This is a genomic window from Bacillus spongiae, from assembly GCF_037120725.1.
Classification (GTDB): Bacteria; Bacillota; Bacilli; order Bacillales; family Bacillaceae_K; genus Bacillus_CI; species Bacillus_CI spongiae.
The window spans coordinates 173014-230684 of record NZ_JBBAXC010000003.1; the positions used below are offsets into that span (position 1 = coordinate 173014).

At 35.0% G+C, this 57671-nt stretch carries 56 protein-coding genes (1 of these 56 running past the window's edge); 42 read left to right on the top strand and 14 right to left on the bottom strand.

Annotation, left to right across the window (positions count from 1 at the left end; all coding sequences use genetic code 11):
- Positions 1-190: 190 nt before the first annotated feature.
- Positions 191-1063 carry a phosphotransferase family protein gene (locus WAK64_RS05080; RefSeq protein ID WP_336585860.1) on the top strand — a complete coding sequence of 291 codons (873 nt, stop codon included), beginning with the start codon at positions 191-193 and terminating at the stop codon, positions 1061-1063.
- Positions 1064-1236: 173 nt separating this feature from the next.
- Here WAK64_RS05080 and WAK64_RS05085 read toward each other — a convergent pair whose 3' ends face one another.
- On the bottom strand, positions 1237-1881 hold the full coding sequence (locus tag WAK64_RS05085; protein WP_336585861.1) for an isochorismatase family protein: 645 nt from the start codon (positions 1879-1881) through the stop codon (positions 1237-1239).
- 722 nt (positions 1882-2603) lie between these two features.
- Here WAK64_RS05085 and WAK64_RS05090 point away from each other — a divergent pair.
- A complete protein-coding gene (locus WAK64_RS05090; protein WP_336585862.1) occupies positions 2604-3065 on the top strand; it encodes an NUDIX hydrolase in 462 nt (153 codons plus the stop codon).
- Between the two features lie 772 nt (positions 3066-3837).
- On the opposite strand, the gene WAK64_RS05095 is transcribed toward WAK64_RS05090, so the two are convergent.
- Positions 3838-4974: an MFS transporter gene (locus tag WAK64_RS05095; RefSeq protein ID WP_336585863.1), complete on the bottom strand. Its 1137-nt coding sequence runs from the start codon at positions 4972-4974 to the stop codon at positions 3838-3840.
- A 152-nt stretch (positions 4975-5126) separates the two neighbouring features.
- Here WAK64_RS05095 and WAK64_RS05100 point away from each other — a divergent pair, with 152 nt between their 5' ends.
- The 4 genes from WAK64_RS05100 to WAK64_RS05115 all read left to right on the top strand — a co-directional run bounded on the left by WAK64_RS05100 (position 5127) and on the right by WAK64_RS05115 (position 10483).
- Positions 5127-5993 (top strand): Cof-type HAD-IIB family hydrolase, encoded by an 867-nt coding sequence (locus WAK64_RS05100; protein WP_336585864.1) that lies wholly within the window; start codon positions 5127-5129, stop codon positions 5991-5993.
- A gap of 183 nt (positions 5994-6176) precedes the next feature.
- Entirely contained in the window at positions 6177-7670 is a 1494-nt protein-coding gene (locus tag WAK64_RS05105) for a coproporphyrinogen III oxidase (RefSeq protein WP_336585865.1), read from the top strand.
- Positions 7671-7938: 268 nt separating this feature from the next.
- Positions 7939-9552 carry a long-chain fatty acid--CoA ligase gene (locus tag WAK64_RS05110; RefSeq protein ID WP_336585866.1) on the top strand — a complete coding sequence of 538 codons (1614 nt, stop codon included), beginning with the start codon at positions 7939-7941 and terminating at the stop codon, positions 9550-9552.
- A gap of 136 nt (positions 9553-9688) precedes the next feature.
- Entirely contained in the window at positions 9689-10483 is a 795-nt protein-coding gene (locus WAK64_RS05115) for an enoyl-CoA hydratase (protein ID WP_336585867.1), read from the top strand.
- Positions 10484-10685: 202 nt separating this feature from the next.
- Here the strand turns inward: WAK64_RS05115 and WAK64_RS05120 are convergent, their stop codons facing one another.
- Positions 10686-10871, bottom strand: coding sequence for a YhzD family protein (locus tag WAK64_RS05120; RefSeq protein ID WP_336585868.1), 186 nt, complete (start codon positions 10869-10871; stop codon positions 10686-10688).
- A gap of 179 nt (positions 10872-11050) precedes the next feature.
- Between WAK64_RS05120 and WAK64_RS05125 the strand changes: the two genes are divergently transcribed.
- The 8 genes from WAK64_RS05125 (at position 11051) to WAK64_RS05160 (ending at position 22019) form a co-directional block, all read left to right on the top strand.
- Positions 11051-11950, top strand: coding sequence for an ABC transporter ATP-binding protein (locus WAK64_RS05125; protein ID WP_336585869.1), 900 nt, complete (start codon positions 11051-11053; stop codon positions 11948-11950).
- Positions 11943-13193, top strand: coding sequence for an ABC transporter permease (locus tag WAK64_RS05130; protein ID WP_336585870.1), 1251 nt, complete (start codon positions 11943-11945; stop codon positions 13191-13193). Before WAK64_RS05125 ends, WAK64_RS05130 begins: the two co-directional genes overlap by 8 nt.
- A gap of 513 nt (positions 13194-13706) precedes the next feature.
- On the top strand, positions 13707-14162 hold the full coding sequence (locus tag WAK64_RS05135; protein ID WP_336585871.1) for a hypothetical protein: 456 nt from the start codon (positions 13707-13709) through the stop codon (positions 14160-14162).
- A 482-nt stretch (positions 14163-14644) separates the two neighbouring features.
- Complete coding sequence (locus tag WAK64_RS05140) at positions 14645-15865, top strand: metallophosphoesterase family protein (RefSeq protein ID WP_336585872.1); 1221 nt, start codon at positions 14645-14647, stop codon at positions 15863-15865.
- Position 15866: 1 nt separating this feature from the next.
- Positions 15867-18764 carry an ATP-binding protein gene (locus WAK64_RS05145; protein ID WP_336585873.1) on the top strand — a complete coding sequence of 966 codons (2898 nt, stop codon included), beginning with the start codon at positions 15867-15869 and terminating at the stop codon, positions 18762-18764.
- A gap of 632 nt (positions 18765-19396) precedes the next feature.
- Positions 19397-20599, top strand: coding sequence for an MFS transporter (locus WAK64_RS05150; RefSeq protein ID WP_336585874.1), 1203 nt, complete (start codon positions 19397-19399; stop codon positions 20597-20599).
- Positions 20600-20794: 195 nt separating this feature from the next.
- Positions 20795-21739 carry a 3'-5' exoribonuclease YhaM gene (yhaM, locus tag WAK64_RS05155; RefSeq protein WP_336585875.1) on the top strand — a complete coding sequence of 315 codons (945 nt, stop codon included), beginning with the start codon at positions 20795-20797 and terminating at the stop codon, positions 21737-21739.
- Between the two features lie 73 nt (positions 21740-21812).
- Positions 21813-22019, top strand: a complete 207-nt coding sequence (locus tag WAK64_RS05160) for a sporulation YhaL family protein (protein ID WP_336585876.1) — start codon at positions 21813-21815, stop codon at positions 22017-22019.
- 80 nt (positions 22020-22099) lie between these two features.
- On the opposite strand, the gene WAK64_RS05165 is transcribed toward WAK64_RS05160, so the two are convergent.
- Entirely contained in the window at positions 22100-23029 is a 930-nt protein-coding gene (locus tag WAK64_RS05165) for a peptidylprolyl isomerase (RefSeq protein ID WP_336585877.1), read from the bottom strand.
- Positions 23030-23203: 174 nt separating this feature from the next.
- On the opposite strand from WAK64_RS05165, the gene WAK64_RS05170 reads away from it, so the two are divergent.
- The 3 genes from WAK64_RS05170 (at position 23204) to WAK64_RS05180 (ending at position 23614) form a co-directional block, all read left to right on the top strand.
- The gene (locus WAK64_RS05170; protein WP_336586013.1) at positions 23204-23290 is read left to right on the top strand and encodes a YjcZ family sporulation protein; all 87 of its coding nucleotides are present in this window, start codon (positions 23204-23206) and stop codon (positions 23288-23290) included.
- An 83-nt stretch (positions 23291-23373) separates the two neighbouring features.
- Entirely contained in the window at positions 23374-23463 is a 90-nt protein-coding gene (locus WAK64_RS05175; protein WP_336585878.1) for a YjcZ family sporulation protein, read from the top strand.
- A gap of 61 nt (positions 23464-23524) precedes the next feature.
- A complete protein-coding gene (locus tag WAK64_RS05180) occupies positions 23525-23614 on the top strand; it encodes a YjcZ family sporulation protein (RefSeq protein ID WP_336585879.1) in 90 nt (29 codons plus the stop codon).
- A gap of 342 nt (positions 23615-23956) precedes the next feature.
- On the opposite strand, the gene WAK64_RS05185 is transcribed toward WAK64_RS05180, so the two are convergent.
- Positions 23957-24493: a DUF3267 domain-containing protein gene (locus WAK64_RS05185; protein ID WP_336585880.1), complete on the bottom strand. Its 537-nt coding sequence runs from the start codon at positions 24491-24493 to the stop codon at positions 23957-23959.
- Positions 24494-24705: 212 nt separating this feature from the next.
- Here WAK64_RS05185 and WAK64_RS05190 point away from each other — a divergent pair, with 212 nt between their 5' ends.
- Entirely contained in the window at positions 24706-25035 is a 330-nt protein-coding gene (locus WAK64_RS05190) for a DUF1878 family protein (protein WP_336585881.1), read from the top strand.
- On the opposite strand, the gene WAK64_RS05195 is transcribed toward WAK64_RS05190, so the two are convergent.
- Complete coding sequence (locus WAK64_RS05195) at positions 25032-25610, bottom strand: HTH-type transcriptional regulator Hpr (protein ID WP_336585882.1); 579 nt, start codon at positions 25608-25610, stop codon at positions 25032-25034. The genes WAK64_RS05190 and WAK64_RS05195 overlap by 4 nt on opposite strands.
- Positions 25611-25753: 143 nt before the next feature.
- Positions 25754-26110, bottom strand: coding sequence for a YtxH domain-containing protein (locus tag WAK64_RS05200; RefSeq protein ID WP_336585883.1), 357 nt, complete (start codon positions 26108-26110; stop codon positions 25754-25756).
- A gap of 158 nt (positions 26111-26268) precedes the next feature.
- Here WAK64_RS05200 and yhzF point away from each other — a divergent pair, with 158 nt between their 5' ends.
- The gene (gene yhzF, locus WAK64_RS05205; protein ID WP_336585884.1) at positions 26269-26463 is read left to right on the top strand and encodes a membrane protein YhzF; all 195 of its coding nucleotides are present in this window, start codon (positions 26269-26271) and stop codon (positions 26461-26463) included.
- A 161-nt stretch (positions 26464-26624) separates the two neighbouring features.
- On the opposite strand, the gene WAK64_RS05210 is transcribed toward yhzF, so the two are convergent.
- On the bottom strand, positions 26625-27044 hold the full coding sequence (locus tag WAK64_RS05210; protein WP_336585885.1) for an HIT family protein: 420 nt from the start codon (positions 27042-27044) through the stop codon (positions 26625-26627).
- A gap of 542 nt (positions 27045-27586) precedes the next feature.
- Between WAK64_RS05210 and WAK64_RS05215 the strand changes: the two genes are divergently transcribed.
- From WAK64_RS05215 to WAK64_RS05230, 4 genes are all read left to right on the top strand, one after another.
- Positions 27587-28324 (top strand): ABC transporter ATP-binding protein, encoded by a 738-nt coding sequence (locus WAK64_RS05215; RefSeq protein ID WP_336585886.1) that lies wholly within the window; start codon positions 27587-27589, stop codon positions 28322-28324.
- Positions 28321-29538, top strand: coding sequence for an ABC transporter permease (locus tag WAK64_RS05220; protein WP_336585887.1), 1218 nt, complete (start codon positions 28321-28323; stop codon positions 29536-29538). The genes WAK64_RS05215 and WAK64_RS05220 overlap by 4 nt, the downstream gene beginning before the upstream one ends.
- A 14-nt stretch (positions 29539-29552) precedes the next feature.
- Entirely contained in the window at positions 29553-30269 is a 717-nt protein-coding gene (locus WAK64_RS05225; RefSeq protein WP_336585888.1) for an EcsC family protein, read from the top strand.
- A gap of 69 nt (positions 30270-30338) precedes the next feature.
- The gene (locus tag WAK64_RS05230) at positions 30339-31007 is read left to right on the top strand and encodes an HAD family hydrolase (protein ID WP_336585889.1); all 669 of its coding nucleotides are present in this window, start codon (positions 30339-30341) and stop codon (positions 31005-31007) included.
- 340 nt (positions 31008-31347) lie between these two features.
- On the opposite strand, the gene WAK64_RS05235 is transcribed toward WAK64_RS05230, so the two are convergent.
- Together WAK64_RS05235 and WAK64_RS05240 are read right to left on the bottom strand one after the other, a co-directional pair.
- Positions 31348-32562 (bottom strand): M20 family metallopeptidase, encoded by a 1215-nt coding sequence (locus WAK64_RS05235; RefSeq protein ID WP_419465897.1) that lies wholly within the window; start codon positions 32560-32562, stop codon positions 31348-31350.
- A 352-nt stretch (positions 32563-32914) separates the two neighbouring features.
- Positions 32915-34183, bottom strand: coding sequence for an ATP-binding protein (locus WAK64_RS05240; protein WP_336585891.1), 1269 nt, complete (start codon positions 34181-34183; stop codon positions 32915-32917).
- A gap of 295 nt (positions 34184-34478) precedes the next feature.
- Here WAK64_RS05240 and liaF point away from each other — a divergent pair, with 295 nt between their 5' ends.
- Genes liaF through WAK64_RS05255 form a run of 3 tightly spaced genes read left to right on the top strand, consistent with a single transcriptional unit; the run spans position 34479 to position 36990 of the window.
- Positions 34479-35297, top strand: a complete 819-nt coding sequence (gene liaF, locus WAK64_RS05245; RefSeq protein ID WP_336585892.1) for a cell wall-active antibiotics response protein LiaF — start codon at positions 34479-34481, stop codon at positions 35295-35297.
- An 11-nt stretch (positions 35298-35308) separates the two neighbouring features.
- Positions 35309-36352 (top strand): sensor histidine kinase, encoded by a 1044-nt coding sequence (locus WAK64_RS05250; RefSeq protein ID WP_336585893.1) that lies wholly within the window; start codon positions 35309-35311, stop codon positions 36350-36352.
- The gene (locus WAK64_RS05255; RefSeq protein WP_336585894.1) at positions 36349-36990 is read left to right on the top strand and encodes a response regulator transcription factor; all 642 of its coding nucleotides are present in this window, start codon (positions 36349-36351) and stop codon (positions 36988-36990) included. The genes WAK64_RS05250 and WAK64_RS05255 overlap by 4 nt, the downstream gene beginning before the upstream one ends.
- A 190-nt stretch (positions 36991-37180) precedes the next feature.
- On the opposite strand, the gene WAK64_RS05260 is transcribed toward WAK64_RS05255, so the two are convergent.
- Complete coding sequence (locus tag WAK64_RS05260; protein ID WP_336585895.1) at positions 37181-37696, bottom strand: antibiotic biosynthesis monooxygenase family protein; 516 nt, start codon at positions 37694-37696, stop codon at positions 37181-37183.
- A 326-nt stretch (positions 37697-38022) separates the two neighbouring features.
- On the opposite strand from WAK64_RS05260, the gene hemE reads away from it, so the two are divergent.
- The 8 genes from hemE (at position 38023) to WAK64_RS05300 (ending at position 48239) form a co-directional block, all read left to right on the top strand.
- Positions 38023-39066: a uroporphyrinogen decarboxylase gene (hemE, locus tag WAK64_RS05265; protein ID WP_336585896.1), complete on the top strand. Its 1044-nt coding sequence runs from the start codon at positions 38023-38025 to the stop codon at positions 39064-39066.
- Between the two features lie 60 nt (positions 39067-39126).
- On the top strand, positions 39127-40062 hold the full coding sequence (hemH, locus tag WAK64_RS05270) for a ferrochelatase (protein WP_336585897.1): 936 nt from the start codon (positions 39127-39129) through the stop codon (positions 40060-40062).
- A gap of 20 nt (positions 40063-40082) precedes the next feature.
- Positions 40083-41486 (top strand): protoporphyrinogen oxidase, encoded by a 1404-nt coding sequence (hemY, locus tag WAK64_RS05275; RefSeq protein WP_336585898.1) that lies wholly within the window; start codon positions 40083-40085, stop codon positions 41484-41486.
- A 547-nt stretch (positions 41487-42033) separates the two neighbouring features.
- Positions 42034-44148, top strand: a complete 2115-nt coding sequence (locus tag WAK64_RS05280) for a YhgE/Pip domain-containing protein (protein WP_336585899.1) — start codon at positions 42034-42036, stop codon at positions 44146-44148.
- Positions 44149-44383: 235 nt separating this feature from the next.
- Positions 44384-45337 (top strand): YncE family protein, encoded by a 954-nt coding sequence (locus tag WAK64_RS05285; protein ID WP_336585900.1) that lies wholly within the window; start codon positions 44384-44386, stop codon positions 45335-45337.
- Entirely contained in the window at positions 45334-46011 is a 678-nt protein-coding gene (locus WAK64_RS05290; protein ID WP_336585901.1) for a response regulator transcription factor, read from the top strand. The genes WAK64_RS05285 and WAK64_RS05290 overlap by 4 nt, the downstream gene beginning before the upstream one ends.
- The gene (locus WAK64_RS05295; protein ID WP_336585902.1) at positions 46008-47402 is read left to right on the top strand and encodes a sensor histidine kinase; all 1395 of its coding nucleotides are present in this window, start codon (positions 46008-46010) and stop codon (positions 47400-47402) included. The genes WAK64_RS05290 and WAK64_RS05295 overlap by 4 nt, the downstream gene beginning before the upstream one ends.
- Before the next feature lie 78 nt (positions 47403-47480).
- The gene (locus tag WAK64_RS05300) at positions 47481-48239 is read left to right on the top strand and encodes a FixH family protein (RefSeq protein ID WP_336585903.1); all 759 of its coding nucleotides are present in this window, start codon (positions 47481-47483) and stop codon (positions 48237-48239) included.
- 119 nt (positions 48240-48358) lie between these two features.
- Here the strand turns inward: WAK64_RS05300 and yhfH are convergent, their stop codons facing one another.
- On the bottom strand, positions 48359-48493 hold the full coding sequence (gene yhfH, locus WAK64_RS05305; protein ID WP_336585904.1) for a protein YhfH: 135 nt from the start codon (positions 48491-48493) through the stop codon (positions 48359-48361).
- Between the two features lie 185 nt (positions 48494-48678).
- Here yhfH and WAK64_RS05310 point away from each other — a divergent pair, with 185 nt between their 5' ends.
- From WAK64_RS05310 to WAK64_RS05330, 5 genes are all read left to right on the top strand, one after another.
- A complete protein-coding gene (locus tag WAK64_RS05310; protein WP_336585905.1) occupies positions 48679-49413 on the top strand; it encodes an MBL fold metallo-hydrolase in 735 nt (244 codons plus the stop codon).
- 10 nt (positions 49414-49423) lie between these two features.
- Positions 49424-50413: a lipoate--protein ligase gene (locus WAK64_RS05315; RefSeq protein ID WP_336585906.1), complete on the top strand. Its 990-nt coding sequence runs from the start codon at positions 49424-49426 to the stop codon at positions 50411-50413.
- 599 nt (positions 50414-51012) lie between these two features.
- Positions 51013-52560 carry a fatty acid--CoA ligase family protein gene (locus WAK64_RS05320; protein WP_336585907.1) on the top strand — a complete coding sequence of 516 codons (1548 nt, stop codon included), beginning with the start codon at positions 51013-51015 and terminating at the stop codon, positions 52558-52560.
- Between the two features lie 245 nt (positions 52561-52805).
- Positions 52806-53585, top strand: a complete 780-nt coding sequence (locus WAK64_RS05325) for an enoyl-CoA hydratase-related protein (protein WP_336585908.1) — start codon at positions 52806-52808, stop codon at positions 53583-53585.
- A 298-nt stretch (positions 53586-53883) separates the two neighbouring features.
- Positions 53884-55146 (top strand): M48 family metallopeptidase, encoded by a 1263-nt coding sequence (locus WAK64_RS05330; RefSeq protein WP_336585909.1) that lies wholly within the window; start codon positions 53884-53886, stop codon positions 55144-55146.
- 81 nt (positions 55147-55227) lie between these two features.
- Here the strand turns inward: WAK64_RS05330 and WAK64_RS05335 are convergent, their stop codons facing one another.
- The gene (locus WAK64_RS05335; RefSeq protein ID WP_336585910.1) at positions 55228-55467 is read right to left on the bottom strand and encodes an IDEAL domain-containing protein; all 240 of its coding nucleotides are present in this window, start codon (positions 55465-55467) and stop codon (positions 55228-55230) included.
- A 177-nt stretch (positions 55468-55644) separates the two neighbouring features.
- Between WAK64_RS05335 and WAK64_RS05340 the strand changes: the two genes are divergently transcribed.
- A complete protein-coding gene (locus WAK64_RS05340) occupies positions 55645-56223 on the top strand; it encodes a competence protein ComK (RefSeq protein WP_336585911.1) in 579 nt (192 codons plus the stop codon).
- A 117-nt stretch (positions 56224-56340) separates the two neighbouring features.
- Here the strand turns inward: WAK64_RS05340 and WAK64_RS05345 are convergent, their stop codons facing one another.
- Positions 56341-56736, bottom strand: coding sequence for a YhjD family protein (locus WAK64_RS05345; protein WP_336585912.1), 396 nt, complete (start codon positions 56734-56736; stop codon positions 56341-56343).
- A 241-nt stretch (positions 56737-56977) separates the two neighbouring features.
- Here WAK64_RS05345 and WAK64_RS05350 point away from each other — a divergent pair, with 241 nt between their 5' ends.
- Together WAK64_RS05350 and lepB are read left to right on the top strand one after the other, a co-directional pair.
- Positions 56978-57592 (top strand): TVP38/TMEM64 family protein, encoded by a 615-nt coding sequence (locus tag WAK64_RS05350; protein WP_336585913.1) that lies wholly within the window; start codon positions 56978-56980, stop codon positions 57590-57592.
- A gap of 20 nt (positions 57593-57612) precedes the next feature.
- Positions 57613-57671: the start of a signal peptidase I gene (gene lepB / locus WAK64_RS05355; protein WP_336585914.1), read on the top strand. It continues 478 nt past the right edge of the window; the window shows 59 of its 537 coding nt (coding positions 1-59); its start codon is at positions 57613-57615; its stop codon lies beyond the right edge, outside the window.

Genomic DNA, 57671 nt, shown 5'->3' on the forward strand with positions numbered 1-57671 from the left:
ATTGCATAAGCAATAGGTGCGCTAACCAGTAATAAAAGAAATGTCCTTTTTTACGGAATAGGAGTAGATTGAGGAGTAACGAATAATCGTTACAGGATAAAACGAAAATAGAGTGCCGGTGTGTGCGTAAACTAACGATCAGATTCGTTCAACAATGTTATGAATGTAATAGAAAGGGGATATTTTTTAAATGAATAATAATTTAATTAAAACCATTCAATTGGTTTATTCTGAATTTGTCATTGAAGACTTTTATCCAAATGAAATAGGGCAGAATAATGATGTTATCATCGTAAACAATTCTTTAGTGTTTAGATTTCCAAAATATAAAAAAGGAATAGTTCAATTACAAAGAGAGACAAAAATTTTGCAATATATTAAAAGTATCATTACTACTCCAATTCCTAATCCTATTTATCAATCTTTTGAAGAATTAGTACCGGGTAAGGTCTTTACTGGCTATAAATTAATAGACGGTGTTCCTATGTTGAAGGAATGTTTTACTGATGTTAAGAGTGATGAACTGGAAGGGTTGGCATCACAACTTGTCTCTTTTCTTGTTGAACTCCATTCTATTTCAGAAGAAAAAGTAGGTCGAGATTTAAAATTAAAGGTTCTTAGTCCACGTGAGGAAATGAATAATTTGTATGAGAGAATTCGTGATAAGTTATTTCCTTATGTCAGAAAAGAAGCTCAAAAAGAAATAACACAATCCTTTGAGAAGTTTCTAAATGGGGAAGCATTCTCAAATTTAGATGTAACACTAATACATGGGGATTTCGGAGCAAATAACATCTTGTGGAATCCAGAAACAAGGAAGATATCAGGGATAATAGATTTTGGTGGTTCTGAATTAGGAGACCCAGCGTATGATTTTGCTGGAATACTCTCCAGTTATGGTGAAGAGTTTTTACGTATGTGTATCAACCTCTATCCTAACGGTAATGAAATATATGAACGGGTTAAATTTTATAAAAGTACGTTCGCTTTACAAGAAGCATTGCACGGTATTGAGAATGACGATAGAGAGGCTTTTGAAAATGGAATTCAAGATTATAGATAGATTGCTTGTTCCACTAAATGGCACACATCGGAAAGAAACACATGCGTCTATTTTCAGGTGGTTGTTAAGTATTGTTAATTCCCACAATAAACTTATGAAATTCCGGTTTTATTTCAGGAGAAATAAGAAAAAGGAGGGAGAACTTGAATTCTCCCTCCCTTGTATATCACCATTTATTCACTTGATTTTTTTCCTTCTTCATAAGCTGTTCCATAGCTTTCTATTAGTAAACCATAATTAGGAACTAACTCTGCATAAATAGAAGCAAACTCTTCTGCATCTGGTCGATTCCAAGTTCTTTGAACTTCAGAGACAAATGAAACTGTATCTACAGGAACAGCCCCTGCTTGAACCATTCGAGCTAGTGTAATATCTTTTGACATATCACTTGTTGTTCCCGATGCATCTATAATATCATACACTTGAAAACCTTCTGCTAAAGCACTTAGCGTTGGGAATGCCATACAAACACTAGTCCATGTACCAGCAATGATTAGCGTTTTCTTTCCGGTATCCTCTACAGCCTTCACAAAATTTGGGTTATCCCATGCGTTAATTTCCCCATTACGTGGTACGTATGTTGCATTTGGAATATTGCTAACTTCAGGGATAAGTGGTCCATTCGGTCCTTCTGGTACTGAAGCTGTTGTAACTACTGGAATATTTGCAACTTTAGCTAATTTGACCAATGCTTTCACATGTCTTTTAAGTGTTGGTACATCTAAATCCTTAACTGTTTGAAATAGACCGCTCTGATGATCAATAAGAAGTAAAACTGCATCACTTGGATCAATAAACGTTGATGGTAAATTACTCATTTTCATTTCCTCCTAAAATATAGTTATTGGTAAACCATTTTGCTTTAGGTTACAGAAGTTCCTAAACGAAAGAAAAATTATCTCGAATTAAAATATCTTTAATTCGAGATAATTATATAGGGTAATTTTTCTAATGTCAATAAATTCATTTAACTCATTAGTTAATTTGGTCAAATTTACATTGAGTTCTGAACGACGACAAGTGATAAAATAAGAAATCCATATTTTAAAAAGGTGAATGATTATGTCAAATGAATTTGCACAACTTGCTGTTTCACCATTGTATCTACTGATGGTGGTTTTGAGCATTTTATATTTAATTTTTTTAAGAGAAGACAAAGGGTGTATTACGACTATTGGAAGAATAGGCTCTGTAGTGTATATCCTTTTATACTTAATAGCACTGTATTTATTTATATTTTAATCTTCAACTAAATAAGGTATAAATGCGATTATTCACCTTTGTTATTCAGAATCGAGTATTTAAGACTTAGGCTGCTTATTTTCGTGTACCAATTGATAAACTTGAGAAGGTAGCTTGTCGTGGTATGCTAAAGTGAATGTAACAAAGTATTTATTAATGGGCCAAGAACACTCGTGATTTTAGTGGTGAGAGGGTCAAAAAATTAATACATATTGAAGAGACGCAAATGAGACTTGGAAATTCCTTAAGGCTATAGGAAGGATTCTATTGTTGAATGATAACGAAGGAGAAGCAATAAATGGAATACTATAAATATTTAAGACAGTATGTCGGACATAAACCGCTTATTTTACCTGGATCAGTTGTTATTATTTTAAATGAACAAAATGAAGTGTTATTGCAAAAAAGACATGATGGATGTTGGGGGTTACCAGGTGGTTTAATGGATTTAGGAGAAAGTTTTGAAGAAGTTGCGAAACGAGAGGTTTTTGAAGAAACGGGATTAATAGTCGAAAACTTAAAATTACTTAATGTATTTTCTGGTTCTGAATATTACTTAAAAGTGCCAAATGGTGACGAATTATATTCGGTAACAGCTGTTTATTATTCTAGTGATATAAGTGGAGATATGAAAATTGATTATAATGAGTCAGAAAAAATAGAGTACTTTTCAATGTGTCATTTACCAAAAGAATTAACTGATGAATATCGAGGGTTTATTGAGCATTACATAGATAATGAAAAGTTATCCTTAAAGTAACTATTGAAATCAAGTGCTCAATAATTACATGCGCTTGTGGAAAATCAAAGATAGAAATTAAATTGTTTTATGGAAGTCATCTTTAATCTTCATGAGAAGAAGCCATTTTAGTTAATTTTTTTCTTAATGGCTTCTTTTTAATATTGTGGGTTAAGACATTAAAAAAGACTATATGGAATTTTATGTTAAAATATAGATGGACGTTTTTTAACTAACGAGCAGGTTTGTTTAAGAGTGTTGCTTCTGTTTTAACAATCGGGACATAAGAGAGGGTGATAGTTGTGATTGAATTGGCTTATTAGAAATTATCTTTCAAGTATCTTGAGTAGTGTTGATCGTATGTGCAATTTATTATTATTTTCATTTTAAGAAAATCAAGAGGGAAAGGAAACTCACTCCAGTTGAGTTTGCAGTTTACGTTGTAACTCAAATTGCATTTTTTCTTTTGGGAAGTAGTTAGTGGCTTCTACTTTTGGATGAAAATTATTAAACAAACGAGAAGCGTTAGTTTAAAAGAGAAAACAAAGGCATATCTAATAGCAGTTTTGTTTTCACTTTAAAGTAAATTTTGTTATCTGCCTCCCATAAATGGACACTTTTATGTCTATTTTAGCAATTATAATTTCTCCACGATTGTGTAATTAGATTTTTACTACAGCCTAACCATTTTGTAAACGTCTTTTCACATTCGGCAACCCCACCCGCACGCAAACGAGTAACAAATATAGCTTCTTGCCCTAGGTGTTAAATTTAGTATTTTTATATAATCGCTTTATTTAAACTTTACATATAAAATAATAGAAATAACAAGGCATGGTATTGTTACTACTGACATCCCTAAAAAAGCTAGTACGGGTTCAATTTCATATAAGTATCCTCCAAAAAATGATAATAACCCTGTTGTTAACCCCATTCCAATGGATGCATAAATTCCTTGAGCAGAGGGGATTTGTTTCTGGTCTAGCTTGTCATTAATAAAGCGAATAAATGCATAATGGGCAACGCCAAATGTGACAGCATGAAGAACTTGAGACAGAATGAAAATAGATGTATAGGGAAAAGCGTAAATGACGGACCATCGGATAATGGTGCCCATCGATGCGATTACTAATAAAAATGAAACTGGAACTTTTCCAAAGTAAGCATCACTTTTAGCGAAAAAAACGATCTCAGCAAGGACGGCAATATTTAATATGACCCCTATCCAAATACTACTGATTTGTAATTCTTGCAAGTATAGAACCCCATAATTGTAGTAAGAGGCATGAGAACCTTGAAGTAAAATACATACAAGTAAAACAAGCATAAATTCTTTAGAGACAAATAAGTCTTTATAAGAGTGGGAATGACGATGCTCTCTCTTCTTTAAAGAGGGGGGAGCAGCGAAAAATGTTCCAAACATCATAAAGAAAGTTCCTAAAAGCATTAATATAAAAATACTATCTTCTGTTGAAGCCCAAATAACGATACCCGTGACAAGAAGAGCCACTGTATACCCTATCGAACCCCAAAGTCTACTTTTCCCATAAGATATATGATCGTTTTTCATTAAAATAGATGCTGTACTCTCCGTTAGTGGCATCATTAATGGATAGATAAGACTTAATAAGATAATCCCTCCTAACATGCTCTCAAAGCTATTGAGGGGAAGAAAAAGGAAAAGGATAATGAAAGTAAATAAACTGAATCCTTTTGAAAGCTTTGTCAAAGAAACCCATTTACTTATGTAGGGAAAAATAAAAAAGGTGGAAAGCGACCGAGTGATAAAGCTAACAGCAATCAATGTGCTAGCATCATAAATGGAAAAACCTTTACTTTCAACTAACCACGCAGTCCAAAAAGGCATAAATACTCCCCAAGTAAAGAAAAAGGAGAAAAACTGGTAAGATAACCATGTTTGTGTTCTCAAAATATTCACCCTTCAAATAAAAATAGTAATCTATTCATACTAGTATATAGAAAAGAAACTTCGTTTTAAATCATTGTTTAATAAGTTCTAACCTTCCGTGCTCGGTCATACAAGTATACAAAGTAAAAGCATCTATAGGAGGAGGAACAGCGATGATATATCGACTATTGGCAATGAATATTGATGATACTTTAATTCAGCCTAATGGTAAAATAAATAAGGAAACGAAGGAAGCAATTGAATATGTTCAAGAAAAAGGAATATATGTAACACTTGTTACAAGTAGAAGCTTTCCAGCAGCAAAAAAAGTAGCGAAAGCGCTCAAAATAAAAGGTCATCTTGTTACGCATCAAGGTGCTTACATTAGTACAGAGATAGGGAAACCTATTTATATGAAAAAAATAAAAGGTCCACTTACGAATGAACTTGTTCAGCTTTTATCTACTTTTTCCTGCCAAATTCGTTTAGCAGATGAAAAGAATGCGGTTATGAATAAGGCAAAGCTACCGGAAAGTATTTTGGGGAAGAGAGTATGGCAGCGCGATTCACGCTTTATTTCGGCGAACCAATATGTTGAATCCATCTCTGAATATTTAATAGACCATCAATTAAGCCCAACAAAAATAGATGTTGTTTTTGAGCACCAAAAAGAAGCTATAAAAGTTATGAAAGTTCTTAAAGGTATGTATGATGAAATCGACGTTTATGTTAGTGATGCTTGTCGTATAGAAATCGTTGCGAAAGGTGTATCAAAGCTCAACGGTCTTATCTTCTTATGTGATCAGTTAGGTGTGTCAAGAGAACAAGTAGTTATGATTGGAGTAGGAGAATGTGATTTGCCTAGCATAGAATGGGCTGGGCAAGGAGTAGCAATGGGAAGTGCCTCTTATAGAATACAGAAAAAAGCAGATTGGATTACCCGCTCTAATCGTGATAACGGTGTAGCCTATATGATTAAGGAATGCTTTCGAAAGCAGCAACCAATCGAATTTCTTAAAAAGCTTAACTTATTAAAATAAAAAGTAATGTGCAAAAGCAGAGATTTTTCTCTGCTTTTTTTATTGAGAAAATCTTTAGGTAATGTTATATCGAGTGAAGCCTTAAGTGAATCCTAAGGTCATTGCCTTGAATTGGATAATTGACCATCTTGAATTGTTTTTGTACACTCAATAAAGAGTTTAATTATGTGAAAGGTGATTCTCTTGAAAATTTATATAAAGGGTATAGCGGATGAACGACTTCAAAGGCCGTTACAACTTATAGCGAATTTATTTTTTGAAGAAAGTATTGTTACACTTGGAGAGGCAGAGGATGCAGATATAACCGTGGACCTTTGTCTTTCAACAAAAGAAAAGCTACAGGCAACCGCTATTTTAATAACAAAGGATTCTGAAAAGAAGTTTAAGGCTTCATTTGAGGCAAATAATATAGATGCCCTTTCAGAAAAAGAGCAGTTTAAAAAAATAAAAAATGCTGTTTCTCAAGTATTTGTAAAGGTGTTACAAGAGGATACGGGCATTATTCAAAAATGGGGAGTGTTAACAGGAATTAGACCAACTAAGCTCCTCCACAATAAAGTAAAAGCTGGTGTTATAAAAGAGGTAGCTCATCAAGAATTAAAGGACAACTATTTATTAACAGATGAAAAAATAGAATTGATGCAAAAAATTGTTAATCGGCAGTTGGAAGTAGTTCCAGATTTATATGACCTTCAAAATGAAGTGAGTATTTACATTGGCATCCCTTTTTGTCCAACAAAATGTGCTTATTGTACATTTCCTGCTTATGCTATTCAAGGCAAACAAGGAAAGGTTGATTCATTTTTAGTTGGTCTTCATTACGAAATACGTGAAATGGGAAAATGGTTAAAAGAAAAAGGTATTCCCATTACGACAATCTATTTTGGTGGAGGAACGCCTACATCTATTACGGCTGAAGAAATGGATATGCTTTATGAAGAGATGTTTGAGTCCTTTCCCGACGTTAAAAATGTGCGTGAAATTACAGTAGAAGCAGGACGTCCTGATACAATTACACCAGATAAATTAAAGGTGTTAAAAAAATGGAATATTGATCGTATTTCCATTAATCCTCAGTCTTATAGCAATGATACTTTAAAAGCCATTGGACGCCATCATTCGGTAGAGGAAACAGTTGATAAGTATCACCTCGCGCGTTCAATGGGAATGAACAACATTAATATGGATTTAATCATTGGACTCCCAGGAGAAGGAACGAAGGATTTTCAGCATACTTTAAATGAAACCGAAAAATTAATGCCTGAATCATTAACGGTTCATACACTATCGTTTAAACGTGCTTCTGAGATGACGAAGAACAAAGAAAAATATAAAGTAGCACCTCGGTATGAGATTGAAAAAATGATGGAAATGGCTGAAAGTTGGACGAAACAGGAAAACTATCATCCGTATTACTTGTATAGACAAAAGAATATATTAGGGAATTTAGAAAACGTAGGATATTCACTAATGGGCCAAGAGAGCATTTATAACATTATGATAATGGAAGAAGTTCAAACAATTATTGGCATTGGTTGTGGAGCCGCATCAAAATTTATTGATCCCTCTACAGGGAAGATTACCCATTTTGCGAATCCAAAAGATCCAAAATCATATAATGAAGGTTTCAAAGAATATACGGAAAAGAAAATAGACATTTTAAATCAATTATTTTAATAATAAGTGTGAAAAAACAGCACATTCCCTATCGCATAATCCTTGTTATAGTAATATAAATCATGCTTCTAAAATACTTCTGAATGATCGTTTGAGTATTGATCATTTAGAGGTGTTTTTTCTTTTTCCCCATCAACTTAGAAATATTAATCAAAGTTTTGTTTTAAGTTCTGAATATTCTTTCTACTAAAAAGGAAATTTGGATTTTTTGTAGAATTCAATCAAAGTAGTAAAAAGAAAGCGTTTTCGAAAGGGGAGAGATGAATAAATGATGCAGACTCCTTTGTTATTGACGCAAATGATGGATAGAGCAGAAAAATATTTTCCAAAGAAAAAAGTAATCTCAAGAACGGAAAGTGGTGTACAATCTTTTACCTATAAGGAGATTGTAGAGCGCACACGAAGGCTTGCGAGTGCGTTACATCAATTAGGTGTGCAAAAAGGAGATAAAATTGGGACATTAGCATGGAATCACCACAGACATTTGGAAGCATATTTTGCGGTCCCATGTAGTGGAGCTGTTCTTCATACGATAAATTTTAGATTATCTCCTGAGCATATCATTTATATTATTAATCATGCGGAAGATCGATTTTTGTTAGTAGATGCCGATCTCGTTCCATTGCTCGAAAAAATAAAGGACAAACTTCGGAACGTTAAAGGTTATATCATTATGACGGATCAAGAAAAAGTTGAAACAAGTCTTTCTCCTGTCTATTTTTATGAAGATTTACTAACTGACGGAGATCCAACTTATTCTTTTATAGAAGACTTAGATGAGAATACACCAGCTGGACTTTGCTACACAAGTGCCACGACTGGTAATCCGAAAGGTGTTATTTATTCACACCGTGGAATTTTCCTTCATAGTATGGCGCTTGGTTTAGCTGATACTGTAGGAATGTCAGAAAAAGATATTGCGATGGCGGTCGTCCCTATGTTTCATGTGAATGCCTGGGGAATGCCATTTGCAAGTATGTGGTTTGGTACGACTCAAGTTTTACCGGGACCATATTTTACCCCGAAACTTCTAGCAGAGCTTATTCAAGAGTACAAGGTGACTCTCACGGCAGGTGTACCAACTATTTGGTTAGGGTTATTGAAGGAAATCGAAGAAAATCCTTATGATTTATCTAGCTTACGGGGCGTTTTATGCGGAGGTTCAGCTGCTCCAAGAAGTATGATTGAAGCTTTTGAACAAAAGTATAATATTCCATTTCTCCATGCTTACGGCATGACGGAGACGAGTCCAATGGCTCTTATTTCAGTTAGCAATAGTAGTCAAGAGTCGCTTTCAATGGAAGAGAGAATGGATATAAAAGCAAAACAAGGAATGCTCGTCCCAGGTCTTGATATGAAAATTGTAGGTAAAGACGGGGAAGTGAAGTGGGATGGAAAAGAAATGGGAGAGCTCGCATTAAGAGGACCTTGGATAGCCTCCGAATATTATAATGATGATCGAACGGGCGATGCTTTTCGTGATGGTTGGCTGTATACAGGAGATGTTGTCACAATTGATGAGCAAGGATATATCAAAATTGTAGACCGAACGAAGGATCTCATAAAATCCGGAGGAGAATGGATTTCATCTGTCGATTTAGAAAATTCTCTCATGGCACATGAAGCTGTCTTTGAAGCGGCTGTGGTTGCGATTCCCCACGAACAGTGGCAGGAAAGGCCAATTGCTTGTGTAGTTCTAAAGGATGGATATCAAGATTCTGTCTGTAAGGAAACACTAATGGAATTTCTACGACCGCAGTTTGCTAAATGGTGGCTACCAGATGATATTCTATTTATGAAAGAGATTCCGAAGACCTCTGTAGGAAAATTTTTAAAACGTGCGTTGCGCGATCAAGTGAAAAATCACCTCAATAAAGTATAATTCGACATAAAAAACATTATTTTTTTAAAAAAGGGTATAACGCTAAAAAAAAATGAACCACAATTCATTAATTTTGAAAATTTTGTTTATTTACATGTCAATTTAAGCTATTCTTGAATTATGGGAGGGAGAAATTATGAAAACAAATTTAGATTATGAAACATTGCACGTCACGCTAGAGGGAATGGTTGCAACAATCGAGTTAAATCGACCAAAGTCGCTTAATGCGATGAATATTTCTTTACTCAGAGAGCTATTAATTTGTTTAAAGGAAGTAAAAAAAGACGATAGTATTAAGGTTTTAATTTTGAAAGGAAAAGGTGGAGCTTTTTCTTCAGGTGGAGACATCAAAGAAATGCTTGCGATGGCGTCTGAACAACAGTTCCACAGCGTTATGGATATCATTAGTGATATAGCTGTTACCTTATACACAATGCCTAAGGTGACTGTAGCTGGGATTCATGGAGCTTCTGCAGGGTTAGGTTTTTCCGTTGCACTAGCATGTGATTACATCATTAGTGAAGAGGATAGTAAGCTAGCGATGAATTTTATCGGCATTGGCTTAATTCCGGATGGCGGTGGTCATTTCTTCATGGAACAACGCTTAGGAGCAGCAAAAGCAAAGCAATTGATTTGGAGTGGAAAGGTAATCGGTGGACAAGAAGCACTAATGAAAGGGCTTGTTGACGAAGTTGTAGCGTCAGGTAAATTAGACCAAGCCATTGAGAAGTATAAAATGATTTGCTTAAACAGTCCACTCCAAGCGATGATAAAAACAAAACAAATTCTTACAGAGAATCACCAATCTACTTTAGAAAAAATGCTAGAAATGGAAAAAGAAGGTCAATGGATAATGCGAACAACGAAGGACCATAAAGAAGGTGTCCAAGCGTTTATTCAAAAAAGAAAGCCTAATTTTATAGGCGAATAATACCTGATAAGCAAGTATACTTTGTAACATACAATAGGCAATCCCTATTTAGGAATTGACAACGAAAAATCTCACAGTAGCTCAGTACTGTGAGATTTTTGAATCATCTTAAAGCAAGCTTCGGTAAAAAAGCTTGTTATTAGCAGAAGCTCTTTTTACTAGGAAAATAATGACCTAGACATTAGTTCATCACTAAGGGTGTTTATATGTGAAATAATAATAGCTTGCCAGTAGGAGATGTAAAACGATGAGTTTTCTCAACGTATCCTTTTTCTTCTAAAAGCTTTTCTCCTATTCCTTTTGCTTCGGAGTCATTTAGAGCTTCAACGCTTTCTTCGAATATTTTTTCACCTGTTTTTTCAAATACGGTTAGTTTATACACTTTCATTATCCTAGCCCCTTTATATAAAAAGTGAGTGAATCTACCGTTATTTTTGCATAATTTAGACGATTTGGAAAGGAGAAATTTCGTTTTTAGTTTAAAACACAAAATTGGTAATATTACTAGATAATAGAATTTAGCTTTGATATATTCATATAAGAAAAAAGAAAAGGGGGAAGTAGGAGATGACATTAACCATAAACAATGTTACAAAGCAATTCGGTAGTTTCACAGCTGTTGATGGCTTGTCATTGAGTATTCCAGAGAAAGAGATGTTTGGTTTTTTAGGTGCGAATGGTGCAGGGAAAACGACAACATTTCGTATGATTCTTGGATTATTAGATGCTACAGAAGGAAAGGTTCTTTGGAATAATGAACCAATTAGTTATGAGACAAGTTCAAAAATTGGTTATTTACCTGAAGAACGAGGACTTTATCCAAAGATGAAGGTAAAGGAGCAAGTTGTCTATTTAGCAAGGTTGCGTGGAATGGATAAGAAAGCTGCCGAAAAAGAACTGCTTTATTGGCTCGATCGCTTTAATGTTCCTGAGTATGCTGAAAAAAAGGTAGAAGACCTCTCTAAAGGCAATCAACAAAAAATTCAATTTATTGCTTCCATTCTTCATAAACCAGAGCTATTAATTTTAGATGAACCTTTTAGTGGTTTAGATCCAGTAAATGTAGAACTGCTGAAAGATGCAGTCATTGATATTAAAAATCGCGGGACAACCATTGTGTTTTCTTCACATCGGATGGAGCATGTGGAAGAGTTATGTGAACATTTATGCATCATGCATCACGGTAAGCCGGTTCTTCATGGGAATTTGAAAGAAATTAAGCGTTCCTTCGGAAAGAAAAATGTAACAATCCATGCCAATTTTGATTTATCCTTTTTAAAGGACATCCGTGGAGTGGAAAAATATCGAGAAAATGCACTTGGGGTACAGATTCAAATAGAAGAAGAAGATATTGCTCAAGACATACTGCAAAATCTTGTAGGTAAGGGCTTTATTACTAAATTTGAGTTAGAAGAACCTTCTCTAAATGATATTTTTATTGAAAAAGTAGGTGATTCGTATGAATAACTTTTGGATTATGATATCTCAAGCATACATAACAAAATTTAAATCAAAACAATTTTTAATAACAACCATTATTGTTGCGGCAGGGATTCTATTATTATCAAACTTTGATAAAATAACATCTCTTTTTGACAATGGAGAAGAAAAAGAAAAAATCGCTGTCTTAGATGATACAAATGAACTATATTCGACGTTTAGTGAAAATGTGAAAGTAATTACCGATGATATTGTTTTAGAGGAATCCTCAAGTGATGAAAAAACACTTGAAAATAAAGTAGAGGATGGCGAGTATAGAGGATATTTACTGCTATCCTACGATGACCAGGGTCTTCCACAAGGAACGTATAAAGCGGTATCTGTCACCGATTCTGCTGTAGTAAATGACCTTCAACAAAGTCTACAAGCCCTTCGTTCCACATTAGCAGCTCAAAAGCTCGATCTATCAAGTGAAAATTTAGCAATACTCAATTCGGTTGCGCCTTTTGAAAAGATAGCTTTAGCTGAGGATGCGAAAACGGAAGAGGAATTAAATCAAGCACGAGGACTTGTTTATGTACTATTGTTTTTTATTTACTTTGCGGTGATCTTATATGCCCAAATGATTGCAATGGATGTAGCCAATGAAAAATCCTCTCGAGTAATGGAAATTTTAATTTCCAGTGTATCCCCAGTGCAACAAATGTTTGCAAAAATACTAGGGATAGGTTTACTCGGTTTAACCCAAATGACGATTTGGTTAGGACTTGGCTATTTTGCTCTCACGAAAGGTGAGAATGGTTTGTCCGGTGGCTTCTTTGAATTTATGGGCTTTTCTAATACCCCACCACAAACCATTATTTATGCCATTGTCTTTTTCTTATTAGGGTACTTTTTATATGCGACATTGGCTGCTTTACTAGGTTCATTAGTAAGTAGAGTGGAAGATGTTCAACAAATGTCGATGCCGATGATCTTTTTAATCATGATTGGTTTCTTTATTGCCATGTTTGGCCTTTCTAATCCAGAGTCTTCTTTTGTCACTATTACGTCTTACATCCCATTCTTTACACCAATGGTCATGTTCCTTCGAATTGGTATGCTAAACATACCTGTTTGGGAAATAGGGCTTTCCATCTCCATTTTAGTTGGTACAATTATTGCTTTAGCAATATTTGGAGCCAAAGTGTACCGCGGTGGAGTATTAATTTACGGGAAATCAAGTTCCTTAAAAGATATTCGTAAAGCATTACAGCTTACAAAAAAATAACTTACCTAAGGTAATGTAGAAATTAAGGTACGATACATAATATGCATGTCAAATATGTATCCTATAGTATCAAATTATTGGCTATCCACCTACATTAAAACCAAGCTCAAATTGCTGAACATTTGGCTGAAAAACTTGCAAAAAAAACAGGTTGAAAAGCTGTATTCCACATCACCAAGAACATTAAATACTTCATAGAATTACCTCCAAATAACGAGAGTTTTAAGTTTTGGTTGGGTAGTAAGTAATAATAATCAGAATAGGTTAATAACATCAAAAGGGCGCTAACATCTAACAGTTAAAGCCCTTTTGTTATTCAGTAAAGAAAAATCGTCAAATTGGAACAGAGCTGAAGAATGGAATGTTTCTAACCATTATGAGTATTTAGTAGGAAAAGTTGACTAAAACAATTTGAGTTCGATGCCGATTATATTAATAACTATAAAAAACTAAAGAGATTTAGATTATGAGGAATCATAGTGAAATAGTTAAGGATAAAGGACGGTGGTTTTATTGAGTAATAATGTTGAAGTAATTAAGCCTAGACAAAAAGCTAATAAAACTAATTTTCTTGAATGTATAATCTTGGATGGTAAAGCAAGGTTTTTTAAAAGGTATGTATATAAAATATATAGGTCCAAAAATGAAATATATAACAAGAGACATTTATCCTTATTAGAACAGCTAGAAGATGATACTCTGGTGATAGCAATAGCAAGGTTAGAATCATTAAGGGCTACTGAAATAGGTATGCTAAGGCATCTTATAGCAATTGTTATAACTATTATTACAGCCCTTTATCTTTCATTAAATCCAATCATAAACAATGATATAGCTTTGGCTGTCTCACTGATTCTATTTGCAACTAGTGGAATTTACTACTTGGTAAAACAAAATCGGAAGAAAAAAGAAGCGATGTCATTTCTGAAGAACTTATTAGAACAAATCCAGGTCAATCGGTACAATTAAATTAATAGAAAAAACTACATTTATATTATGAATGTAGTTTTTTTATATTAATCCAAATATCTTTTGTTTCACAAGCTCTGGAGCATTACAGTGGATTGGTTAAGCAAAAGATTTTTTGGTAAAAGCTATGCCAGAAGGAAAGGGTTCGGCTACAGAAATGATCGTATATCAATGTATAAGTACAATGGCGGAGGTTATTCAAATTACAGAAGTACTGTCATATAGTCAAACGCTGAACTATTCTGCCATCAAAATAACAATTAGGTCCATTTTTACTATCTAATCTCCTGTTTGGAAGCATATTTTTTGAGTAGTTTATTCTCTATGTAAAATATGTCCTATTTACGATAAGTAAGCTGAACTTTAATATAAATTCCTATTTGTAGGGAGGATTAATAAAATAAGTGAATTCCTTCTCAGATTTAGGCTATAATGAAAGAATAAGAGAACGTGTATTCGTGTTTTTAAAGGAGGAGAATAACTTGTCAAGTATTAGATTTATTCATACAGCAGATTTGCATTTAGATAGTCCTTTTATAGGTTTGAACTCTCTTCCGAAAGAAGTGTTTCAAAAAATCTATAACAGCACTTTTCGTTCGTTTGAAAGAATTATAGAGAAAGCAATCGATCTTGAAGTTGATTTTGTCATTATTAGTGGAGATTTATACGATGGGGAAGACCGAAGCATCAAAGCACAAGCTAGGCTTCAAAAGCAATTACAACGATTACATAAAGCATCCATTCCAGTATTTATTATTCATGGTAACCATGATCATTTAGGAGGTAGATGGCATGATCTTCCTTTACCAAACAATGTCCATATTTTTAAGGAGCAGGTAGAGGGAGTAACAATACAGACCAAAAATCATAACACGGTTCATTTATACGGTTTTAGTTATCGTGAACGTCATGTTTTTGAAAGGAAAATAGCAGAATATCCTATCATACGTCAAAAAAGTGATTATCACATAGGTATCTTGCACGGAAGTGAAGGAAGTGTTGAGAACCATCATGAGCCGTATGCTCCTTTTACAATAACTGATCTTATTAAGAAGGGGATGGATTATTGGGCGCTAGGTCATATTCATAAAACACAAACGCTGTCTATGGAACCGGCCATCGTTTATCCTGGTAATATTCAAGGTCGCCATCGAAAGGAACAAGGAGAAAAGGGCTGCTATGAAGTAACGCTTTCAAAAGAGGAAGTGTCGTTAGATTTTATAGCAACTCAAGAAGTCGTGTGGATAAAAGAACAGGTTTCTTTGAATGAAGGAAGTATATTCGCTGATTTCTTCTCTCAGCTTCAGCATATAAAAAAGAAATACCGAGCACTTTATTGCGGGACATTGTTGGAAATAGAAGTAGTTGGTGATTATCCTAAGTCGATTGCTGACGCGATTCAAAGTGGGGAATTAATACAATCACTACAGGATGGTGAAGAATTTGAAGAACGATTTGTTTGGACATATTCACTCTACTTGCAGAAGAATACGGAAAAAGTGGGCAATTCACTTCTATTTTCAGAACTATCCTCAACGATTGAAAAGTGGGGAGCTGTAGAGTGGGAAGAGACTATTTCAGCGTTATATTTTCACCCACAAGCTAATCGTTATTTAGATGACAAGCATTGTAATGATAGAGATTTATTAAGACAAAAGACATTATCTTTATTAGAGGCGACACTAAATACAAAGGAAGAATAACATGAAAATAATGGGATTTCATATTTATGGATATGGTAAGGTGGCTGACTTTAGTGTTCAAAATTTACAAGACATACAAGTGATTTATGGAGAAAATGAAGCAGGGAAAAGTTCAATTCAGCATTTTTTCCATAGTATTTTATTTGGCTTTCCTACAAGAGCACAAAATGAGCCAAGATACGAACCGTTACATCATTCAGCTTATGGCGGAAAAATCATCATTGAAACTAATGATTATGGCGAAGTTGTGATAGAACGTAAAAAAGGGAGAGCCGTTGGTGATGTTTTTGTCTATTTTCAAGACGGAAGTATTGGAGGAGAAAAAGAATTAGCTTTGTTGTTACACAATATTGATAAGTCAACTTTTCAAAATATTTTCTCGTTTGATGTACATGGACTCCAAAATATAAATACTTTTTCTGAGGAAGAAATTAGTCGATACTTATTCTCTGCTGGTATGAGTGGGACGGATGAATTATTTCAGCTTGAAAATCTTTGGGAAAAGCAAAAAAGTCAGTTATTTAAAAAAAATGGAAAGAAACCTGTGCTTAATGAAATGCTCCAACAGTTAAAACGATTGGAGAAGGAATTAAAAAAAGGGAAGCAGGTAAATAGTCAATATGCCGAACTTCTAAAGTTGAAAAGGTCAAAAGAAGCTTCTTTTGACAAACAGAAATATAATCAAAGAAAATGGAAGGAAAAAGAACAGGAACTTTTAGCCTATCAACAAAAACTTCCTTTAATTGAAGAGAGACAAGGAATTGAGCATCAGTTAACTGTTTTAGAGAAAGCAAAGCATTTTCCGTCAGAAGGTCTTGAACGGTATGAACAATTGAATCAAACGATTAGGTCTCTTGAAATGAAGCTCCAAAATCATAATGAAAAGCAAGATGCATTAAAAAAGGAATTAGCCCTTTCAAATGAGGATCGTTTTTTGTTATCCCTTGAACAAGAAATGGAAACGTTTTTAAATGAAGAGCATTTAATCCAACAAAAGCTACATTTGGTTTATGAGCATCAAAATAAGTTAGAGATGATTCAATCATCAATCTCGAATAGGATGAGAAAATTAAACATAAGAGCAGATGAAGGGGACTTAATTAAAATAGATACTGGGATGTTAGTAAAAACGGAAGTTAAAGATCTTCTTAATGAGAAAATTGAGTTTCAATCAGGCTTTCGACAATTTCAAAATAGTTTTAGCAGAGAAGAAGAAGAGCTGAAAGTTGCAGAGCAACAATGTTCTTCTATTGAATCTTTAATGCTTAGTGAAGAAGAGTATCAACAACTTCAAAAACAAGCTCATCATTTTGAAAAAAGAATGGAAATAGAAAAGCAACGAAATCTCCTTATAAACCAGCAAAACACAGGGTCTTCTATTCCAAACTATTGGTTTTTAATGACAAGTATGGCGCTAATAATTGGGATGATTGTTACTGTTACGTTATCTCAATACATACCATTTTTATTATTATTCGGGTGTGAAGTATTAACTTTATTTCTCTATAGTAAAAATCGAAATTTAAGTAAAAAATCGCATGGAAAGGTAGCGAAGATTGAACAAAAACAAGAAACAATTCAAGAATATGTTGATCCCAATGTCTTAAAAGAACAACGTCAGCTACGGGTGGACTGGAAGCAAAAACTATTACGGCTAGATGAGTTACAATTTCGCTTTCAGAATTTGAAAGAGGCGATGGCAGAATGGGAAGAAACTCAACTTTCCCTTGAAAATCGATTTGGTAAGTTGAAGCACAAGCTATCTTTAAGTGCTGACCTTCAATGGGATGTATTAGAAGAAGCTTTTCAAGAATTAGACAATCTAATTAAAGAAACTGAACAAAAAGGAATATACGAAAAAGTTATAACTACTAACCAAAAACAGTTAAAGGATTTTGAGGAAAAGTGGAAAAATGTTTTAACTGGAAAATGGACCGTTCTTCAAGAGATGTTCACTGAAATTAAATATTTATCTGGACGGTTAAAGGAATTCAAACAAAAAGATATATATGTACAAGAAAAGCTTACTTCCCTGAAGGAAGAACAGCATGAATGGGAGACAGAGAAAGAATATCTTCAGAAGGAAATTACTCGCTTATTTCAACAAGCACAAGTGACGACAGAAGAACAGTATCGTATAGCAGCAGAGGGAGCTAAACAAAGAAAGGAATTACTCCAAAAATTAAAATTGATAGATCAACAGCTCTCAGCCAATGAATTGCGTAAAGATTATCTAATCTCTAGCTCAACATTAAAGAGAAAATTAGTTGAAGCTAAACAAGAAATCAATCAGAGCGAGGAAAGAATAGAGGAAATCCAAGAGGAAATTGTTAAACTAAATTATGAAATAGAGAAATTAGAAGAAGGAACGGATTATGCTATTCTGCTTCATCAATATTATGAGAAAAAAGCAGAGTTTCAAACGAAATCACAAGAGTGGGCAATATACGCAGCAGCTCAAAAAGCATTAAATGAAACGATGAATCGTTATAAAGAGGACCGTTTACCGAAAGTGATGGCAAAAGCGAACGATTTTTTGAAGAGGTTAACGAATAACCAATATACCGAACTACACAGAGATGAAAATCAGCAGTTATTAGTAAAAAGTAATGAGTCTGTTTTCTTTTCTCCTAAACAGCTAAGTCAAGCAACAAAGGAACAGGTATATGTTAGTTTACGATTAGCATTAGTCGTTACATTAAAGGGAGAATTTCCATTTCCTTTAATTATTGACGATGGATTTGTTCATTTTGATGCAAAGAGAACAGAGGCGGTCATTGATGTTTTAAAGGAGTGTAGTCAACAAACACAAATTATTTATTTTACGTGTCATTCTCATATTGCAGAGAAATTTCCAAAACAAAGTGTATTAGATTTATCGGTGTTTGCAAAGGTATAAGCGTTCTGTTTAACTATAATTGAATATCGTTCCTCTTGATTTGCCTACCAATAGGAAGGAGAAACTGAATATAAACATTTCATGTCTTTCTATCAATGTACTTAGTGTTTACTATGCTATTTTAAATAGGCCTACAGGATGTAGGTCATGAAGGCGTTGCGAATTTAGCCTACGTTCCTTAATGACTTAAGTTTATACGTCGCTAAACGGCCTCGGGGTCATTTGTCAAATCACTGCGGAAATCAGGATTTCCTGCGAGCTTCGTCAAATGCCTGTCGCTGCTGAGCGACCCGTCTCCGCTTTTCGTGATGTCCAGCTCCGTCGGGTAGCAGCTCGGGGTCATTTGTCAAATCACTGCGGAAATCAGGATTTCCTGCGAGCTTCGTCAAATGCCTGTCGCTGCTGAGCGACCCGTCTCCGCTTTTCGTGATGTCTAGCTACGACGGCTTGTGGCTCGGGGTCAACTGCCACCCCACTCCGAAGGTCAGGACCTTCTGCGTGTTGCGTCAGTTGCCTGTCGCCCCAGAGCGACCCGTCTCCGCTTTTCAATTAAAAAATTTCCCATTTTGTTTGTTTTTCGGTAGAATAAATGAGTATGACTTTATTGAGTAAATGCTAGAAAGGGTCTTAGTATGAATAATTCTTTAGAATGGAAGCGGAATCGTGGTCCATTAGTGATATTAAGTTTTAATTTATTTATTGTGATGGTGGGTATAGGACTTGTCATCCCAATCCTTCCTTTTTATGTGGAGAAATTTAATGCTAATGCTCAAGTTTTAGGAGCACTAGTCGCAGTATTTGCTTTTATGCAGTTTTTATTTGCACCTGTATGGGGAAGGCTTTCAGATAAAATAGGACGAAAGCCGCTAATTACAATTGGGTTAATTGGATTTGCCGTGGCTGAATTCATATTTGCCTTTGCCATTGGACTTTGGATGCTGTTTGTTTCAAGAATTTTAGCTGGAATATTCGGTTCCGCCCTTATGCCTACCGCAATGGCTTACGTTTCTGATGTGACGGAAGAATCTAAACGAGGAAAAGGGATGGGCTTTTTAGGTGCGGCAATGGGATTAGGGATTGTCGTTGGGCCTGGTATAGGCGGCTGGCTAGCTGAATTTGATTTATCCTATCCGTTTTTATTTGCAGGAATTGCTGCTACGATTGCTGCTATCGTATCGATTGTTATCTTGCCGGAATCTTATCCAAAAGAGAAACGAGAGGAAAATATTGGTGAGAAGCGTGAAGGTCAATTCACTATAATGAAAAAAGCGCTAGTAAGTCCTGTTGGCTTTTTATTAGTTTTAGTATTTATTATGAGTTTTGGTTTAGCAAACTTCCAATCAATTTTTGGCTACTATGCGTTGACGCGTTATGGTTATGGTCCTCAAGAAGTAGGTACAATCATATTGGTTATCGGACTGATAGGTACGGCAGTACAAGGCGGTATCGTTGGGAGAATGACAGAAAAGTTTGGCGAGCTGCGAGTTGTAACCACTTCGCTTCTTATTAGTGCGATTGGTTTTATTATTATGACACTAGCCCCAAGCTTTGTATGGGTTCTGGTTACAACGGCAATTTTCTTTGTCGGGAATTCTATGCTTCGCCCAGCTCTTAATGCTCTAATTTCAAAGCTTGCAGGAAACCGTCAAGGGATGGTTATGGGATTAAATAATTCCTTCCTAAGCTTGGGGAATGTTGCTGGCCCCTTATTAGCAGGGACTTTATTTGAAATAAATATTCACATTCCTTACTTTTTCGGGGCTTTTATTATGGTTGTAGGATTAGTTGCTACAAAAATTTGGGTAGCAAAGAAAGAAAAAACGTTAGTAGCTTAAGTCCGGCGTAGGGAATGACATTCTCTCCGCTGTTTTTTTGCTTTATCTTGGTATGAAAAAAACACGGGTAAACCAAAAGGGTTTACTCGTATTTTTAAGAAGAATACCAATATTAGCAGGTCACCTCATCATCACTATAAATAAGGGGATTATGATATACTGACTGTAAGAAATAATTTGAACGGAGGAGAAGCAGTGGTAAAGGGAATACATGATTATGAAGTTGGTACAACGGTAGATATATATGCATTAATTAAAACCGTTACAAAAGGAACAACCAATACAGGTAAGCCTTTTTTAACAATTGCTTTACAAGATAAGAGTGGGGAAATGGAGGCAAAGCTTTGGGATGCATCTGAACAGGATGAGCGTAATTATCAAGCTGAAACGATTGTCAAAGTTGTTGGTGATATCCATAATTACCGAGGTAAGAATCAATTTAAAATACGTCAGATTCGTTTAACCAATCCTTCTGATAATGTTGAAATAGCTGATTTTCTTGAAACAGCACCACTTGATCAAGAAGAAATGTCCGAAAAGCTTACACAGTACATATTTGAAATGAAGAACCCCAATATTCAAAGAATCACTCGCCATTTATTAAAAAAGCATTATCATGCTTTTCTGGAATACCCTGCGGCAACGAAAAATCATCATGAGTTTGTATCTGGTCTAGCTTTTCACGTTGTATCGATGCTAGATTTAGCCAAGGCTCTATGCAAGTTATATCCTACGCTAGATTCTGATTTGTTATATGCCGGCATTATTTTACATGATCTTGGTAAAGTGATAGAACTCTCAGGGCCAGTTTCGACAACCTATACAGTTGAAGGAAATTTATTAGGTCATATTACAATTATGGTCAATGAGATTGGAAAAGCAGCTGATGAACTCTCAATATCTGGTGAGGAAGTAATGGTACTTCAACATTTAGTTTTATCACATCATGGAAAAGCAGAGTGGGGGAGCCCAAAAGCTCCAATGATTATGGAAGCCGAAATGTTGCATTATATAGACAACATTGATGCGAAGATGAATATGCTTAATAGAACTCTTTCTCGCACTAAGCCAGGTGATTTTTCTGAGAGAGTATTCGCATTGGATAATCGATCATTCTACAAACCTGATTTTAATAAGTAAAAAGATGAATCTTTTTAAATCTAGTACATATAAATATAGCGAATAGGACAAACTCTAGGAGGGAATAGAGAAGATGTCATTGCCTATATGGATGTACTTTGTTGTAGCAGGAATCTTTTTTAGTGGCCTTATGGCTTTGAAAACGATGAAAGAAGAACGAGAAATAGAAAGAGAATGGATTGAAAAGGAAGGCGAAGTATATATACAGCGTATGGAAAAGGAACGCGAAGAACGGCGGCAAACGAAAGAAATGAATGAAGAAGGTTACTCAGCTGAGTAACCTTTTTATGTTAAGAGGATGAATTAAATGACTTCAAATAACAAAAAGGAGGTACCATGTTAAATGGTACCTCTTCTTTATTATTCTTCTTTATGTTCATCTTCAGTAGCATCTTCATTCTCTGCCGCAGGTTCAGGCTCAGTTAAAATGGCACTAAATGCATCTTTTAAATCTTTATCTTTTATGTCAAAATCAGCAGCTTCCAACTCTTTTTTCATTGCAGCTTGAATAGTTTCTGGTGTTAATTGAGTTTTCATGTATTCTGCTTTTATTTCTTCTTTCATGTCTTCAAATGATTTCTTTTCTTTCATATCCGTAATTTCGATAATATGGTATCCAAATTGGGATTGAACAGGCTCACTGATTTTACCGACTTCAAGCTCGTCCAATGCAGCTGTAAATTCAGGAACAAATCCTTGGCGGCCTTGGTAATCAACCCATCCTAGGCTTCCACCTTGTTGTGCAGAGCCTGTATCAGTTGAATTTTCTGTCGCTAATGCAGCGAAGTCCTTACCTTCATCAAGCTGTTTTTTAATTTCTTCTGCTTTCTCAAGATCTTCTACTAAAATGTGGCGAATTTCAGTTTCTGGCTTCCAGTCTTCATAAAATGCTGTTAAATCTTCGTCTTTTACTTCAATGTCTGATGTTGCTGCTTTTTCTTGAAGAAGCTGTAATTTTAAATATTCTCTAAAGGATTCTTCTGTTAAATTATATTGTCCTAAGAATACTTCGTATTGACCTTCACCTAGCTGTTCTTTTGCTTCTTCTAATTTTGCATCAATTTCTTTATCCGTTACTTCGTATTTATCTGATAACACTTGAGTAAGCACTAGTTCTTCTAGAGCTGATTGAACTTGCGGATTAAATTTCGTTTTTAGTGCATCGTACAGTTCCTCTTGTGTTATTTCTCCTGCTTTTGATTTTACAACTACATTGCTAGTTCCATCGTTACAGGCGCTAAGTGCTAGTACACCAGCTGCCAAAGATACGGATAATATCCACTTTTTCATGCTGAACAACTCCTATTTTTTCTATTTTTCGGTCAAAGACTCATTGTTTACTATACCATAAAATCCAAGAGACTAAAATAGTGTAAAGTAGGATTTAAAAAATAGGCATTTGTTCCTTCCCAAATGAAGTTTGTTACATATGATGATACCGAAAAGAAAAAGGAGGTATTCGAGATGAGTGAAGGATATGGTTCAGGTTTTGCGTTACTTGTCGTGTTATTTATTTTATTAATTATCGTTGGTGCTGCATTTCTTTGCTGACAATTTTTAAAAAATAGGTAATTTGCCTAAGCCGATATAAAATTCTTGAATAAGATGCATTAACACTTCTAAAGGAGGTGGAGATGATGAGTAACGGTTATGCTGGAGGATTCGCGTTAATCGTCGTGTTGTTTATCTTATTAATTATTGTAGGTGCGGCGTGGTTGTACTAAATAGATAAGGAGTAAAAGGGGTGGTTCCTTTTGCTCTTACAATGAAAGGAGGAAATAGGGTATGTCTAACGGTTATGCAGGAGGAGGATTTGCGTTAATCGTTGTTTTATTTATTTTGCTTATCATAATTGGTGCAGCTTGGCTATGTTAACTATTAAAACCAAAAGCCAGATTCTGTAGAAAGAATCTGGCTTTTGGTATGTATAGAGGACTTCAATATACGATGATACAAGTAAGATGGTAATTAATACGTTAATTGTACGAAATACCTTTACTTGACGTTCTTCGGGAATTTCCCTAGTTACACAAAGTGTATTTGTCAATTTATTAATAGAAAATAAAATAAATATGGCAAATACAATAAATGTGGAGACCATTTTTACCCCTCCCCATGTGTTCTATATCCACTACAATACCAAATTTTTAAAAAGTTGGATAGAGCGAGAAATGACGAATTATAAATATTGTAGTGAAAAATATAGAAAAATTCGGATTAGTCCAATACTAGAACTTCGAATCCATCATCACTTTCTTCAATCATAGCATCTTTAGGGCAAAATAATAAGTATTTTGCATAGATTACGTCAATGGTACAAATTGCTCCATGGTAGGCAATAAGCATTGTAAAGTAATGAATGTAGTTTGGAAGTTGCCAGCATCCAACTAATAACAGTGCATTTAGTAAAATAATTGGACAAAATATTGATGATAAGTAAATGTACTTGCGAATAGGTTCTTTTACTTTTATCGAAATAATAGGCAAAAATGAAAACTGCCATACAATCGTAAGCCTTACATTCTTTATTACTGGCAATAAAGGAATAAGGTGAAATACTTTGTGAAGTGGATAGAGAATAAGCATGCTACTAATAAATAACAAGAAGTATTGGTCATCTAATGTATGTGAAAAAAGTAAGTTTAATGGAACATAAAACAAAGAAAATATGGCCGTTCCACTTATAATAGAGATTAAGAATAATCGATTAAAGCCTAATTGTTTTTCTAAATTAATAGATTTCCAGCAGTGCATAAAATACGCCTCCAGTAGAAGACAAGGTTATAGCGATGAATTCTTCGCTGTACATACTTTACGCCCATTACTAAAAAAAATCAATAGCCTTTTTAATAGTTAATTAAAAAATGATGATCATACCTAAAAAAAGCATTTTTCTTTTGATAAAATAGAAGGGGATGAGTGTAATGAAAGAGAAAACTATGAGATAAAAGGAAAATGGTGATAATATGGATGAAATCGTTAAAAGGATTGAAATGCTAGAGTTTCATCAACAATTAATGATAAGTATGTTAAATACTAATGGAAGAGAATTTGATTATTTGATAATTAAAAAACGTCTTTCAAAACAAGAAGTTGACGATTTCTTTATGTTATGTGAAGAAATGAACAAAAAAAGGGAAACGCAAAAAGCGGATCAGTTCGTGTTTTATACTCCGCTTTTTAACGAATTCAAGGAAAAAATTCACTCCAATTTACCTGTTGAGGAAACAATCAATGCGTGTTTGAAGCAAAATATATATTCAGAGTTGATGATGCTATTAAAGAAAAATCTTTAACGAATATACTCTTCTTCCGTGTGGTGCTTTACAATTTTTCCGTTCTCTTCTAAGAAATCATGCTCAATATTATTAAATGACTTTTCAAAGATATCCATAAAATCAGATCCATAAATATTTTTAATTATACTCATCATTTCAATCATGTCGGGGTATTTTCCGTATAGATCCTTCAATGGTCCAACACCCTTAAATACTGCATGTTTTTGAGGTTGATAATTTTCTAGTAAATCTAATAAAACGTTTTCACCTTTTTCAGTTAAATAGATATAGGTGTTACGCTTATCACTTTCTTTTTTTGAGAATTGTAGTAAGCCCCTTTCTTCAAGTTTCTTTGAGAAATTAAAGGCTGTAGAAACATGCATGACGCCGAACTTTGCTACATCAGAAATAGATGTCCCTTTTAAATGATAAGAAATCCATAGTATATGGTGTTCATTAATATTCAAATCATAAGGTTTGATCCATTGCTGCCAGTCTTTTTCAATTGCTTTCCATAGTGCTTTACTTAATTGAGCCATTCGTTGGCTAAAAAGCATGGCTTCTTTCATCGAAATAGATGGAGTTTCATTCATACTTACTCACCTCTTTTATAGATTTACGGTTATTTTTGTAAAAAAAAGTTAGTGATCTATTAATATTATGCCAATAAAATAAAAAAGTTTCTAGTAAAAATTAACAAAATTTTTCGAAAGAAGAAAAAATATTTTGTTTCAGGCTATTTCTCTCGAAGTGAATGTTCCAATTCATCAATAGAATGTTTAATTTCTTCAATTTCTCTCTTAATATTCTGTTGGTTGGATGAAATATCCTGTTGCCATTGTTGAACAGAACGTTTAATATCATTTGTTAATAGGGAAATAGTATCTTTTCCTTCTTTCGTCATGTCTGTAACGGATTCTTTTATATCTTGTAGATTATTCTTAACAGAACTAAGACATTGGCTCCATTCATGGTCATTTTCCACTAACTGTCGCCGAAGCTCTTTTCCAGAAGTAGGAGCAGATAATAAGGCTGTGGCAGCACCTATTGTTCCGCCAATCAAAATACCATAGGAAAATAGTTTCTTATTCATAAAATCACCTCAATCGTTCTTTTTATATAGAGATTCTACATACTGTAGGAAAATTCCTTCTCAAAATCCCTTCCTATTTTCTTTTTGCATAAGTGTCTTTTCATAACTAGTTTCTTTTTGCATAAATTAAAGATATAGAGACCGTTAGGGGTGAGAAGATGAATGGTGTTGTGTTTGGGTTTTTTGCGTTAAGTATTGTCCTTTTCTTCGGAACCTTTCATTACTTACTTGCCTCGCAAAAACCAGGGATGTACCCTCCAAAAAATATTGTTAAAAAGAGAGCAGTACTATTGGGAAGTGCGGGAGCAATTGTTTTTGTCATTGGACTAATTCTTTGGTTGTTTAGTAAATAAATAGGGAATGAGTAAATGGACTGCACCATAATGACGGTGCAGTTTTTTAATTTGTTAACGATGAAAGTTTAAGAGGGGAAAAGGCATGAGTAGGATTTCATTTCGAACTCATACCAGTCTTTTTATTCAAACATGGAACTCTTCTTATATAGTGGATCTTACTAAATATTTTTCATAATAGTATTCGAAATGGTTTGTAAATCATCTGAAGTGTATTGACTATTATTTGTTTTCCAAACTGCTCCGAAGCCATCGTTTTTTCCGTATCGGGGTATCAGGTGTAAGTGGTAATGAAAAACGGCTTGTCCAGCTTCCTCGCCATTGTTATTCAATATGTTTAGGCCTACTGGTTCATATGATTTTTTTATACCATTCGCTATTTTAGGAACAACTTCAAATAAATGAGCAGCTATTTCAGGAGTCAATTCATAAATGTTTTCTTTGTGAATTTTGGGAATTACGAGAGTGTGCCCTTTAGTGACTTGACTAATGTCTAGAAATGCGTATACATGCTCATCTTCATAAACCTTGGCTGAAGGAATTTCTCCATTAATAATTTTACAAAAAATGCAATCACTCATATATCTAACCCTTTCCATTTTTTTATTCTTATTTTACCATATAATTAAAATACTGGGGAAATAGTAAAAAGGCAGGATGACGTTTTGCATCCTGCCCCTGAAGGGAAAATAAGGTTAAGTTTTAAGCATAGTTCTCTTTGATAAACACCTCATTTGCTCATTATACTATGTGCACGAATTGTGTTTTAGAGTGCCTTTGTTCAATGTGACCATCCCCTTTTTGTTTTTAGGTCGTAAATGTTCCTAAAAATATAAAGAGTCTTGCACAAACACCTCATTTTCAATTTAATCAAAAAATTGGTGTCGAATTTAGGCTGTCTTTATGCATAACAACCATCCCCTTATTTATTAGGTAATAACTCACTGCATAGGTCCTGGTATTTAACAACCACCCCGTTTTGCAATTTGTTGTTCCCTTCGACTATTATAATGACCTAATGTCGAAAAAATATACAATTAAGTCGATAAACTTAAAAGAAAATGAGGAGTTAAGAAAATTTTGCTACAATAAGCATAAGATTACTTAAGAAAGGGCGTACGATATGACTTTATTACAATTGGATAATATAACAGGAGGCTACACTAGAAAGTCCGTTTTAAAGAATGTCTCTTTTTCCGTCAACAATAATGAAATTGTTGGTTTAATTGGTTTAAACGGGGCAGGGAAAAGCACGACTATAAAACATATAATTGGCTTAATGGAACAAAAGGAAGGGACCATTACAATTAATGGAATTGAATTAAAAAACGAACCTGATACATACCGTAAGCAGTTTTCATTTATTCCTGAAACCCCTATTTTATATGAGGAATTAACACTAGAAGAGCATTTAAAGCTAACAGCCATGGCATATGGACTAGAAGAATCTACCTACGAAGCCCGAGTAGCTGATTTATTAAAGGAATTTCGTCTGCAAAAAAAACTTGGATGGTTTCCAGCTCACTTTTCCAAAGGTATGAAGCAAAAGGTCATGATTATGAGTGCATTTTTAACACGCCCTGATTTATATATCATTGACGAACCTTTTGTTGGGCTTGATCCTCTAGGAATTCAATCCCTTCTTGATTGGATGGAACGTATGAAACAAGATGGAGCTGGAATCTTAATGTCCACTCATATTTTAGCAACAGCTGAAAGATATTGTGACTCATTTGTGATACTTCATGATGGAAAGGTGAGGGCAAAAGGAACCTTAACAGAACTTCAGCAACAGTTTGAAATGCCTTCAGCTACACTAGATGATATCTATATTGCATTGACAAAGGAAGAAGATGAATGAAATCAATTGACTCGATTTGGAAGCGAAGAGTAGCAGACTATAATAAAGAATTACAAAAATATTTACGTTATATGTTTAATGATCACTTGTTATTTGTCCTAATCTTTGCACTTGGTGCGGGCGCATATACGTACAATGAGTGGGTCGATACACTGGACGGCTCATTTCCTGCAGAAATCATTATGGCAATGGTATTAGGTTCTCTCTTGGTATGGTCACCGTTGTATACATTTTTAAAAGAAGCTGATGCTGTTTACTTACTACCAATGGAGGAAAAGATGAGGGGGTATTTTCAAAAAAGCTTATTCCTCTCCTTTTTATTTCAAACTTATGCTCCCTTACTAGTGTTAGCGGCATTGATGCCTATGTATGTTCAAGTGTCAGGTGTAGCTTTTTCAAGCTTTTTTCTAATTTTTGGCGCTGTTCTCCTAATTAAAGGTTGGAATATATTCGTCAAGTGGAATGTGCTAAAGTCTCAAGACAGTGAAGTAGCAGTTGTGGATGGAATCATTCGACTACTGTTAAATATTACTTTATTATTTTTCATTTTAGAAAGGGCTTCCTATCTTTTTATTCTCATTTTAGCGCTGGTATATCTTGCTTATGGCATCTATTTTTACAGGACTGCAAAAGGAAGAACATTACAATGGGAAAGATTAATTGATATCGAGGTGGCACGATTATTACAATTTTATCGTTTAGCCAATTTATTTACAGATGTTCCTAAATTAAAAGGAAAGGTTTATCGTCGTAAGTGGCTTGACCCATTCCTTCAGAAGGCAAAGTTCGAACAAAAAGAAAGTTTTACCTATTTGTATTCAAGAACTTTTTACCGAAGTAGCGAGTTTTTGGGATTATTTATAAGGTTAACGATGATTTCTATGTTACTTTTGTATGTGAACGATTGGGTTTATTTTCAACTGTTTATTAGTGTTCTTTTTCTATATTTAACGGGCTTTCAGCTTATTCCTTTAGTAAAGAAACATTCTTATGTAATATGGATTTCCCTCTATCCCATATCGATGAAGGAGCGTCGGCGCGCATTTTTAGCCCTTATCCAAAAACTAATGTTTATCCAATCGGCCTTATTTGCCCTTATCCCAGTTTTAGCCGGACAATGGCAAAATGGTGTATTAATATTAGTGGTTAATTTAGTCATCTCACTGATGATGGTCAGTGTGTATATTCCGAAAAGAATTCAAAAAACGAATTAAAAAGAAGGGATTATATGCATTCACATTTTGATGAAAAGGCAAAATTAGAAACCATTTCGTGGAAAAAAAGAATGGTTAAAAGACCTGGGATGTTGAGTCGATATTCAAAAAAAGTACAAACTTCTATTCATAAAGCCATTCCAGAAAGGGCACAAAGCTTCGTAACGGAGAGCATAAAAAAAATGGTGGAGGTAACGCTTTTTAGTTCAGAATTTATGACTAAGCCCATCGAGGGGAACGTACAGTCATTAGAGGAAAAGGAAAGGCAAATTCTCACTGCTTTAAAAAAATATCAAAAAACGGCTACACTGGAAGGCGCAGGGACTGGAGCTGGAGGGGTGTTATTAGGATTGGCCGACTTCCCCCTCCTCCTTGCCATTAAAATGAAATTCCTATTTCATGTAAGTGCGATTCATGGCTTTTCATATAAAAGCTTTGAAGAACGATTGTTTTTATTGTTTGTATTTCAATTAGCATTTTCAAATGGAGAAAGGCGTTTAAATACGTTACAAATAATTGAAAATTGGGACGATAGAAAAGAAGAGATAGTCTCTATGGATTGGAAGGTTTTTCAGCAAGAGTATCGCGATCACATAGACTTAGTGAAAATGTTTCAAATGCTTCCTGGTTTTGGAGCTGTGGTAGGAGCATATGCAAACTATAAATTATTAGATGAATTAGGGGAAGCAGCTATTCATTCTTTTCGTCTAAGGTATTTTCAAGCAGAGTAAATAACACTATTAAAGACAAGCAAATATAAACATAACGAGTATTGCAATAAATAGGAGAGAAGAGAAGCAATGATTAGAGGGATAATTTTTGATTTTGATGGATTAATTGTGGATACAGAGTCTGTATGGTTTACTGTTTATGCCGATGTACTAAAGGACTATCAAATTGAGCTGACTTTAAACGAGTTTTCCAAATGCATTGGTACTTCTGATGATGTTTTGTTCAAAATGTTACAATCGAAAACGGAAATAGAATTAAATCAACAGGAAATAAAGAAAAAAACAGAACAACTCTACCAGCTTCGTATGGAAGAATTAGCCCTAAGAGAAGGGGTATTAGATTATCTTCAAGCTGCAAAAAGGTTAGGGTTAAGAATTGGATTAGCTTCAAGTTCAAGCCGTCAATGGGTAGTAGGTTTTTTAGAAAAGTTTAATATATTATCCTATTTTGAAGTAATAAAAACGAAAGAGGATGTCCAAAAAGTAAAGCCAGATCCAGCATTATATAGCCAAGCGTTAGAAGGTTTAAACTTGGAGTCAGAGGAAGTCATTGTATTTGAAGATTCATTAAATGGTCTGATAGCCGCCACCAAGGTAAATTTAGCTTGTATCATAGTTCCAAATCCAGTAACAAGAGAATTGGCTTTTAGCGGTCATGCTCACCGATTACAATCAATGGAGGAGCAAACGTTAGAAGAAGTAATAAGGGTAGTAACGACAAAACAAAAAGTGTTATAAAGTGGAACGTTGTAGCACAACAGTAATTGTTAGAATTAAAAAATAAGAAGAAATGCTAAGAGATGGATGGATCTCTTAGCATTTCTTGTGAATATGGACTTTTAGAGTACGATTTCTCCCTTGTTCATTAAAGGGGAGCTTACTCTTCTATGAATTGAAAAATTAATGAAATTCCTTATAGTTGAATCATTTGGCTAAAATGCTAAATATATAAGTAAAGCTTAACCTTCCTGCAAACTTGATGATGGGGATGTATATGAGCCTTATTTTTCTAAGGGTGATCAAAAGAAATGTAAATTTATGTGGCTTGCAAGGTGAGAATTGCAGGGTCTGTTTATTCTTATACGTTTGATTCATTAACGTGTTTTTCATGGTGAGTGTAGTCAAAATGGTAGTTGACAGCGGCTTTTCCTAAAACCTTTGCTGCGACGAGCATGGCTTTCTCGTTAATGTCAAAACGCGGGTGATGATGGGGGTAGGCTATTTCAACACCTTCTGGCTTTGCTCCAGTAAAGAAAAAGCATCCAGGCACATGTTGAAGATAATAGGCAAAGTCTTCTCCTCCCATTTGAGGTGTGATTTCTACTGAAGAATCAACATCAAGTAGTTCATTAGCTATTTCTTTTATATAGTCTGTTTGATTGGTTGAGTTGATTACTGCCGGGTAGCCTATTTCATAGTTGAAAGTATATTCGCATCCAGAGGCGAGACAAATCCCTCTAATAATATGCTCCATTTCTTCCTGAATGAGCTGTTGTAACTCTCTATTAAAAGTACGTACAGTTCCAGTTAATTTACACTGGTCTCCAATGACGTTAAAGGCATTGTCAGCAATAAAAGAACCGACAGAAATGACTGCGGAATCTAATGGATCAATTCTTCTCGATACAATTTGTTGGAATAGTACAACGATTTGGGCGGCGACGAGAAGGCTATCTTTCGTTTTATGAGGTTGCGCACCATGTCCTCCGGATCCTTTAATTGTAAGTTCAAATCGATCTGCAGCAGCCATAATGGGGCCAGACCGGTATAGGATGGAATGAACAGGAACTGTTGACCAGAGGTGAGTTCCGAAAATAACATCAACGTCATTTAAACAACCATCTTCAATCATGGCTTTGGCACCGCCGGGGCTAGACTCTTCCGCATGTTGATGAATAAACACATATTCTCCTGCTAACTGTTCCTTGAGTTCGAAAATTGCTTTTGCTAATACTAACAGAGTTGCAGTATGACCATCATGACCACAAGCGTGCATGACACCGGGAACGGTTGATTTATAAGGAACATCCTTTTGATCTTGAATTGGCAATGCATCAAAATCAGCACGTAGTGCAACTGTCTTACCTTTCTTGTTCCCTTTAATACGTGCAACTACTCCATTTCCCCCAACATTCCTTCTAACAGAGATACCTAAGTTTTGATAATAGTCCCCTATATAGGCAGCTGTTTTGAATTCTTGAAATGAAAGCTCTGGATGCTGGTGTAAGTGTCGGCGAATGGCAATCATTTGATCATAACGCTTATCCAATAATTCCATTAAAGTATCCATAATCGACCCCCCATTATATCAAAAATTTAGAATATTATAACATCAAAATAAGAAAATAGATACGTAAAGGGAAAAAATAATTCATAAAGGAACTGAACTAGTAAAAAAAAGGGGTAAATGGGTAGAAGCCTTATAATGGTCATTCAACATATTATGGCTACCATTATGAAGACTGATTCTCCTCCTCTTTATTGATTGATCGAGTAGAATAAATTTTCATTACATGTATAAAAGTTTGTATTTGTTTTGGTATCCATTCCTTAATTTATCTATACGAATGTGGTGCCATTACATCTGAATATTACATAAAAAGAAGAACTTGGACATGTCCAAGTTCTAATAGAGGAAAGGTGAGTTAGTTGTTTTCAATCTTTTGATAGAGTGGTAAGGTAATGACTACTTTTGTCCATTGGCCTTTTTCACTATAATAGCGCACCGTTCCATCCATATCACGAATGATTTTATTAACCACCATGGAGCCGATTCCCGTACCTTTTGTTTTAGTAGTATAGTAAGGTAATCCAATTTTTTCAATTTGATCTGCTGTCATCCCAATGCCATTATCTATCACAGATATGTTTATGGTCTTTTTGTGCTCATCTCTATACGTTTGAATTGTAATTTCCCCTTTTTCTTCAATTGCTTCAATAGCATTGTTGAGGATGTTGATGAGACATTGCTTAAAATAATGTTTATCACCTAAAACTTTATCAGTTGAATGGTTATCAAATAGTATTGACACACCTTGGAAATTTGCAACTGGATGGAGCAATTGAATAGTTTCAAAGATCGTTTGCTGAATACTAAATACTTCATCTTTCGTTTTTCCGGGTTTTGCGAGCGATAAATAATCTGTTATGATACGATTTGTACGGTCAAGTTCTTCTAAAATAATGGGAGAAAACTCAGGTAGCTTCTTATGATTGCTCCCTTCACTCAAGTGTTGAATAAATCCTCTTACAGTGGTTAGTGGATTGCGCAATTCATGTGCAAAAGCTGCAGCCATATGTCCTACCGTTTGTAGCCTTTCAAAATAGGCCGCTTCGTCAATCTGTTTATTTACTTCCGTAAGTTTTTCAATTAAATAAACAAGCGCCATGAAGGTAAATAGGAAAATGGAATTGTAAATTAAATAAAAAACAATGGGAAGACCGTCAATTGAAATTTTTAATATAAGAGTAGTAATTAAAAAGTAAGGAATAAAAATAAAAATACTAAGTTGATATTTTTTCTCCCACTTCATAAAGCTTTTTCGAAAGATAAGTGCAATTATGAAAGCAGTTAAGTTAATGACGATTCCTACTAAAAAAAATTTACCACCTATGAAGTATCTTCCAATCGTGACTGCAGTCGTTGTAATGGCTCCAACAGACCAACCGAAGTAAAGGGTAGAAACGAGGATTAAAACCATCCTTAAGTCAAAATTCGTTTCCCCTAATGATTCAATGGGGTTTAACATACAGAGTAAGGCAGTAAAGCCGAAGCTTAAACCATAAAAGGTCCTTATATTTAAAGCAGGAGACTTCCGTACTTTGAATGGCAGAATTAAATTCATATTGATCGCTAATGAAAAGATGATTGTGTAGTTTACTAATAGAGGTTTTATAATTGTTGCTAAAGACAAAGTTTCACTCCTTGCTTTTATATTCATAATTCTACTTTGTAAGTGTAGAGGAAAGAGCAATGGAATGCAATAACCTCCTTATTAATAGTGTAAATATTGTTTTTTGCAATGAACCAGACTATAGCGCTATGTAGAAGCATGGTTAAACCGTTACAACGGAGTAAGAAAATCGAAATCAGCCTTCAGGCGGAGGAGATTTCAATCCCTTGAATCTCTACGTACAAAAAATTGTTTTCTATAATGAAATAAAGGGAATAAGTGTTATTTAGCGAAAAAGGAAATGAAGGAGGATATTATGAATAAGCAGTCAATTATGCAAGCATTTTTCTTAATTTTTTTACTCTTTATTGGAATTGTGTTGTTATTATTAAATGTAGGTGTCATTTCCTTGGAAATAGGAGAGGTTATTGTCGAATTAATTCCATATGCCATTACATTGACGGGTCTCTCTTTTCTAGTCAAATCTTTTGTCCGAAAATCAAGCGGAAGGCTATTTTTAGGAATATTATTAACGACTTATGGTGGTTTAATAATATTGAATTCTTACGACTTGGTTTCCTTTTCCTATACGGATTTGTTAAACCTTTGGCCAGTTTTAATTATTTTTATAGCAATAAAAGGGATCTTTTTTAGAGGGAATAATATTAATGAAGCAGATTTCCATAAAAAGAGGGTCGATTTGACGGATATTGACGATGAAGTATTTCAAAAAAAAATAAAAAAAATAAAGAAATCAAAACCGTTACCAAACCAACATAGCGCTTTTATAGGTGACATGAGGTTTAGTGAAAATAATTGGTCAGTTGAACCTATGACTCTCTCTCACTTTATAGGCGATGTATTTGTTGATTTTGGAAAAGCATTTATTCCGGATGGAGAGACACCAATTAACGTAAGTCATTGGATTGGAGATATTAAAATTTTAATCCCAGAAGATGTAGGGGTAGAGATTTACGCAAAGGTTAACATAGGGGATATTAAACTACTTAATTTGAAATCTAACGATATAAAACCAACTATGCATTACCGCTCTCCAGACTATGAAAGTGCAGTAAAAAAAGTCAAATTGATTTTGTCATTAAACATTGGTTCCATTCGAGTTGATAAGGTGTAGGAGGGTCGGTAATGAAAACAGAAAACTTATTTATATGGATTATAAAGCAATATATGCTTCTCGCCTTTTTAGGAACGTTAGTTTTTTTCATTCTTCTTCAGCTCTCTTTAATTATTGTAGATGACCCAATGATGACACTGTATGAATCATTATGGTTAACCGCTACATTATTTATCGTGTTACTAGTTGTGAATCTCTATATAGGGTTTCGATTCGGAACGCTTTTGAAAAATCGATTTCAAGACTTTTTAAGCTTTGTCTCCATTTTACGAAGCGGAAAGTTTTCAGAGCGAATGGATTTAAGAGAACGAGACCAATTTAATGTATTAACGATGGAACTCAATGAACTTGCTCAGTACATTCAAGTCCAAGTGAAATCACTTCAAAGGTTGGCGAATGAAAAGTCCGAACTAGTTGACAAGGCTCATCAAGCAGCGGTAATAGAGGAGAGGCAACGGTTGGCTAGAGATTTACATGATTCAGTAAGTCAGCAACTCTTTGCTTTAAACATGCTTTCTTCGACAGCTATAAGAGCAATGGGGAAGAAAAGTGACCAAGCAGAAGGGCTGATTAAGCAAATTGCAGAAATTGCTTCCAAAGCTCAAGGTGAAATGAGAGCTCTTCTTCTTCATTTACGTCCTGTTGAATTAAAAGGCGAGACACTTACGCAAGGGATACAAAAGTTAGTGAATGAATTAAAGGAACGAACTCCTATTATGTTTAAAGAAAAGTTAACAGGGCTGGAAGAGTTGTCTAAAGCTCAAGAAGCACATATATTTCGCATTGTCCAAGAATCTGTATCAAATATTTTACGTCATGCAGATGCATCTGAAGTAAGTATTTTATCTGAAAAAAAAGAGAATAACCTCTTCTTGTTTATAAGTGATAATGGTAAAGGATTCTCAATTAATGAAAATAAAATGACATCATACGGTCTTCAATCGATGAAAGAACGTTGTGAAGAACTAGGTGGTTTTTTTCAAATTCGCTCTAAAAAAGGAGAAGGTACCTATATTAAAATAAAAATTCCATTTGATCAGGAGGGAATGCAATGAGCAAAGTAAGAGTCATGATAGTAGATGATCATGAGATGGTGCGTCTTGGTATTAAGTCTTACTTATTGACAGAGGAAAATATTGAATTTTTATGTGAAGGAAAAAGTGGAAAAGAAGCAGTCAAACTAGCAAAGCAATGCATGCCGGACGTTATACTGATGGATTTATTGATGGAAGATGGAACGGGGATAGAGGCAACGAAGGAGATTATGTCATTTCATCCAGCCTGTAAAATTATTATTCTCACAAGTTATTATGATGATAAACAAGTTTTCCCTGCGCTAGAAGCAGGGGCTTTTAGCTATATGCTTAAAACGGCTAGCGCCACCGAAGTCACTTCTGCAATATATAAAGCGGCCAAAGGAGAAAATGTGATTGAGCCGAAAGTTGCCTCAAAGATGATGAATAGTTTTCGTTCACAAAGTAAAAAGCCTCATGACTCATTGACAGAACGGGAAATGGATGTATTGAAATGTCTTGGGGAAGGGATGACAAATCAAGAAATTGGAGAGGAACTATTTATTGGTATTAAAACGGTTAAAACACATGTGAGTAATATTTTAAGTAAGCTAGATGTAGCGGATCGGACGCAGGCAGCTATATATGCGAATCGAAATAATCTATTACATAATAATTAAAAGAAAAGGGGGATACTAAAGATTTAAAAAGACTAAAATACCAATTGTTTTTAGAGTAAAATGCATTCTCTAGAAGAGTAGTGCATTTTACTTTTTTTATGGTAAAGATAATCTCTATATAAGGAGGAAATGTACAGTGACGACATACTCAATCACCCCTGTAAAAGGTTGAATGGTTGTCACTAACAATTTATTCATTTCCTCCTTTTTCTGCGTAATACTTTGTCACGTAAGAGGGCCGAGGAAATATATGCTTTTTTTTATTGATACTTTTATATTTAGTAGAATGGTCCTGGGCTTTTTTAAATTGTTTAGAATTTTGCCACCTGTTGAAGGCATCTTCATTTTGCCAAACAGTCATAACGATATAGGTGTCGCTGAGAAGAGGGCGTAAAACACGTAAGGCTATAAAGCCAGGAAACTGATCAATGAGGCGAACTCGATTTTTAAAGCGATATTCAAAAACAGGTCTACCCTCATCCGTGACAGGTATATGATTAAATACGAAAAAGCCTTGTTCTTCTAGGAAACCGGAAGATTCAACCACTTTATATTGCCTAGGCTCCTTAAATACAGTGTCTCCGTGTGTTTCATGAAATAAGAGGGAGGTTTCTGTATTTTGTATTAATACCATCGTCTCTTTGCTATATTTTTGTGATACGCTTTTTAAATATTCATGTGTACCTACAGTTATATATACCTTCAATTTCTCACCTCAATTTTATTTTGATGTCCTCTTTCATTATGAGAGAATCATGCGAGGTTCATTTTTTAATAATGGACGATTCCTTAATAACGTTAAAAATGATTTTCCTATTCTTTTAAGTATACGAACACTCTTTCCAAAATATCATTCTTATGGACATGCAAAAAGGACAAATTTATGACATTTCACAACAAAATCTATACATTTAGATGGAAAAGATTTATAGTGTAATTCGTGTATAGGTACGGACAAATTTATCTTTATTTTTTTCTTGAAGATTTTTAGTATAAAATGGGGTCAGAATGCTTGAAAGGTGGAAGACTAAGTTGAAGAAGCTAAACGATACGTTTTTAAAAGCAGCAAGAGGAGAGAAAACAGATTATGTACCTGTTTGGTACATGAGGCAAGCAGGACGCTCGCAACCAGAATACCGAGCGATAAAAGAAAAATACTCCTTATTTGAAATTACTCACCAACCTGAGCTCTGCGCATATGTAACGAGACTTCCAGTAGAACAGTATGACGTAGATGCTGCAATTTTATATAAAGATATTATGTCTCCACTACCTGCAATAGGTGTAAATGTGGAAATTAAATCTGGAATTGGCCCTGTCATTGATAATCCTATTCGTTCGTTAGGAGATATTGAAAGACTAGGTGAAATTACACCAGAGGAAGATGTTCCTTATGTGTTGGAAACAATAAAATTATTAACGACTGAACAGTTGTCGGTACCGTTAATTGGCTTTGCAGGCGCGCCATTTACTTTAGCGAGTTATATGATCGAAGGTGGGCCTTCTAAAAATTATAATAAGACAAAAGCATTCATGTATGCACAACCAAAAGCGTGGTATGCCTTAATGGATAAATTAGCGGCAATGACCATTACTTATGTAAAATCTCAGATCAAAGCAGGTGCACGAGCGATACAAATTTTTGATTCTTGGGTCGGTGCGTTGAATGTTCAAGACTATCGTACTTTTATTAAACCAACAATGGAGAGAATCTTTACCGAACTTCGTGAAGAAAATGTACCTTTAATTATGTTTGGTGTTGGTGCAAGTCATTTAGCGTTAGAGTGGCATGACCTTCCTCTTGATGTCGTCGGACTTGATTGGAGATTTTCTATAAAAGAAGCTCGTGAAAAGGGAATTACCAAAACGGTTCAAGGGAATTTAGATCCAGCCATTTTACTCTCTCCATGGGAAGTCATTGAAGAGAAAGCTAAATTTATTCTTGACCAAGGAATGGAACAGCCTGGATATATTTTTAATCTTGGACATGGAGTATTCCCAGAAGTGAACCCGGATACTTTGAAAAAATTAACATCTTTTGTTCATGAATACAGCTATCAAAAGCTGAAATCATAGTTTGAACCCATTAAGAATGGGAAATTAACGATTGTATGAAAAGATCATGAGGTGATTAAAATGGAAAAGAAAACGATAGGTTTATTAGTGATGGCGTACGGTACACCTTATAAGGAAGAAGACCTTGAGCGATATTATACACATATACGTCATGGGCGTAGACCGTCAGAAGAAATGCTTGAGGATCTCCGAAGCCGTTATGAAGCGATTGGCGGGATCTCACCTCTTGCTAAAATTACACAGGATCAAGCAAATGCACTTGAAACGTATTTAAATAGTATTCAAGATAATGTTGAATTCAAAGCTTTTTTAGGCTTAAAACATATTGAACCTTTCGTGGAAGATGCCGTAGAAGCAATGTACAATGAGGGAATTCAAGAAGCGGTCTCAATTGTACTGGCTCCTCATTTTTCAACGTTTAGTGTGAAATCTTACAACGGGCGTGCAAAGGAAACAGCAGAAAAATTAGGTGGTCCTCAAATTACGTCTGTTGAAAGCTGGTATGAAGAGCCAAAGTTTATTGATTATTGGGTAAGAGAAGTTCGAAAAACATATTCAGACATGACGGAAGCTGAGCGCAGTAATGCTGTTTTGATTGTATCAGCTCATAGCCTTCCTGAGAGAATTCTTAAACTAGGCGATCCTTATCCAGAGCAGTTAGAAGAAACTGCAAAGTTAATTGCAGAAGGTGCTGGAGTAAAGGATTACGCAGTCGGTTGGCAAAGTGAAGGCAATACACCTGATCCATGGTTAGGTCCTGACGTACAGGATTTAACGAGACAATTATTTGAAGAAAAGGGATATAAAGCATTTGTCTATGCACCGGTTGGGTTTGTCTCTGACCATTTAGAGGTTTTATATGATAATGATTATGAATGTAAGGTAGTGACGGATGAAATTGGGGCGAGCTACTATCGACCAAAAATGCCAAATACGAGACCTTTATTTATAGAGGCAATGGCCTCTGCTGTATTAAAGCAAATAGGAAAAAAATAAGATTAGAGAAGGCGATTACCGTGTTGGAAGAAAAACAGAAGGTTGTTATAATCGGAGGAGGAATTACCGGATTAACAGCAGCTTATTACTTGCAAAAGGAAGCAAGGGAAAAGCAAATTGCTATAGAAGTTGTACTTGTTGAAGCGAGTCATCGATTAGGTGGGAAAATTCAAACTGTCACTCAAGATGGATTTGTCATAGAACGTGGCCCAGATTCATTTCTAGAAAGAAAATCGAGTGCAGCAAAGTTAGCTACTGAGGTAGGAATGGAAAAGGAGCTTGTAAATAACTCAACAGGTCAGTCCTATGTCTTAGTCAATAATAAATTACATCCAATGCCTAGTGGGTCTGTGATGGGGATTCCAACCGAGATTGGTCCTTTTGTTACCACCGGTTTGTTTTCTCTAATGGGAAAAGCAAGAGCTGCAGGAGATTTTGTTCTTCCTCGCTCAAAAGTAGAGGGAGATCAATCTGTTGGAGAATTTTTCCGGCGTCGACTAGGTAATGAGGTGGTAGAGAACTTAATCGAGCCTCTTCTGTCAGGAATTTACGCTGGAGATATTGACCAACTAAGCTTAATGTCTACCTTTCCACAATTTATTCAAATGGAACAAAAGTACAGAAGTCTTGTTCTCGGTATGAAAAAAGGTATGCCTAAGAAGCCAAAAACTCCTAAAAAGGGAATGTTTCTCACCTTAAAGACTGGTTTACAGTCGTTTGTTGATGCAATTGAAGGTCATTTAGAAAACGAGACAGTTCTAAAAGGTGTCCGAGTTGAAAATATTCAATATCATCATAAAAAGTATGAATTGTATCTAAATAATGGGAATAAATTAGAGGCAAATAACATTATTGTGGCAACGCCACATCACGTTCTTCCGTCAATGTTTGCATCCTACCGTATGTTTGAACCGTTAAAAGATATGCCTTCTACTTCTGTTGCCACGGTAGCAATGGCTTTCCCTAAAGCAGCGCTTGAAAAAAATATCGATGGAACAGGATTCGTCGTATCAAGAAATAGCGATTATTCCATCACTGCCTGTACATGGACGCATAAAAAATGGCCGCATTCAACTCCAGAAGGTCAAGTTCTACTTCGTTGTTATGTAGGAAGAGCAGGAGATGAAGCGGTGGTAGATTTATCAGATGCTGAAATAGAGCAAATTGTGTTAGATGACTTACAGAAAACGATGAATATTTCAATGAAGCCTGATTTCACCATCGTATCTCGATGGAAAGATTCAATGCCTCAATATACTGTAGGACATAAAGAGCGAATGGATAAATTGAAAGCAGAAGTGTCAGAGAAACTACCTGGTGTATTTCTTGCTGGAAGCTCGTTTAATGGTCTAGGTATACCTGATTGTATTGATCAAGGAATAGACGTAGTAGAACAGGTTCTGCAAAGAATCCAATCATCATAATAAAAAGCGAGAACATCATTGTTCTCGCTTTTTATTATGAAGAGAAATGACCTTCAATCTTCCCTAATAAAGTGGTTTTAGTATAGTGAAATACATGAGGTGGTATTAAGTATAAATGAATAGATTTACAACATAAATAACTATTGAATAGTGAAAAACAATTTGTTATAGTAATCAATATACTAATTGACCAATTATCTCAAATGGTCATTTTTTGATTAACTTACGTCAATAATTAGTTAAGGAAGAGGATGAAAAATTAGGGATGAATCAATAATCCCTAACGTTTAAACATCTACACTAAATGTAAGAGATTGATAAATCGTTAAGACTGACATCGAACAGAAAGAAGGGTAGTCATAAAATTTCAGAAAACTCTCGTTGCACAAACTCTTCCCTTCCGTTTGTTCTTTACAATAGAGTGTGGGAATAACTTAGTTAATGGTTACAGTAATGCTTATGAGTTATCAGTTGGATAACTCAATTATTTTATTACGAATTGACCAAATGAACAATATGGTCAATTGATATTCAGGGGGAAACTTATATGAAAAAATCACTGCTTTACGCAGAATTACGAGATATTATTTTAAATCGAAAGGTATTCATCCCAATCATTGCGGTTCTTTTTATCCCTATTTTATATAGTGGAATGTTTTTATGGGCATTTTGGGATCCTTATACGGGATTAGACGATTTACCTGTAGCCGTTGTAAATAATGATGAGGGAGCTGATTTTGAGGGAGAAACACTTTATTTAGGTGAAGAGCTCGTTAAAGAATTACGAAATAGCCGTGACTTTGCTTATGAATTTGTAGAAGCAGGTAAAGGGTATGAAGGGCTGTCAAAACAAGATTACTACTTACTAGTCGAGATTCCAGAAGATTTCTCACAAAATGCCACTTCGTTATTAGAGAAAAAGCCGGAGAAGCTATCGCTGAATTATGTTCCAAATGAAGGCTATAATTTTTTATCGGCACAAATTGGAGAGTCAGCCATTAATGAAATTAAAGCCAGTCTTTCAACTTCTGTTTCGGAAATTTATGCGGAAACGATGTTTGATAAAATTAGTGAAATGGGAAGCGGCATTACAAAAGCGCATGAAGGGGCAGGAGAATTATTTGATGGTGCTAGTAAACTATCTGATGGAACGGAGGAATTAAAAAATCATCTTACATTAGTTGCAAGCAAGTCATTTGAATTAGATAGTGGAGTGAGTCAACTCCAAGTAGGTGCACAAGGCTTACAAAAAGGTGCCCTAGATTTATCAGTGGGGATTTCAGAATTAAACGAACAATTTGACCAAATAAGTGCGGGTGTTACGAGGTTAAAGGCTGGTACGGAGGAATTGCATGAAGGAGTCCTTCAATCCCAGTCAGGACTCTCAGAAGTTAAAAATGGGATGGGTGAAATTATCTCAAACACTTCTTTGTTAGAAGAAGGTACGACAAAATTAAGTTCGGGTGTTAATGAACTTAGTGTAGGCGTCGGTATGTTGGAAGCTCAATTAACACCACTATTAGAAAGTTTGCCGGAAGAACAGAAAGCTCAACTTCAAAGCGCGCTTCTTTCAATCAAAACTGGTAGTGCACAGCTTCAAGAAAATACTGAAAGTATATCAAGTAAGCTCGGATTGTTGAATGATGCTCAAAGAGCAGCTTTAGGGGGAGTGAATCAGTTAATAGAAGGATCACAAAAGCTATCAAGTGGTTCAAGTTTGCTGATAGATGGTCAAAATGAACTACTAAGTGGTTTACCAATATATAAAGAAGGCTTAATTGCTGCTGATGAAGGTGGGGAAAAGCTTGCTAACAGTTCCAAAATATTAACAAATGGAATCAATACACTATACTCAGGAAGTCAACAGTTATCAGATGCAACGGAAGAAATCGCTAAAGGTTCAGGAGATTTAGTTGACGGAAGTGTAAAGCTTTATGAAGGGAGCGAAGAGTTAACGTCTAAATTAGGTGAAGCAGCCGAAGAGGTGAATGCTGTAAACGCGGATGAAGAGACGTATAATCAAATTGGCGAACCAGTAAAAGTGGATAAAAATGTAGTGAATCATGTCCCTAACTACGGTACTGGATTTGCGCCATATTTTTTATCATTAGGGTTGTTCGTTGGAGCTTTATTGATTTCTATTGTCTATCCTTTGCGTGAACCTGCCTTGCGTCCTATCCATGCAACGTCTTGGTTCTTAAGTAAATTTACCGTGCTAATGGGAGTAGGAATTTTACAATCCTTAATCGCTGATGCCATTTTATTAATCGGATTGGATATTCAGGTTGAAAATGTCGGCTTGTTTATTATCACAACGATTGCGACGAGTTTAACCTATATAGCCCTGATTCAAGTCCTCGTTACTGTTTTGGGTGACCCTGGTCGATTTATTGCCATTGTGATTTTAATTTTGCAATTAACAACGAGTGCTGGGACATTTCCTATAGAGTTAATTCCATCGGTACTTCAGCCGATAGGCTCATATTTGCCAATGACCTATTCTGTCTCTGCATTTAAAGCTGTTATTTCAAGTGGTGATTTTGATTTTATGTGGTGGAATATTGGGATAATGTTAATATTTATGTTAGGCTCAATGCTTTTAACAGCTGGTTTCTTTAAAAAGCTTCATAAAAAGCAGTACTTTAAACAGGTTGCAGAATAGGTAGTTAGAAAGGGGTGACACTGAATAGTGTCGTCCTTTTTAATTTTTTCAAACATTAAAAAATAGGGAAAGGTAAGCCTAAGCTGATGGAACAATTGGTTCAATGCTTTGGAAATTGAAGTACTCACTATTCCAATTTATAAAATAATCAAGTGAAATTTCAACAAAACTTCACAGTTTTTCGCTAACATGGTACATAGAGAATTTGATGAGTACTGGTTGATAGGAGAACGGAATGAAAAAAATAGTATTAATGTTATTAATTTATATAATGATAACGGGATGTCAGGAGCAAAGCTACCCTACCATTAAGAATGATGAAAGTTTTGTAGCTTCCTTAAATGTTCGAGACTCCTCACTGTCTTTTATTAGTGATGGAGCACAAAGTATGGCCACTTGGAATTTAAACGAGCTATACACAGGTGGAATTCTACTTAATAATAATCAAGATTTACTCTTATTCGGCTACCAATTAAATCATGTTTCTCTTTTTTCACTACAAAGAGGGGAGTTACTAGAGAAGTGGACTATCGGAGAAGGAATAACTGGAGCCATTGAAATTGGTGATGAAATTGCCCTTGCCAGCAGTAAAACAAATGAAGTGATTATTGTCAGCAAGCGTGGAGAGATTACAAAACGAATTAATGTGGGCTTATATCCAATGGATATGAAGATTTATAATGGAGATCTCTATGTTATTAATTATAAAGATACTTCTTTGTCTGTGATTGAGTTAACGTCAAAAACAGTGGTAAGAGAGTTCGAGGTCCCATCTTCATCGACAGGGTTATTTATTGATGAAAACGTTATTTGGGTGGGGGGACATGGGCAGGGCAGTAAACCAAGGACAGACTTGCGCTTTTATTCCTCGCAAAATGGAGCTGAACTTGGGTCTGTTGAAGTTGGAACAATGCCTGTTAATGTTGTTAAAGATAAAGAGGGTTATTTTGTTGCAAGTCATGGTAGCAATGAAATATATCAATTAGACCGGAATAAAAAAGTAGTAAATTCCAGAATCATTGGAGCGAATCCATTTACGCTAGTAACATTTTCTGAATGGGTTGTTGTGGCAGGGTATGATAGTAATGAATTATATTTTTTAAACAAAGATACACTGGAGCCTGAAAGGACTGTTGGAGTCGAAAAGGGCCCGTTTGTATTGCTGTCAAGAGAGAAGGTGATGGAATGAACTCAATTTTAATCGTGGATGATGAAGAAGATATGAGACACTTAATTGATTTGTATGTTTCCAATGCAGGGTACAGCACATTACAAGCAGAGAATGGCAAGGAAGCTCTTCAATTAATAGAACAATTTTCGATAAAGCTAGTTTTACTGGATATTATGATGCCAGTTATGGACGGGTTTCAAACATGTGAAAAGCTCAGGGAAAAAAGTGACATCCCAGTAATATTTCTCTCTGCAAAAGGGGAAGAATGGGATAAGGTAAAAGGTTTAAAAATTGGTGGAGACGATTACTTGCTAAAGCCTTTTTCTCCCGGAGAATTAATCGCAAGAATAGAAGCTGTTTTGCGAAGAGTATCAAAAGATAATCATATATCTGAATCGTATACGAAAGGCAAAATCAAGATCGAGCCTGCATCTAGGAAGGTTTTGGTGAATAATCAGACGGTATCATTAACATTTAAGGAATTTGAACTGCTATGGTTATTGTTCAATAATGAGGAACGTGGGTTTACAAGAGACCAGTTGTTAGAACACGTTTGGGGGTATGACTATAAAGGGAGCACGAGGACAGTCGATACACATATTAAAACGCTTCGAATGAAGCTAGGTACAAGTGCTGGTGAATATGTTCAAACCATTTGGGGGTTGGGATATAAATTTGGGGTTAAGGTATGAAGTCATTAGCGCAAAAGCTGTGGGTTTCCCTTTGTTTATTCCTACTTGTTACGATTATCTTTGCCTATTTTTTATCAGATTATTTATATGAACGTTTGTATGTAAATAATGTGGAAGCAGAACTGATTACTTTAGGAGAACAGATTCGAAAGGATTATGAAGGAGGAGTGGTGCCGGATTCATTTATTAAAAATGTTGAGTGGCTGAATAGTAAAACACCTTACGAAGTATTTGCAGTTAGAAATCCTCGAGAGTTGAGTGCTTGTGTACCCTTTGATATTGATTATGAAGCGTTAATTGGTCCGAATGAACGGACGGAGCTGCTCGCTAATGTAACGGTTACAAAAGTTGGATTTGAAGAGCGATTTGGAAGAACGTTAGTATCCGTAGTAGTTCCCTTGTTAGATGGTGATCGCTTACAGGGAATTATTTATCTGTATTTCCCGTTAGTAAATATAACAGAATTAACATCCAATATTACTTGGTATTGGCTGTTTGGATCATTTATTTTTATATTTTTCGTTTTATTTATAGGAATGAAGGCGGTTCAAGTTATTTCAAGGCCCATTGAGGAAATGAAGAAGGCGGCTGAAAAAGTTTCCGAAGGGAACCTTTCTGCACGTGTAACAGTATCTTCAAATGATGAAATTGGTCAGCTAGCCCAAAGTTTTAATGAAATGGCTGAAGCACTTCAGAAGGAAGATCAACGAAATAAGAATTTTTTAGCTACTGTGTCCCATGAGCTTCGTACTCCAATTAGCTACATAAAAGGGTATATTGAGGCACTTCAATTAAATATCATCTCGGAAGAAAAAAGAGATGATTACATGATGATAGTACAGAGAGAATCACAACGAATGGAAAAGATTGTAGGTGATTTACTGGAGCTAATGAAAATGGAAACCGCACAATTTTCTATAGAAAAATTACCATTAGTATTAGCAGAAATCATAAGGCAGAGTCTTGATAATGTAAAGCCGGCTGCGGAAGAGAAAGGGTTGTTTGTATCAGTATCTTTAGATGAAGAGCTGATTATTTTTGGGGATGAAGGGCGAATTGAACAGATCTTTTATAATGTGTTTTCTAATAGTCTTCGTCATACAGTGAATGGTGGAATATCGATTTCCTTGTTTGCAGAGGGAGAGTTTGCCTATTTAGTGATAGAAGACACTGGGAGTGGAATTCCCGAGCAAGACCTTCCTAAAGTGACAGAGCGCTTCTTCCGAGTCAATAAGGCTAGATCTCGTAAAGATGGTGGGTCTGGGTTAGGCCTTTCAATTGTTAAAAATCTTGTCATGCTTCATGAAGGTGAATTAAAGATACAAAGCCGAGTTGGGGAAGGAACGAAAGTAACGATAATATTTCCTTTATTTGTGGACAAATCGTCATAATATGGCTATAAAAGTTCACTTTGATTTCACAATTCTATTATAAGATTACAATGAATGAACAGTTCAGGAGGAAGATATATGAAAAGATTAAAAGGGTTTTGGATGCTCGTCTCATCCATCATCTTGATTTTAGCAGCGTGTGGAAATAATGATGAAAAAGATCAGAAAGATCAGAATGAAGAGACAGTTGGTCCTATTCAAGCTGAACTATCAGTTCCAAAAACGGCTGATTTAGGAGAAGCAGTGCTCATTGAAACAAAAGTTACGCAAGCTGAAGAGCTTGTCGACGATGCAGATGAAGTAAAATACGAAATTTGGATGGATGGACAAAAATCTGAGAGTGAAATGCTTGAAGCAACAAAGTTGGAAAATGGCCATTATACATTAGAAAAAGCGTTTGAAAAGGACGGAAAGTATATTATTCAAGTTCATGTAACTGCTCGTGGACTTCATACAATGCCTAAAAAAGAGATTGTTATTGGTGATGATGAAATGGCCATGGCAGATTACGACGATCATGCGAACCACGATGAAGAACATAGTGAACTATCGATTAATTTTATGAAGCCTGATAATACGAAAGCAGGCTCAGAAGTGATGCTTATGTCTCATGTGGAGTTAAATTCACAGGCATTAGAGAATGCAAGGGTAAAATTTGAAATTACACAAGATGGTGAATCTGAGCCGACTTGGGTCGAAACAGAAAGTGAAACTGCTGGTGAGTATAAAGCAATGTATATATTTGACCAAGCTGGCCATTACATGATTAATGTGCACGTTGAAAAAGGCCAAGAGATTCATGATCATATTGAAGAGATGTTAATGGTTACAGAATAATGGTAGAAAGGCCCAGTTGTATTGGGTCTTTTTTTAGAAGATGGAATAATGAGTAATTTATTCTCTTTAAAAAATGGTCTTAACAGTTTACGAGTTTCTAACTGTTAAGACCTTCATTTTTACCCTTTGTACGTATTTAAACAATTTTCACAATGATTACCGTAGCATTCATGCTGTTCTTCTATCTTTTCTCCACATTTGGAACATTTCTTTGCAGGCAGGTTTTTAAAAAAATCGACTACATTTGTTAACAAGTTAATCGCCCTCCCTTATATTAGTTCTCTTGTTATATAACTATCTTATATATTAAATATTGTATTATAACAGATGTGAAAACGTCAATAATTTTTTACGAGTTCAATAAGAATGAAAAAAAGATGAATGTAGAGTATAGTAATAATTATATTGAAAATCATTTTCAATTAAGGAGTGATAAAAAGTGAAGTTAACCATAATAGGGCATTGGGGCGGATATCCAGCGAAGAATGAGGCTAGTTCGGGTTATTTAATACAGAATAAGGGCTTCAATTTATTGATAGACTGTGGAAGCGGTGTATTATCTGCATTACAAAATATTTTGTTACCCGAAGAGTTGGATGCTGTCGTTATTTCTCATTATCATCCTGATCATGTTGCCGACATTGGTGTACTACAACACGCATTGTTAATTGGAAAGCACTCCGGTAAACATAATAAAACATTACCAATTTATGGACATATGGAATCAGCAAATGGGTTTCGTTCATTATCGTATAAAGATATTACCAAGGGGCATGCATACTTTGAGCAGCAACCCTTTAACATTGGTCCTTTTACAATAAATACCTTAAGGACAAATCACCCCGTTCCATGTTTTGCTATGAGAATTCAAACAGGACAGCAGAGTCTTGTATTTACAGCAGATTCTGCCTTTCAGGATTCTTTTGTTTCATTTAGTGAGAGTACAGATCTTTTACTATGTGAAGCTAACTTTTTTAAGGGAATGAATGGAAAGGCTGCTGGCCACATGACCAGTGAAGAGGCAGGAGTATTAGCCCAAAAAGCAAATGTAAAGAAGCTTGTATTAACACATCTACCTCATTTTGGTAATATTAGTCAATTACAATTAGAAGCAGAACAATACTTTAGCGGTCCTGTTGTATTGGCCCGTCAAAACCTTACATTAACTATATAGGAGAGATAGTATGATATTTATTAATAATGAAGGGATAACGGATCCACATATTAATTTAGCAATTGAAGAATTTGCATTAAAGAATCTAGATGTTAATGAAACATATTTATTATTTTACATAAATGAGCCATCCATTATTATCGGAAAAAATCAAAATACGATGGAAGAAATTAATACTAATTATGTCGAGGATAAAAAGATCCATGTTGTTCGTCGCCTATCAGGGGGTGGAGCGGTCTATCATGATTTAGGAAATTTGAATTTTAGTTTTATCACGAAGGATGATGGGAAAAGCTTTCATAACTTTAAAAAATTCACTACACCTGTTATTGAAGCTTTGAACAAGTTAGGAGTAAACGCAGAGTTAAGTGGAAGAAATGATCTATTGGCAAATGGACGGAAAATCTCTGGAAATGCACAGTTTTCAACGAAAGGTCGTATGTTTAGCCATGGAACTTTATTATTTGATTCTGAAATCGAAAATGTCGTATCTGCTTTAAAGGTGAGGAAAGATAAAATAGAATCAAAAGGAATTAAATCAATTCGTTCGAGGGTAGCCAACATATCTGAGTTCCTTGAAGCAAAGCTAACGATTGAAGAATTTCGTAGTTTATTACTTAAATATATATTCGGTGGAGAAAAAGACATTCAGGAATACAAAATAACAAGCGAAGATTGGGAAAAAATTCACCAAATATCAAGAGAACGATATCAAAACTGGGATTGGAACTACGGAAAATCTCCTAAGTTTAACATTCAGCACTCACACCGTTTTCCTGTAGGCCAAATCGACATCCGATTAGACGTGAAGAATGGAAGGATTGTTCAGTGTAAAATATATGGAGATTTCTTTGGTGTTGGAGAAGTGGAAGAAATTGAAGCATGCTTAAACGATATTCGATATGAAAGAGCTGAAATTGAAAAAGCCCTTAGCGATATAAATATTCAACATTATTTTGGCAATGTAACAAAAGCTGAAATTATTGATTTGATTTATTAAGAAGTAGTGAAACAACAATGATCGGTGGTTTGGCAGCGGAAATTATAGAAGATGAACTAGAATAGAGATAAATTAGTGCAATAATCATTGGGGGTTGTCCAATCAGTCGATTTTTCGACGACAGGACGCCCCTTTGTATGTTCAAAGTATTTAATATACAACAGTTGTTATAGAGACAACAAATGGTTATTTGGACAGGTTAGTAGAGAAAAAAATTAAAGCACGAAAGTATTAGATATCTTTTTCTCTATGTAATGCTTGCTCGTTTGTGTGTAGGAAAGGGAATAGGGATAAGATTTGAACTCCGTTAAAAATAAAGCATTGAAATAGGATGAAGGAAGTTTCATGTCTTTTTAGTAGAGCTGAAGATGCTATATATTTTTTGCTAATCTTGAGTGCTGTATTCTCATTTCTTCCATGACTTTTGTGAGGAAATATAAGACATTATACTTTATTAGTAAAATAAAGTCATATCTTTTTCCAAATATAAGTTAGAATGTGTATTGAATTAATACTTTTCTTTATATAAAATATATTTAGAAAACTTTTATTGTTATAATAAAAGTGAATGATGATTCATTCAGAAAGGGGAGGGGTATATGAATTTATCTTCACGTTTAGAACAAACATCACAGGATCACTTTACTAAGCCGGCATATTATTTTCTAGATCAAGCGACAACATATGGAGAATTAAATGCATCTGTGAACAAATTTGCAAATGGATTAGAACAGCTTGGGGTACAAAAAGGGGACCATATTGCACTTGTACTAGGAAATTCACCACATTTTATTATTAGTATGTATGCTGCAATGCGAATTGGAGCAACAGTCATTCCAGTTAATCCGATATACACACCAGATGAGATTGGATATATTTTAAACAATGGTGATGTTAAAGTGGTCATTATGTTAGATTTATTATTACCACTTGCAGAGAAAATGCACCACTTATTACCGAAGGTTGAGCATTTCGTTGTGTGCTCAAGTGGGCAAAAGGAAGACGAAGATTTATCTAAACTTTCTGTATCAGGAAAATTGAAAGCGTTTACTAACTTAATTCAGACTGGTCATCCTGCTTATGAAGGCCCGGATTTAAGGGAAGAGGATGTCGCTGTTATTTTGTATACATCAGGAACAACAGGAAAGCCAAAAGGTGCTATGCTTACGCATAAAAACCTTTATACGAATGCAAGGGATGTCGGAGAGTACTTGAAAATGACTCAGGAGGATCGAGTGGTCACTACGCTTCCTATGTTTCATGTTTTTTGTTTAACAGTTGTATTAAATGCTCCACTCACAAGGGGTGCAACCTTACTGATTGTTCCAAAATTTAGTCCAGCAGAAGTGTTCCGTATGGCGAAGAAATATGATGCAACGGTGTTTGCTGGTGTACCGACAATGTATAATTTCTTATTCCAATATGAAGATGGGAACCCGGATGATTTATCATCATTACGCCTTTGTATTTCTGGTGGCTCATCGATGCCAGTCGCACTCTTAAAGAATTTTGAGAAAAAGTTTAACGTAGCAGTTTCTGAAGGGTATGGATTATCCGAAGCCTCTCCAGTAACATGTTTTAATCCATTAGATCGTCCGCGAAAACCAGGGTCAATTGGTACAAACGTTCTAAATATTGAAAATAAAATAGTCAATGAACTAGGGGAAGAATTACCGGTGGGAGAAGTCGGTGAGCTTATCTGTAGGGGACCTAATATTATGAAAGGCTATTATAAAATGCCTGAGGAGACAGCTGCTACGATTAAGGATGGTTGGCTCTACACTGGGGATATAGCGACGATGGATGATGAAGGGTATTTTTATATTGTTGATCGTAAAAAAGACATGATCATTGTAGGTGGATATAATGTGTATCCCCGTGAAATCGAAGAAATTTTGTATGCACATGAAGGCATTATAGAAGCGGCTGTTTTTGGCGTACCGGATCCAGACTTTGGTGAAGCGATTCGTTGTTTTGTTGTTAAAAAGAATCATGATTTGACGGAAGCTGATGTTATGAATTATTGTAAGGAACATTTGGCTAAGTACAAGCTGCCGAGCTCCATTGACTTCATTGATGAACTGCCAAAAAACACGACGGGAAAAATTTTACGACGTGCTTTAAAGCAGCAAGTACTACAGGCATAAATTATAGATGCATTTATAAGGTATTGGCTAGATTGAGTGGGTAAGAAAAGTTATTTTATGGCATTATGTGAAAGGCTTGAGTTGGATATTATTGCGAACTCAAGCCTTTTATGTTTGTCTTTATGTTTTCCCCATTTTAGGGAATGGAAATTTATGTTAAGGATAGGAAGAAGGTCGGCTAGAGAAAAAGGAATTTAATTTTTTATGTAGAAAAGGTACAAAGGAATAAAGGGGGAGGAAGAAAGATGGAAAGGAACATTCAAATAGAGCAAAAAGGGAATCTGGCTGTTGTGACCCTAAATCGAATAGAGGCGATGAATGCGTTTAATTATGAAACGTTACGTGAATTAGGAGAGGTTGTTGAAAGTTTAAGAATTAATCCTGATATTAGAGTCGTTGTTTTTCGAGGGGCAGGGGAAAAAGCGTTTAGTGTTGGCGCTGATTTAAAAGAACGTAAAACATTAACGGAGCTACAAGTGAAGCGGAATGTTAATAAAATTGGTGAAGTTTTCTCTGCTGTTGAAGGGTTACCACAGCCAACGATCGCTGCGATAAATGGCTATGCGTTTGGTGGTGGAATGGAGCTAGCTCTTTCCTGTGATTTTCGCATTGCTGTAGAGGATACAAAAATGGGTTTAACTGAAACGAGTTTGGCCATTATTCCAGGAGCAGGAGGTACACAAAGGTTACCTCGCTTAATTGGTGAATCAAAGGCAATGGAATTGATTTTGACGGCAAAGCGTCTTTCATCAGAAGAAGCGTATGAATACGGACTATTAACTAAAATTGTTAGCCGTTCAAATTTTCAATCGGAAGTAGAGGAATTTGCTAAACAATTAATGAAAAATGGGCCGATAGCGGTAAGGCAAGCAAAATTCGCGATCAAAAATGGTATGAATGTAGATCTACATACAGGTTTACAAATTGAGCGTAAAGCTTATGAATTAACGATACCTACAGAGGATCGTTTGGAAGCATTGCTTGCTTTTAGTGAAAAAAGAAAACCAGAATTTAAAGGGAAATAATATTTAAGAAGACAGTGTAAAAAAGCATATAAAAAATTTAAAAAATTTTCAAATAAACACATGAAATAAGGGGAGAGAGTTATAACTACAGTAATAGCTCTCTCCTTTATTAAACTTTAGTGAATACATAATATGTTATTTATTCTACAACTTTTAATTTCAGAGCCTTAGAGCCGTAAACATCTTCTTCTATTATCTTTATCGCAATAATCTCGTAATTTCCCTCTTTTTTTCAGTGTTCTAAATGATAGGGGCTGGAACTACATATAGTAATGGGGACGAGAAGGGGGTATGTTTAGTGTTAAGAAAATGGTCCTTTCGTGCATTAATGTTATATTTTGTTTTCGGTTTGTTAATGTATATTTATTTATTCTTTTTAGGAGACAGTACGATACCTGAAGAAATGATGGGAACAAGTGCGGACCCTGCAACGTTTATGAATAGTCGTGAACTTATGCTGAGTGAAGAGTATAGTAAAATACGAAATCTACTCTTTTTTATGTCCACACCGTATGAATGGTTGCTTTATTTTCTAATTCTTATTTTCGGCGTTTCGAGAGCATTTGCCAATTGGGCAGAAAAAACAACAAAGTTTGCTTTTTTACAAAAGGCTGTATACCTTTTTTGGTTAAATATTCTAGCCTTTGTCATTGTCTATCCTTTTCAATATTTATCTTTTTATTTTTCTACAACGTATAATATTTCAACGCAAAATTTCTCTCAGTGGATGGGGGACGAATTGCTTGATTTTTGGATCAACTATATTTTGATGCTCGTTATTGTCATTGTACTATATGCATTAATGAAGAAGTTTAAGAAGAGGTGGTGGCTGGCGGCTTGGGCATTATCTGTTCCTTTTACGTTATTTATCATGTTTGTCCAACCTGTCATGATTGATCCGCTTTATAATGATTTTTACCCTTTACAAAATAAAGAGTTGGAAGCTGAAATTCTTACCTTAGCTAATGAAGCAAATATTCCAGCAGAGCACGTATTTGAAGTAAACAAGTCAGAAGAAACGAATGCTCTCAATGCATATGTTATAGGAATCGGATCAAATTCTCGTATTGTCCTTTGGGATACCACATTAGAAAAACTATCAAAAGATGAAATCCTTTTTGTGATGGCCCATGAAATGGCGCATTATGTGGAAAAACATATTTACTTTGGAATAGGAGGATATTTAATCCTTTCTCTATTCGGCCTATGGATTATAGCAAAGTGGATGGAATACCTTATACAAAAGCATGGGAATGATCTTAAAATAAAAGAAGTTTCTCATATAAGTTCTTTTCCACTATTTTTATTGTTGTCCTCGTTTTTATTATTTATGGCTAGCCCACTCACGAATTTATCATCACGATATACGGAGACTCGTGCGGATCGATATGCTATTGAACTAACTGAGGATAAAGAAGCGGCTATTTCTTCTTTTCAAGAGCTTTCTCGAGTAGGGTTAAGTCAAGTAAATCCTCCTTATTTAGTAAAGTTATTTAGGTATAGCCATCCTACGATGATGGAACGATTATCAAGATTAGAACAGTTTAAAGAAGAAGAGTGAATAATCTAATCTGAAAAAGGAGATAGGTTTATCTCCTTTTTTTGTCTAAAAAAATTCCCCCTTGAATTTAGGGGGAATTCGTTACATATCGTTTTGCAGCTTCAATTCGTTTAAAAGGGTAGAATAATGAATGAAATTTCCGTGATTCCTTTGATCAAGTGCTAAATCAACTTTTCTTTGTAATATTTCCCTCTTGTGATGAAATAAAACTTCTTGTAGCACCATGTCAATATAAATTTGAGTCATCGTTAATTCAGGGGACTGTTTACGGGTCATTGCACAAGCCTTCATTAACTCAGCATAGGATTTTTTGTTTTCCATTTACAATCACCTCTGAAGTCTTTTTCTTATTATATGGAACGATTACAGAATTATCAACTAGTTTTTTAAATTTTTAGAAAATAAAGAAAATAAAAATAGGTATATTTCGTCAGAATAAAATGTAATATTGGAAAAATATGTTATACTTAAACGAGTAAATAAAAAGGTGGCGAATAAATGATTGAAAATGTTGAAATGATCGAGGAATATGAAATGAATCCACAAACAATGATTTTACTTCCTTTTCAATGTGGGACAAAACTATATACCCGTATTATCGAGTTTTATGATGAATATGTATCTCCTCATCCTCCAATAGACATTGTGCGGAAAAGTTGTGAATATTTCGGTTCTTCCTATGAAGGAAGAAGAGAAGGTACGAAACGCTTAACTGGAATTGTCTATAAAGCACCTATTATCATCGATAGTCATACATCCATTTTTTCTTTCCCTACAACGTCACCTTCTCATTCTAATTGCATTTGGGTTTGTGAAAAATACGTTCATCTCCATGAGCGAGTGAATGCAAAAATGACGAATGTTATTTTTAAGAATGGACAATCCTTCCACATTCCGATTTCTGCTAGCTCATTTGGGACACAACGTGCAAGAACTCTCACCTTAACAGGCCGCTTCATGTATGCAATTGACGAAATGAAAAAGAAAGAAAAACACCTTTTAGAACGTCAAACAAACGAGCTTGAAAAGAAAACTAATTATTGGGTAGATGGACGGAAAAGAAAGAATCGAGTGTGACGCAGGCAGAATTAGTAGCTTGTGAAGGACTAATGTAGAAGCTAAAGAAGCTGACAGCCATCATAAGGTGAGCCGTTAGCTCATCCTTTTCTGACAAACAGCTTCATTCCCCAATTGTCATCTTGTTTCCTTTTTTGTATTGAAAGGGTTGCTGAGACTGAAACGTTTGTATAAATAATGGTGCATTAAGCTCTCAACACCGTTTCGAAGCCGGGGATTAAAATAATTGTGGTGTTCTTCATATCCCTTATATAAAAATAAGTACATCGTAAATGTATCATCTGACTCCAAACGTTTTACCTTCATGCCTTGTTTTTTCATCGCTTTTTTGACTGCACTTAAATCCTTTTGGATTACTTTCATTGTCTCTTCAATCCATTCTGTATAAGGTCCTTTTAATTTAAAGGGGCTTTTTTGTATAAGGCTTAAATCTTGGTTCAATACTGTTAATACCATTGGTAAATAAATCGCTTGTTCTAAAAGGTTACGGTCACCTTCAGGAATTCTAGTCATAAGAGAAAACTCCTTTTCACATTAAAGAACGTATGTTCTTATCTATATTGTACTTAGTTCATTATTATTATTCAATAGGTAAGTGGAAAAGAATTTTATAAGGAATAAAAAATGTTTTAACGGTTCCAACATTTAAAAGTTAAAAGGTTTTAATAGGGAAATAGAACAGGCTATGATATACTTCGAATTAAGCAGATTAAAGAATCGTTGATGTTGACTTTCATTAAGGGGAAAAATTTTTATGGACATGCAACTAGTAAAAGAGTGGCTGACATTAGACAATATTATGCAATTAATACAGCACTATCGATCGTTTGGACCAATTGCGGGTATCTTACTTCCAATGATTGAGGCGTTCTTTCCATTTTTACCATTATTTCTCTTTGTTCTAGCAAATGCAAATGCATTCGGCTTATGGTGGGGCTTTTTATTTTCATGGATAGGTGCAAGTTTAGGTGCGTTTATTGTGTTTTTAATTGTGAGAAAATACGGGCAAAAAAAAATACTCCGTTTTTTGCAACGTCATCAAAAAGTACAGCGATTGATGAATTGGATTGAAGATCACGGATTTGGGCCACTCTTTTTGCTACTCTGTTTTCCGTTTACACCATCAGCCGTTGTGAATATTGTAGCAGGATTGTCACGAATGAATATTTATCAATACATGCTAGCTGTATTAACAGGGAAGATGGTTATGATCTTTATAATTAGTTATATTGGTTATGATTTAAGAGCATTGATTACTCAGCCAACTAAGACAGGCCTTGCGCTAGGTATTATTTTTATTCTCTGGTTAGTTGGAAAGCGACTTGAAGTGCGATTAAATCAAAAAATAAAAGAGCACCAAAGAAGGTAGACTTGCTGGAGGGACTGTAATTGAAGGATACCATAAAGAGAGAAGTTAAAGAGTGGATTAAAGCACTAGGGATAGGGTT

What these genes read in the sequence shown, in the direction of transcription:
- WAK64_RS05340 (WP_336585911.1), top strand. Translation starts at nt 55,645, where the DNA reads ATGATTGAAAATGTTGAAATGATCGAGGAATATGAAATGAATCCACAA.
- hemH (WP_336585897.1), top strand. Translation starts at nt 39,127, where the DNA reads ATGGAAAAGAAAACGATAGGTTTATTAGTGATGGCGTACGGTACACCT.
- WAK64_RS05250 (WP_336585893.1), top strand. Translation starts at nt 35,309, where the DNA reads ATGAAAACAGAAAACTTATTTATATGGATTATAAAGCAATATATGCTT.
- WAK64_RS05285 (WP_336585900.1), top strand. Translation starts at nt 44,384, where the DNA reads ATGAAAAAAATAGTATTAATGTTATTAATTTATATAATGATAACGGGA.
- WAK64_RS05180 (WP_336585879.1), top strand. Translation starts at nt 23,525, where the DNA reads ATGTCTAACGGTTATGCAGGAGGAGGATTTGCGTTAATCGTTGTTTTA.
- WAK64_RS05090 (WP_336585862.1), top strand. Translation starts at nt 2,604, where the DNA reads ATGGAATACTATAAATATTTAAGACAGTATGTCGGACATAAACCGCTT.
- WAK64_RS05255 (WP_336585894.1), top strand. Translation starts at nt 36,349, where the DNA reads ATGAGCAAAGTAAGAGTCATGATAGTAGATGATCATGAGATGGTGCGT.
- WAK64_RS05210 (WP_336585885.1), bottom strand. Translation starts at nt 27,044, where the DNA reads ATGAGTGATTGCATTTTTTGTAAAATTATTAATGGAGAAATTCCTTCA.
- WAK64_RS05290 (WP_336585901.1), top strand. Translation starts at nt 45,334, where the DNA reads ATGAACTCAATTTTAATCGTGGATGATGAAGAAGATATGAGACACTTA.
- WAK64_RS05145 (WP_336585873.1), top strand. Translation starts at nt 15,867, where the DNA reads ATGAAAATAATGGGATTTCATATTTATGGATATGGTAAGGTGGCTGAC.
- WAK64_RS05115 (WP_336585867.1), top strand. Translation starts at nt 9,689, where the DNA reads ATGAAAACAAATTTAGATTATGAAACATTGCACGTCACGCTAGAGGGA.
- WAK64_RS05080 (WP_336585860.1), top strand. Translation starts at nt 191, where the DNA reads ATGAATAATAATTTAATTAAAACCATTCAATTGGTTTATTCTGAATTT.
- WAK64_RS05325 (WP_336585908.1), top strand. Translation starts at nt 52,806, where the DNA reads ATGGAAAGGAACATTCAAATAGAGCAAAAAGGGAATCTGGCTGTTGTG.
- WAK64_RS05200 (WP_336585883.1), bottom strand. Translation starts at nt 26,110, where the DNA reads ATGAATAAGAAACTATTTTCCTATGGTATTTTGATTGGCGGAACAATA.
- WAK64_RS05225 (WP_336585888.1), top strand. Translation starts at nt 29,553, where the DNA reads ATGCATTCACATTTTGATGAAAAGGCAAAATTAGAAACCATTTCGTGG.
- WAK64_RS05170 (WP_336586013.1), top strand. Translation starts at nt 23,204, where the DNA reads ATGAGTGAAGGATATGGTTCAGGTTTTGCGTTACTTGTCGTGTTATTT.
- WAK64_RS05085 (WP_336585861.1), bottom strand. Translation starts at nt 1,881, where the DNA reads ATGAGTAATTTACCATCAACGTTTATTGATCCAAGTGATGCAGTTTTA.
- liaF (WP_336585892.1), top strand. Translation starts at nt 34,479, where the DNA reads ATGAATAAGCAGTCAATTATGCAAGCATTTTTCTTAATTTTTTTACTC.
- WAK64_RS05190 (WP_336585881.1), top strand. Translation starts at nt 24,706, where the DNA reads ATGGATGAAATCGTTAAAAGGATTGAAATGCTAGAGTTTCATCAACAA.
- WAK64_RS05130 (WP_336585870.1), top strand. Translation starts at nt 11,943, where the DNA reads ATGAATAACTTTTGGATTATGATATCTCAAGCATACATAACAAAATTT.
- WAK64_RS05300 (WP_336585903.1), top strand. Translation starts at nt 47,481, where the DNA reads ATGAAAAGATTAAAAGGGTTTTGGATGCTCGTCTCATCCATCATCTTG.
- WAK64_RS05350 (WP_336585913.1), top strand. Translation starts at nt 56,978, where the DNA reads ATGGACATGCAACTAGTAAAAGAGTGGCTGACATTAGACAATATTATG.
- WAK64_RS05160 (WP_336585876.1), top strand. Translation starts at nt 21,813, where the DNA reads ATGTCATTGCCTATATGGATGTACTTTGTTGTAGCAGGAATCTTTTTT.
- WAK64_RS05220 (WP_336585887.1), top strand. Translation starts at nt 28,321, where the DNA reads ATGAAATCAATTGACTCGATTTGGAAGCGAAGAGTAGCAGACTATAAT.
- WAK64_RS05165 (WP_336585877.1), bottom strand. Translation starts at nt 23,029, where the DNA reads ATGAAAAAGTGGATATTATCCGTATCTTTGGCAGCTGGTGTACTAGCA.
- WAK64_RS05230 (WP_336585889.1), top strand. Translation starts at nt 30,339, where the DNA reads ATGATTAGAGGGATAATTTTTGATTTTGATGGATTAATTGTGGATACA.
- WAK64_RS05215 (WP_336585886.1), top strand. Translation starts at nt 27,587, where the DNA reads ATGACTTTATTACAATTGGATAATATAACAGGAGGCTACACTAGAAAG.
- WAK64_RS05185 (WP_336585880.1), bottom strand. Translation starts at nt 24,493, where the DNA reads ATGCACTGCTGGAAATCTATTAATTTAGAAAAACAATTAGGCTTTAAT.
- WAK64_RS05195 (WP_336585882.1), bottom strand. Translation starts at nt 25,610, where the DNA reads ATGAATGAAACTCCATCTATTTCGATGAAAGAAGCCATGCTTTTTAGC.
- WAK64_RS05120 (WP_336585868.1), bottom strand. Translation starts at nt 10,871, where the DNA reads ATGAAAGTGTATAAACTAACCGTATTTGAAAAAACAGGTGAAAAAATA.
- WAK64_RS05315 (WP_336585906.1), top strand. Translation starts at nt 49,424, where the DNA reads ATGATATTTATTAATAATGAAGGGATAACGGATCCACATATTAATTTA.
- WAK64_RS05110 (WP_336585866.1), top strand. Translation starts at nt 7,939, where the DNA reads ATGATGCAGACTCCTTTGTTATTGACGCAAATGATGGATAGAGCAGAA.
- WAK64_RS05295 (WP_336585902.1), top strand. Translation starts at nt 46,008, where the DNA reads ATGAAGTCATTAGCGCAAAAGCTGTGGGTTTCCCTTTGTTTATTCCTA.
- WAK64_RS05150 (WP_336585874.1), top strand. Translation starts at nt 19,397, where the DNA reads ATGAATAATTCTTTAGAATGGAAGCGGAATCGTGGTCCATTAGTGATA.
- WAK64_RS05175 (WP_336585878.1), top strand. Translation starts at nt 23,374, where the DNA reads ATGATGAGTAACGGTTATGCTGGAGGATTCGCGTTAATCGTCGTGTTG.
- WAK64_RS05320 (WP_336585907.1), top strand. Translation starts at nt 51,013, where the DNA reads ATGAATTTATCTTCACGTTTAGAACAAACATCACAGGATCACTTTACT.
- WAK64_RS05280 (WP_336585899.1), top strand. Translation starts at nt 42,034, where the DNA reads ATGAAAAAATCACTGCTTTACGCAGAATTACGAGATATTATTTTAAAT.
- WAK64_RS05100 (WP_336585864.1), top strand. Translation starts at nt 5,127, where the DNA reads ATGATATATCGACTATTGGCAATGAATATTGATGATACTTTAATTCAG.
- WAK64_RS05335 (WP_336585910.1), bottom strand. Translation starts at nt 55,467, where the DNA reads ATGGAAAACAAAAAATCCTATGCTGAGTTAATGAAGGCTTGTGCAATG.
- WAK64_RS05125 (WP_336585869.1), top strand. Translation starts at nt 11,051, where the DNA reads ATGACATTAACCATAAACAATGTTACAAAGCAATTCGGTAGTTTCACA.
- WAK64_RS05345 (WP_336585912.1), bottom strand. Translation starts at nt 56,736, where the DNA reads ATGACTAGAATTCCTGAAGGTGACCGTAACCTTTTAGAACAAGCGATT.
- yhzF (WP_336585884.1), top strand. Translation starts at nt 26,269, where the DNA reads ATGAATGGTGTTGTGTTTGGGTTTTTTGCGTTAAGTATTGTCCTTTTC.